This window comes from Marichromatium sp. AB32, assembly GCF_003718675.1.
Classification (GTDB): domain Bacteria; phylum Pseudomonadota; class Gammaproteobacteria; order Chromatiales; family Chromatiaceae; genus Marichromatium; species Marichromatium gracile.
Genome location: NZ_RHFJ01000016.1, coordinates 1 through 54,503 on the forward strand (window position 1 = coordinate 1; position 54,503 = coordinate 54,503).

Sequence of the window (54,503 nt, forward strand, 5' to 3'; positions counted from 1 at the left end):
ATGAGGGGGCGCGGACTGGTCTTTTCCATCGAGATGACACCGTGAGCCAGAAACCACCCCTGATCGTTTCGGAAACCGATTTCGAGCGTCTGCAGCGATTGCTCGATACCCTGCCTGCCGATGGCGTCCCGGGACGCGACAACCTCGAGGAGGAGCTCGAACGCGCCGAGATCGTCGCTTCGGAGCAGGTGCCCGCAAACGTGGTGACCATGAACTCCCGGGTGCGGGTGCGGGTCTCGTCCTCCGACGAGACCTTCGTGCTGACCCTGGTCTATCCCAAGGACGTCGACCCCGAGGGCGGCACCGTCTCCATCCTCGCGCCGGTCGGCAGCGCGCTGCTCGGGCTCGCCGAGGGCGCCGAGATCGACTGGCCGCGTCCCGGTGGCACGCTGATGCGGGTGTGCATCGAGGAGGTCCTCTATCAGCCCGAGCGCAGCGGCGAGTATCACCGCTGAGGGTGGCCACGCCTCGCCTGGGTTACACTCCGGCCGTCTCCGCCGCGCGCGAGACGTCGCCGGGGTCCGCCCAGGCGGGCCCGGATACCGGCGAGACCGCCGTCTCCTCTCCCCAGTTCGTCCAGGGACATGCCCGTGATGAAACCTTCGCTCCGCCCCGTCACCCTGCCGCCGTCGCTGCGCCGTCGCTTCGGCTCGTTGCTGCTGCTGGCCGCGGCGCTGACCCTGGTCGCCCTGGTCGGGACTCAGCTCGGCCAGCGCCATAACCCCAATCCGCGTCCGGTCGCCTATCTCGGCAGCGACGGCGTGCCCGCGGTGGTGCTCGAGCCCAACCAGGTCGATCAGTACGTCGCCACCGGGCAGATCAACGGCCATCCGGTCGACTTCCTCGTCGATACCGGCTCGGCTGATGTCGCCATGCCCTACCTGCTCGCCCAGCGTCTCGGCCTGAGGCTGAGGAGCGGCGGTTACAGCAAGACCGGTAACGGCAACGTGGCGACCTGGCACGCAACCCTCGAACGGGTCGACGTCGGCGGGTTGGCGGTCACCAACGTCAAGGCCACGGTGCTGCCCAACATGCAGGGCGAGGAGGCGCTGCTCGGCATGTCCTATCTCAAGCACATGGAGGTGGTGCTGCGCGACGGCACCCTGTCGCTGCGTCCCCTGGGCGGGGACTGAGCGCTGTCGCGCCCCGTCCGCTCAGTGGTGACCGTCGAGCAGCCGGCGCTTCATCCGCTTGAGTCCGAGCCAGGCGGCACCGACCACGATCGGCACCGAGAGCCCCATGCCGAGGGTCGCGTCGATCGGTAGCAGCCCCTGGGCCTCCAGACCCTTGAGGGCATAGCCGACCAGGCCGACGCCGTAGTAGCCGATGGCGATCACCGACAGCCCCTCGACCGTCTCCTGCAGCCTGAGCTGGATCCGGGCGCGCCGGTCCATCGATTCGAGCAGCCCGCGGTTTTGGTGCTGCAGGTCGACCTCGACGCGCGCGCGCAGCAGGCTCGCCAGCCGTGCGGCGCGCTTGGCCAGGTCCTGTTGCCGCTCGCGGGTGGAGTCGCAGGTGGCGATCGCCGGGGCCAGCCGCGCCTCGAGGAACTCGGTGAAGGTCTGCAGCCCTTCGATACGACGCTGACGCAGCTGTTCGAGCCGCTGCTGGACGATGCGGTAGTAGGCGCGCGAGGCCTCGAAGCGATAGATGGTGCGCGCGGCGACGGTCTCGATCTCGGTGGCCAGGGTGGTGAGCTCGGCGAGCAGTTCGCTCTCGCTGGCGCCGCGGTCGTGGTCATTGCCCTCGGTCATGCGCGCGGCCAGCGCCACCAGGCGGCGCTCGGCCTCGCTCAGCGCGCGCGTGGCCTCGCGTGCCGCCGGCAGCCCGAGCAGCGCCATCGCGCGGTAGGCATCGACCTCGAGGATGCGCTTGGCCAGGCGCCCGGCCTGGTTCTCCGACAGCCCGCAGTCACGCAGCAGGATGCGTGAATAGCCGTCGCTGTGGATGCGCAGGTCCGACCAGGCGCGGCTTGAACCACCGACCACCTCGGAGCCGATGAAGGGGTTGCCCTCGAACAGCGCCAGCAGCTCGTTGCTGCCGCGCTCGGGCATCTCGCACGACTCCAGCGCCAGCGCGGTGGCGGTGACCACCTGTCCCGGGATCTCGCGCAGCCAGTCCTGTGGCAGCTCGTTGATCAGCGGGTCGGTGAAGGGGTGGTTGAAGCGTTCGTGACGGCTGAAGGTATAGGTCACGAACTCGGTATGGCGCTCCCAGCGCAGCCACAGCCCGCCGCCGAGATCGACCGCATAGTACTGCCCGACCTGCTCGGGGCGACGCACGCCGAAATGATCGAGCAGTCGCAGCAGGTGCTCGGCATTGGCCCCGCTGCGTCGCTCGCCACAGACCGCGGCAAGGTGGAAGACGCGTGCAGGGGAAGGCAGCGGGTCGAAGGTGCGCGCGTGCAGCTCGGCGGTGACCGAATGACGCAGCGGGTGTTCCTTGAAGGCCGGGGACATCGATTGAAACAGGCTCGTTGTTGACACGGGTGCTCAGAGTAGCGGAAAAGGATGACCGGCGCGCGTGGGCGAGGTTCCGTCGCCCGCCTGGCAAAATCGGATGGGTGCCCGGACAATGGGTGTCCGATAGCGTTCGCGAAGGCCCTTGGTGGCTGGCGGGCGCGCCGCTCAAGAACGACGACGACTCACCATGTCCGAACCAACAGAGGAGACCGGTGTCGGCGAGGCCCGGACCCTGCGCGACTCGCTCGAGCAGATGCGCGAGCAGGCTGCGCGCGAGATCGACCGCCTCAACCGTCGCCTGGTGGCGCGCGAGCAGGCCGTCGAGGACAGCGTGGCCTCCGAGACCGAGCGCCTGGCGCTGCAGCAGGAGCTGACCCTGTTGCGCCAGACGCTGGGCGTGAAGGAGCAGGCGCTGGCGCGGATCACCGACGAGTGCCAGCGGCTCGAGGACCTGCTCGAGGATCGCAATCTCGCCTTCGACGGGTTGCAGCAGGCCTTCGAGCAACGCGACAGCTCGCTGCGCGAGACCCAGCGTGAGCTCGAACGCATGCGTCAGGAGATGGCCTGGCTGCAGAAACGTGCCTATGGTGCGCCACTCTCGCCGCCCCCGGCTGCGGCCTCACCGCCGTCGCCCCGTGCAGCCCCAGCCCGTGCAGCCCCAGCCCGTGCAGCCCCAGCCCGTGCGGCGGCACCGGCGCCCGGCGCGGCGCCGCCGCGCCCACCGGTCTCGTCGCCGTCGCCGTCGTTGGCGTACGTACGGGGGCAGCGCGAGGGACGGCTGGTCATCGGTCTGGTACTGGTGGTGCTGGTGCTGATCAGCCTCGCGGTCTTCCTGCCGCAGTTGCGTGTCTGGTTCTCGGCGATGTCGCTCTCCGATGGACCGGCCGAGCTGATCTGGGCCGAGCCGCCGGAGCCGGCCACATCGTCCCCGGCAGCGCCCGCGCCGCCGCCGACCGTGACCGCGCGCCCCTTGATCCCGGCCACTGCGCCGCCGCGCGCCGAGCAGATGCCGCTGCTGCTGCGCGATCGGTTGGCCGACGGCGCCTTTGGTCCCGAGCTGGTGGAGCTGCCCGGGGGCAGCTTCCGCATGGGCTACAACTCGCTCGCCCGCACCGACCACATGCCCGCGCACCAGGTGAGGGTGGACGCCTTCCTGATCGGCGCCTACGAGGTCACCTTCGCCGACTACGATCGCTTCGCCCGCGCCAGCGGACGTCCCTTGCCGGACGATTACGGCTGGGGGCGTGGCGACCGGCCGGTGGTCGGGGTGAGCTGGGAGGATGCGAGCGCCTATGTTGCCTGGCTCTCGCGCGCGAGCGGTCATCGCTACCGGCTGCCCTCCGAGGCCGAGTGGGAGTATGCCGCCCGCGCCGGCGGGACGGGGTCCTACTGGTGGGGGTTCGGCAAGGAGCCGGGGCGTGCGGTTTGTTTCGATTGCGGCAGCGAGTGGGATCGACGCTCCAGCGCCCCGATCGGCAGCCTGCGGGCCAACCCCTTCGGTCTGTTCGATACCGCCGGTAATGTCATGGAATGGGTTGCCGACTGTTATGTCTTCGGCTATCAGGATGCACCCGTCGACGGCAGTCCCCGGGTCGACGGTGGTTGTACCGAGCGTGTCGCCCGTGGTGGCTCCTTCAGCCAGCCGTCGACGGCGATCCGCACCTATGCGCGCCAGCACTTCCCGCCGCGGACCCAGCTCAACATGCTCGGTTTCCGGGTCGCCCGTGACCCCTGAGCCCGGTCCGCGGGTGCTTGCCGTCGGCGTGGCCACGCTCGATCTGATCAACGAGGTCGCCGACTATCCGCCCGAGGATGCCGAGGTGCGCGCCCTGGCGCAGCGTCGGGCGCGTGGTGGCAATGCCACCAATACCCTGGCGGTGCTGGCCCAGCTCGGGTGGCGCTGTGCCTGGAGCGGTACCCTGGCCGACGATGCCGGGGGACGCTTCATCGCCGCCGATCTGGCGCGGCGCGGGATCGCGCTCGCCGCGGTGGAACGGGTCGCCGGGGCCGCCACCCCGACCTCCTACGTCACCCTCAGCCGTGCTTCCGGCAGTCGCACCATCGTCCATCATCGCGATCTTCCCGAGCTCGATGCCGCAGGCTTCGCCCGCGTCGGACTCGACGGGTTCGACTGGGTGTACTTCGAGGGCCGCAACCCCGCCGAGACCGCCGAGATGATGCGCCGGGTGCGGCGACTGCGTCCGCGGGCGCGGATCTCGGTCGAGCTGGAGAAAGCGCGTCCCGGGATCGAGTCGCTGGCCGCGCTGGCCGACCTGGTGCTGGTCGGGCGCGATCATGCGCGCGCCGGTGGTGGCAAGACGCCGGCGCGGGCGCTCGCCACCTTGGCACCGCTGGCGCCGCAGGCCTGCTGGGTGCTCGGCTGGGGCGAGGGCGGTGCCTGGAGCCGGGTGCCCGGCGCCGCCCCGCGTCATCATCCGGCCTGGCCGCTGGCGCGGGTGGTCGACAGCCTGGGCGCGGGCGATTGTCTCAACGCCGGGGTGATCGACGGCCTGCTGCGTGGGCTCGAGCTGGCGGAGGCGAGCGCGCGGGCGGTGCGGCTGGCCGGGTTCAAGTGCGCCCGGCCCGGTCTCGACGACCTGATCGATGCGGCGCTCGCGACCGCCGGCGTGCTCGACTGAGCTCGGGGCCGGCTCAGGGGGATGGGTTGGGCCAGCGGGTCTGGATCGCCTCGATCTCGGCGAGCAGTGCGGCGTCGAGCGTGATCTCGAGGCTGCCGAGGTTGTGCTCGAGCTGCTCGAGCGTGGTGGCGCCGAGGATGGTGCTGGAGACGAAAGGACGGGTGTTGACCCAGGCCAGCGCCATCTGCGCCGGGTCGAGACCGTGGCGACGGGCGAGGGCGACGTACTCGGCGGTGGCCGCTTCGGCCTGGGGGTTGTTGTAGCGCTTGAAGCGCGAGAAGCGCGTGATTCGCGCCCCGGCCGGGCGCTGGCCGTCGAGATACTTGCCCGAGAGTACGCCGAAGGCCAGCGGCGAGTAGGCGAGCAGACCGCAGTCCTCGCGCAGTGCGACCTCCGCGAGGCCGATCTCGAAGGTGCGGTTGAGCAGGTTGTAGGGGTTCTGGATGCTCGCCACCCGGGGCAGACCGTGCTGCTCGGCCAGGGTCAGGGCGTGCATCAGCCCCCAGGGGGTCTCGTTGGAGAGGCCGACATGGCGGATCTTGCCGGCGCGCACCAGCTCGGCGAGCGCCTCCAGGCTCTCGCGCAGCGGCACGCTGTCGTCGATCTCGGCGGGGCTGTAGCCGAGCCGACCGAAGAAGTTGGTCTGACGATCCGGCCAGTGCAGCTGGTAGAGATCGATCACCTCGGTTTGCAGGCGGCGCAGGCTGCCCTCGATCGCGCTGGCGATGTTGTGCCGGTCGAGCCGCCGGGTCAGATGCGGCAGCCAGTCGGCAGGACCGGCGACCTTGGTGGCGAGCACCATCTCGTCGCGACAGCCGCGCTGTCTGAGCCAGTTGCCGATATAGGTCTCGGTGCGCCCCTGGGTCTCGCCGCGGGGCGGGACCGGATAGACCTCGGCGGTATCGATGAGGTTGATCCCGGCGGCGCGGGCGCGGTCGAGCTGGGCGTGCGCCTCGGTCTCGCTGTTCTGCTCGCCGAAGGTCATGGTGCCGAGACAGAGCGCGCTGACCTCGAGGTCGGTGCGGCCGAGTCGTCTGTAGTGCATCTGGGTCTCCTGTGACCGCTGCGAAGTGGTGATCGCACCATCTTAGCAACCCCTCCAAACCGGACGGGTTAGGCCCGCTGTGCCGTGCTAGTCTTGCGAGCCTGCGCCGGCCCCTGGTGTTCGTGGGCCCGGCCCGACATCCTGATCTCGCAATCATCATACGGAGTACATGCATGCGCTGGTTCGGTACGGCCGTCGCCGGCGGTCTCGGGTTGGTGTTCGGCGGTCCGCTCGGTGCCCTGTTCGGCGCCGCGCTCGGGCGTGGCGTCGATCGTGGCTGGAGCGCCAAGGGGGGAGAGCGGCTCACCCTGGAGCAGCGTTCGCGTATCCAGCAGCGCTTCTTCGAGGCCGGGTTCCGTGTCATGGGGCATGTGGCCAAGGCCGATGGCCGGGTGAGCAAGGCCGAGATCGCCTATGCCGAATCGGTGATGACCCGGATGGGATTGGGCGCGCCTCAGCGCCAGAGCGCAATCGCGCTGTTCGGCGCCGGCAAGGCGCCGGAGTTCGCGCTGGCGCCCGAGATCGCGGCGCTGCACGAGGTCGCCGCCGGTCAGGGGCCGATGCTGCATCTGCTGCTCGAGGTGGCGCTGTCGATGGCCTATGTCGACGGTCCGCCCTCGCGCGCGCAGCGCGCCGCGCTCGAGACCATCCGGCGCGGGCTCGAGGTCTCCAACGGCGCCTATCGACGCATCGAGCTGCTGGTCTCGCTGCAGCGTCGGGTCCGCGATGCCGGTGGCGACAGCTCCGCCGGGCCTGGCGCGGCGCCGCGGCGCGAGCTGCCGCTCTCACGCGCCTATGCCGTGCTCGGCCTCCGCGCCCGGGCGAGCGACGCCGAGGTCAAGCATGCCTATCGCCGGTTGATGAGTCAGCACCACCCCGACAAGCTGGTCTCGCAGGGGGTGAGCGAGGCGCAGATCCGCGCCGCCTCGCAGAAGACCCAGGAGATCCGCCGCGCCTACGAGACCATCACCCGCGCCCGCGGGTGAGTGCCGCCGCTTGGCGCTTGCCAGCCGCCAGGAAGTTTGAACCGCAAAGGGCGCGAAGGGATTCAAGCCATCAGCCATCAGCCATCAGCCATCAGCCATCAGCCATCAGCCGCCAGCCGCCAGCCGCCAGCCGCCAGCCGCCAGCCGCCAGCCGGGAGGATTGAACCGCCAAGCCGCAAAGAGCGCAAAGGTGTTCAAGTTGTCAGCGACCAGCGGCCAGTGGTCGCTGGAGGCTCTACCTCTCCTTTGCGTGCTTTGCGGCTTTGCGGTTCGAATCAGCTTCCAGCGATCAGCATCCAGCCTCCAGTAGGCGAGGCTGGTGTGCATGATCGGCGATTGACGGGCAAGACGGTATCTTGGCGGTTCAATCTCCTGGTCGCTGGTCGCTGGTCGCTGGTCGCTGGTCGCTGGTCGCTGGTCGCTGGTCGCTGGCGCCGGCCTGTCATTGCACCCGTGTGCGGGCTCTGCCTATACTCGGGCGCTCTAAGGAGATGACCAACGGCGGTACTGTAGGATGAGCGGTAGAGCGAAAGGGTACGGTTTGATCGGTGCGCTGGCGCTGCTGTGTGGAGGCCAGGCGCTCGCCGCCGGACTCGATCAGGCACTCGGTGGCATGGACTGGAACGATGACCGCCCGGCGGGCTTCGAGGTGCTGCACCAGGAGCGTTTCCAGGGCCGCGAGTTCACCCTCTGTGTCGATCCCTCCGCCGCCCCCACGGTCGGCGATGTGCGCTTCGATCAACGCATCTACCGCTTCGTCGATGGTCGTCTGGCGGCGATCTCCTTCATCAAGGAGGACGCCGGGCTCGACTGGTATCGCGCCAGTCGCGATCAGCTCGAATCGACCCTCGGTGCGCCCAGTCAGGTGCTCGACAACCCCATGCTCGAGTTCTATCAGACCTATTGGCGCGACGCCCACAGCATGGGCTCGCTCGAGTGGGAGGAGGGCGACGCCGAGTATGACGAGGCGCCGGGCGTGTCCTTCACGCTGTCGCCGCCGCTGGGGCTCTGAGGCCGCGCGACGCGCGCATCGATCCAGTCCGCGCCCTACCCGGGGCGCGACGCCGAAAAAACGAATCCAGGGGGACCTAGCCATGACTCGAGACCTGATTGCGCCATCGATCCTCTCGGCCGACTTCGCCCGGCTCGGCGAGGAGGTCGATCAGGTGCTGGCCGCCGGCGCCGACATCGTTCACTTCGATGTCATGGACAACCATTACGTGCCCAACCTCACCATCGGCCCGCTGGTGTGCGAGGCGCTGCGCAAGCACGGGGTCGAGGCCCCGATCGACGTGCACCTGATGGTCAAGCCGGTCGATCGCATCATCCCCGACTTCGCCGCCGCCGGGGCGAGCTACATCACCTTCCACCCCGAGGCCAGCGAGCACGTCGACCGCAGCCTGCAGCTGATCCGCGACCAGGGCTGCAAGTCGGGGCTGGTGTTCAACCCGGCCACGCCGCTGAGCTATCTCGACTATGTGATGGACAAGGTCGACATGGTGTTGCTGATGTCGGTCAACCCCGGCTTCGGTGGCCAGAGCTTCATCCCCGCGACCCTCGACAAGCTGCGCGAGGCGCGCCGTCGCATCGATGCCAGCGGTCGTGACATCCGTCTCGAGATCGACGGCGGGGTCAAGGTCGACAACATCGCCGAGATCAAGGCCGCCGGCGCCGACACCTTCGTCTCCGGTTCCGGCATCTTCGGCAAGGGCCGCGTCGAGGACCCCAACCGCTACGACACCATCATCGGCCAGATGCGCGAGGCGCTGGCCGGGGCGGGGCGCTGATGACCGCCGCCGCCTCGCTCCTCCGCCCGCAGATGGTGCTCTGCGATCTCGACGGCACCCTGGTCGACAGCGTCCCCGACCTCGCCTACTGCGTCGATACCATGCTGGCGCGTCTGGGCCGTGCGCCCTGTGGCGAGGCGGCAGTGCGCAACTGGGTCGGCAACGGGCTCGAGCGGCTGGTGCGCCGCGCCCTGGTCGGCGCGCTCGATGGCGAGCCCGATGCGAGCGAGTTCGACCGCGCTTATCCGATCTTCCTCGAACTCTATGCCGAGTACACCTTCGAGCGCGCCGCGCTCTATCCCGGGGTGCGCGAGGGGCTGGATTTCCTCAAGGCGGCCGGTTATCCGCTCGGGTTGGTGACCAACAAGGCGGCGCGCTTCACCGGGCCGCTGCTGCGTCATCTCGGGCTCTACGAGGACTTTGGCATCATCATCAGCGGCGATACCCTGCCGGCGTGCAAGCCCGATCCGTTACCGCTGCAGCATGCGGCGCGTCATTTCGGCGCCGACCCCGCCGCCTCGCTGATGGTCGGCGACTCGGTGAGCGATGTGCGTGCTGCACGAGCGGCAAAATTCGGTATTATTTGCACCAGCTATGGGTACAATCACGGCCAGGACATCCGCGACAGCGGTCCCGACGCGGTCATCGACTCGCTGACCGAATTGACCGGGATACTGGCCCCGTCCCGCTGAGCGCGGGGCGACGACACGGCAAACGGACTCTGACACATCATGTGGATCGACGCGGCTCGAGTGACGGTAGGGTGGCGATGGCGACGCTAAGTCGCCTTCGTCTGACCCCTATCGTCCAAACTCAGCCGTCAGGAGATCCACATGACTCCCGAGACCTTTTGTGCCCTCGCCGAGCAGGGCTATAACCGCATTCCGCTCGTCAGCGAGGTCCTCGCCGACCTCGAGACCCCGCTGAGCGTCTATCTCAAGCTCGCCGCCGGCGCCAACTCCTATCTCTTCGAGTCCGTCCAGGGCGGCGAGAAATGGGGACGCTACTCGATCATCGGCCTGCCCTGTCGCACCCTGCTGCGGGTGCGTGGTCACGAGGTCAGCCTGGAGCGCGACGGCGCCGTGATCGAGTCGCACCAGGTCGCCGACCCGCTGGCCTGGATCGAGTCCTATCAGGCGCGTTTCGAGGCCTTCGACGTCGAGGGGCTGCCGCGTTTCACCGGCGGTCTGGTGGGCTATTTCGGTTACGACACCATCCGCTATATCGAGCCCCGGCTCGGCGACTCGCCCAATCCCGATCAGCTCGACACCCCGGACATCCTGCTGATGGTCTCCGACGAGGTGGTGGTGTTCGACAACCTCAGCGGTCGGCTCTATATCGTCCTCCACCTCGACCCCACCGCGGGCGACACCCTGGAGTCGGGGCAGGCGCGGATCAACGCGCTCACCGAGCGCATGTGTCGACCGCTGGTGCCGCACCACAGCGGCGAGCGCCGCCAGGTCGACGAGAGCGACTTCGTCTCCGGCTTCACCGAGCAGGGCTTCAAGGACGCGGTCGAGCGGACCAAGGACTATATCCTTGCCGGCGACTGCATGCAGGTGGTGCTCTCGCAGCGTCTGTCGATCCCCTTCAAGGCCCCGCCGCTCGATCTCTATCGCGCACTGCGCGGGCTCAATCCCTCGCCCTACATGTACTTCCTCGACTTCGGCGAGTTCCAGATCGTCGGCTCCTCGCCGGAGATCCTCACCCGGCTGGAGGAAGAGGAGGTGACCGTGCGCCCGATCGCCGGGACGCGCAAGCGCGGCGCCAACGAGGCCGAGGACCAGGCGCTCGAACGTGACCTGCTGAGTGACCCCAAGGAGCTGGCCGAGCACCTGATGCTGATCGACCTCGGGCGCAACGACGCCGGCCGGGTCTCGGAGATCGGCAGCGTGCGCCTCACCGACAAGATGGTGATCGAGCGCTACTCGCACGTCATGCACATCGTCTCCAACGTCACCGGGCGGTTGCGCGAGGGGATGAGCGCGATCGACGTGCTGCGCGCGACCTTCCCCGCGGGCACCGTCTCCGGCGCGCCGAAGATCCGCGCCATGGAGATCATCGACGAACTCGAACCGGTCAAGCGCGGGATCTACTCCGGCGCGGTGGGCTATCTCTCCTGGAACGGCAACATGGATACCGCCATCGCCATCCGTACCGCGGTGATCCGCGACGCCACCCTGCACATCCAGGCCGGCGCCGGCATCGTCGCCGATTCCCAGCCCGAGCTGGAGTGGCAGGAGACCATGAACAAGGGGCGCGCCATCTTCCGCGCGGTGAGTGCCGCCGAGATGGGCATCGATCGTTACGGCTGCGGGCTGAAGGGGGAATGACCATGTTGCTGATGCTCGACAACTACGACTCCTTCACCTACAACCTGGTGCAGTATTTCGGTGAACTCGGCGCCGAGGTGCGGGTGGTGCGCAACGACGAGTGCACGGTCGATGAGGTGGTAGCGATGCGCCCCGAGCGCATCGTCATCTCACCCGGACCCTGCACCCCCAACGAGGCGGGGATCTCGATGGCGCTGATCGACGCCATGGCCGGGCGGGTGCCGATCCTCGGCGTCTGTCTCGGTCACCAGTCGATCGGTCAGGTGTTCGGCGCGCGCATCGTCCGCGCCCGCGAGGTGATGCACGGCAAGACCTCGCCGGTGTACCACCGCGCCTGCGGGGTGTTCGCCGGGCTCGCCGACCCCTTCGTGGCGACCCGCTATCACTCGCTGGTGATCGACCCCGAGAGCCTCCCCGAGTGTCTCGAGGTGACCGCCTGGACGCAGACCGAGGACGGCGCGCTCGATGCAATCATGGGGGTGCGGCACCGCACCCTGCCGATCCAGGGGGTGCAGTTCCATCCGGAGTCGATCCTCAGCGATCACGGTCACGACCTGCTGCGTAACTTCATCGAGGACCGGGACTGATGGACATCAAGGACGCCATTGCACACTGTATCGAGCGACGTGACCTCGACGACGCGCAGATGCGCGCGGTGATGCACACCATCATGACCGGGGGGGCGAGCGCGGCACAGATCGCCGGCTTCCTGGTCGCGCTGCGGATGAAGGGCGAGTCGGTCACCGAGATCGCCGCCGCCGCGGCGGTGATGCGCGATCTCGCCGCCGGGGTCGAGCTCGACGGTCTCGATCATGCCGTCGACATCGTCGGCACCGGGGGCGACGCCTCGGGGACCTTCAACGTCTCCACCACCAGCATGTTCGTCGCCGCCGCCGCCGGTTGCCGGGTGGCCAAGCACGGCAACCGCTCGGTGTCGAGCAAGTCCGGCGCGGCCGACGTGCTCGAGGCCGCCGGGGTACGTCTCGACCTCAGTCCGGCGGAGGTGGCGCGCTGTGTCCACGAGGTCGGGGTGGGCTTCATGTTCGCCCCGGGGCATCACAGCGCGATGAAGCACGCGGTCGAGCCGCGTCGCGCGCTCGGGGTGCGCACCCTGTTCAACGTGCTCGGTCCGCTGACCAATCCGGCACGGGTCTCCAACCAGGTGCTCGGGGTGTTCGCCGAGCACCTGCTCGAACCCCTGGCCGAGGTGTTGCGCCGGCTCGGCAGCCGTCATGTGATGGTGGTGCACGCGCGCGACGGGCTCGACGAGATCAGCATCGGCGAGCGCACCGACATCGCCGAGCTGCGCGACGGTGAGATTCATCGCTACAGCGTGCGCCCGGAGGACTTCGGATTGACCCGCGCCGCACTCGAGCAGGTGCGGGTGTCGGGACCGGAGGAGAGTCTGCGGGTGTTGCGCGGGGTGCTCGACGGCGAGCCGGGCGCGGCGCGCGAGATGGTGCTGCTCAATGCCGGCGCGGCGATCTATGTCGCCGGGCGGGCGCCTTCGTTGGCGGCGGGGGTGGGGCGCGCCGCCGAGGTGATCGACAGCGGCGAGGCGCGTCGCCGGCTCGATCGACTGTGCGCCCTGACCGGCGGTCTCGAAGCCGCGCTGGCCACGACTTGAGGACGAAGAGATGCGAGAGACCCCGGATATCCTGAAGAAGATCGTCCACCGCAAGGCCGAGGAGGTGAGCGCGCGCGCCGCGCGTCGCCCGCTCGCCGAGTTGCGCGCCGCCGCCGCCGAGCAATCCCCGGTGCGCGGTTTCGCGCAGGCGCTGCGCGCGCGTGTCGCCGCCGGCGACCCGGCGGTGATCGCCGAGGTGAAGAAGGCCAGCCCGAGCAAGGGGGTGCTGCGCGAGCACTTCGTCCCGGCCGAGATCGCCGCGCGCTACGCCGCCGCCGGCGCCGCCTGTCTCTCGGTGCTCACCGACGCCGACTTCTTCCAGGGCAGCGAGACCTATCTGCGCGAGGCGCGCGCGGCCTGCGCGCTGCCGGTGATCCGCAAGGACTTCATCATCGACCCCTATCAGGTCGTCGAGGCGCGTGCCATCGGCGCCGACGCCATCCTGTTGATCGCCGCCTGTCTCGACGACGCCCAGCTCCGCGATCTCGGCGCCCTGGCCGGCGAGCTTGGGCTCGACGTGCTCGTCGAGGTCCACGACGGCGAGGAGCTCGATCGCGCCCTGGCCTGTCCCGGTGAGCTGATCGGTATCAACAACCGCGATCTGCGCAGCTTCGAGGTCAGTCTCGAGACCACCCTGGGACTGCTCGACCGGGTACCCGAAGAGCGACTGCTGGTGACCGAGAGCGGGATCCTGGCGCGTGCCGATGTCACCCGGATGCGCGGGCACGGGGTCAATGCCTTCCTCGTCGGCGAGGCCTTCATGCGCGCCGAGGACCCCGGCGCCGCGTTGCACGCCCTGTTCTTCGCCGACTAGACCCCGGCGCCGCGCCGCGCTGCCGAGAGGACGCGGCGGCGGTCGGGTCCTCGTCCCGCATCATCCCCGAGCCCGTGCGTGCACGATCGCACCGACGGCGCGCGGGGGCGAGTTCGTGAGTCGTGATCGGGGGAGATGCGCCGCGAGCGTGCCGCCGGGCGTGATGCGCCGACCGGGGGGCTGTGGCCGGCGTGGTCCGGGGGTCAGCGGGTGCCGAACACCACGATGGTCTTGCCCTTGACGCTGACCAGCCCCTGCTCCTCGAGGTTCTTGAGCACCCGGCCCGCCATCTCGCGCGAGCAGCCGACGATGCGTCCGAGCTCCTGACGGGTGACGCGGATCTGCATCCCGTCGGGGTGGGTCATGGCGTCGGGCTGCTTGCAGAGATCCAGCAGTGTTCCGGCGATGCGCCCGGTGACGTCGAGGAAGGCCAGATGGCTGACCTTGCGACTGGTCTGGCGCAGCCGGGTGGAGAGCTGGTAGCCGACGCTGTAGAGGAAGTCCTTGGCATAGACCTTGAACTCGTTCTCGAGCAGCCGGTCGAGGCGCTGATAGGTGATCTCGGCGACCTTGCACTTGGTGCGGGTGCGCACGATCACGCTGCGCGTGTTCTGCGGCACGAACAGCCCCATCTCGCCGATGAACTCGCCCTTGTTGATATAGGCGAGCATGATCGTGCGCCGCTCGTCGGCGTCATCGATCAATGCGGCAGCCGACCCCTCGATCAGATAGTAGAGGCTTTCCGCTGGCTGGCCCTGGCGGATGAAGTCCACGTTCTTGTCGTAGGTCTTGGTATGACACTGCGACAGGAAGGGCTGCAGCCAGGGCGGGTCCTTTTTCGGTGGTGTCAGAATGCTCATGCGAAGCTTGCCAGAGCGCCTTGTCGTCTCACGATTCTATGCATGCTGCTGTGCATTGTCGAACTGTGTTAGCCTTCGCCCGGTTCGAGGCCGGGGTCGGTCGGGCGTGGCCTGGCGGGTGACGGCGGAGCAGACGGGAGCAAACGGGATATGAAAGCGCGGGTGAAGTGGCTCGAGGGTGCGGCCATGGTCGGCATGGCCGGCGATGCGGGGTCCGAACATGCAGTGGTGATGGACGGACCGCCCCAGTACGGGGGGCGCAACCTCGGTCCTCGACCGATGGAGCTGCTGTTGATCGGCATGGGTGGCTGCACCCAGTTCGATGTGATGCAGATCCTGCGCAAGGCCCGCCAGCAGGTCAGCGACTGCGTGGTCGAGCTCACGGCCGAGCGTGCCGAGCGCGACCCCAAGGTCTTCACCCGGATCCATGCGCACTTCATCGTCAGCGGACAGGGACTCGACCCCAAGCGGGTCGAGCGCGCGATCGCGCTCAGCGCCGAGAAGTACTGCTCGGCCTCGATCATGCTCGGCGCCACCGCCGAGATCACCCACGACTTCGAGCTGCGTGATACAGCCGTCTCCGTTGCGGATGCGCCACCACGTTAGCGCCCGCGCCTTCCGTTGTTTCCGAGGTTCCTGAGGAATGCCCAATCCGTTGAAGAAGCTGCGCCTGGAAGGGTTCAACAACCTGACCAAGTCGCTCAGTTTCAATATCTACGATGTCTGCTACGCCGACTCGGACGAGCAGCGCGAGGCCTATATCGAGTATATCGACGAGGCCTACAACGCCGAGCGCCTGACCGCGATCCTGACCGATGTCACCGAGATCATCGGCGCCAATATCCTCAACATCGCGCATCAGGACTATGAGCCCCAGGGTGCCTCGGTGACCATGCTGATCTCGGAGGAGCCGATCGCCGCCGAGGCGTTGTCGAACAACGCCACCCCGGGGCCGCTGCCCGAGGCGGTGGTGGCGCATCTCGACAAGAGCCACATCACCGTCCACACCTATCCCGAGACCAACCCCCAGACCGGGATCAGTACCTTCCGCGCCGATATCGACGTCTCGACCTGTGGTCGGATCTCGCCGCTGCGCGCGCTCAACTATCTGATCCACTCCTTCGAGTCGGATGTGGTCACCATGGACTACCGGGTGCGCGGCTTCACCCGCGACGTGCGTGGCAAGAAGCACTTCATCGACCACAACATCAGCTCGATCCAGAACTATCTCTCGAACGACACCAAGCGCAAGTTCCAGATGATGGACGTCAACGTCTATCAGGAGAACATGTTCCACACCAAGATGGTCCTCAAGCACTTCCGCGTCGATGACTATCTCTTCTGCATCAAGGCCAAGGACCTCTCCGATCGCGAGTACAAGCGCATCCACAAGCTGCTGCGCCGCGAGCTGAGCGAGATCTTCTACGGCCGCAACATCGGCCGCGAACTCGAGTTCATGGACCCGTGACGGCGGCGTAGCCGTCGGGTCTTAGCCGCCAGCGATCAGCCTCCAGCCACCAGTTGTCAGTGCGCCAGCCGTCGAGGTTGCGCGCCCGCTGGCGGCTGGTGGCCGGGAGCTGGTCGCGCTTTCCAGCCTCCAGCTATCAGCTGCCAGCCTCCAGCTGTCAGTGCGCCCGTCGTCGAGGCTGCGCGCCCACTGGCGGCTGGTTGCCATTCATCCCTTGGCGTTCTTCGCGGCTTTGCGGTTCAGGTCGGGATAAGACCTGAACCACGAAGGCGCGAAGGACGCAAAGAGTGTCATGAGAGCGCGCGGTGGGCTGATCGTCCACGGTCCACCGCTCCCGCCTGCGAATGCCTTCCGACCTGAGCGATTCAACCGCCTGTTGTCAGTGCGCCCGTCGTCGAGGCTGCGCGCCCACTGGAGGCCGGCGGCTGGTTGCTATTCATCCCTTGGCGTTCTTCGCGGCTTTGCGGTTCAATCCGCTGGCCGCTGGCCGCTGGCCGCTGGCCGCTGGCGGTTCTAGACTGTCGCAATCGGCCATGCGTTGAAGAGCTAAGGGAGGCAAGGGTGCTGATCGACGAGTTGATGACGACCTCTGGGGTCAAGTTCGGGACCAGTGGCGCTCGTGGGCTGGCGACGGCGATGACCGACCGGGTCTGTTACGCCTATGCCCATGCCTTTCTCCGTTATGTTCGTGACCAGGGGGCGCTGGCTGCCGGCGCCGAGGTCGGCCTCGCCGGCGACCTGCGCCCGAGCACCGAGCGTATCCTCCGCGCCTGTGCCCGTGCCGCACGTGATCTCGGTCTGGAACCGCGCGACCACGGTCGCATTCCCACCCCGGCGCTTGGGGCCTACGGTCTTGCCCGGGGCGTGCCGACGCTGATGGTCACCGGCAGCCATATCCCGGACGACCGCAATGGCATCAAGTTCAATCTGCCCAGTGGCGAGATCCTCAAGGACGACGAGGCGGCGATCCGCGCCCTGCCGGTGATCGCGCCCGGGGAGCTGTTCACCGCCGCGGGGGCCTTTGTCGACACCGCCGCCGCGCCGCTGCCGCCGGCGAGTGACGCGGCGCGCGGCGCCTATCTGCGGCGCTATCTCGACTTCTTCCCCGAGGGCTGTCTGCGCGGGCTGCGGGTCGGGGTCTACGAGCACTCGAGCGTGGCACGCGACTGTCTCGCCGAGCTGCTCGAAGCACTTGGCGCCGAGGTGCGGCGGCTGGCGCGCGCCGATCGGTTCGTGCCGGTCGATACCGAGGCGATCCGTCCCGAGGACGTCGCGCTGGCGCGTGAGTGGTGCGCCGATGGCGCGTTCGATGCGCTGGTCTCGGCCGATGGCGACGGCGACCGCCCGCTGGTCGCCGATGCCCGGGGCGAGTGGCTGCGCGGGGATATCGCCGGCATCCTCTGCGCGCGCCAGCTCGGCGCCGCGGCGGTGGTCACCCCGGTGAGCAGCAATACCGCAGTCGAGCGTTGCGGGGGCTTCACCGAGGTGCTGCGCACCCGTATCGGGTCGCCCTATGTGATCGCCGGGATGACGACGCTGCTCGGGCGTGGTCTGGCGCCGGTGGTCGGTTATGAGGCCAATGGTGGTTTCCTGCTCGGCAGCGCCATCGAGCGCGACGGGCGGGTGCTGGCGGCGCTGCCGACACGCGACGCGGTGATCGTCGCCCTCGCGTTGCTGCAGGCGAGCGCCGCGCGCGCATTGCCGCTCGCCGCGCTCGCCGCCGAGCTGCCGCCACGCTTCACCGCGAGCGATCGGCTGCGCGAGTTCCCTTCGGCGCAGGCGCAGTCGCGTATCGCTGCGCTCGCCGCCGATCCCGCGGCGATCGGCGCCTTGTTCGGTGAGGCGCTCGGCGCCGTCGCCGAGGTCGACCAGACCGACGGGCTGCGTCTCACCTTCGCCGCCGGCGAGATCGTCCATCTGCGCCCCTCGGGCAACGCCCCGGAGCTGCGCGTCTATGCCGAGGCCGACAGCGCCGAAGGTGCGCGGGCGCGGGTCGAGGCGACCCTGGCCCTGCTCGAGCGCTGGCGCGGCTGAGCCTGGCTCAGACCAGGAACAGGGTGGCGAGCCCGAGGAAGGCGACGAAGCCGACCACGTCGGTGACGGTGGTGAGGATCACCCCGCCGGCGAGCGCCGGGTCGATGCCGAAGCGCTCCAGCGCCATCGGCAGCAGCGCCCCGGCGAGGGCGGCGGCGAGCAGGTTGATGGTGATCGCCACGCCGATCACCAGCGCGATCTGCGGATCGCCGAACCAGTAGGCGGCGACCGCCGCCACCACCACCGCCCAGACCACGCTGTTGATCGCCGCCACCGCCAGCTCCTTCCACAGCAGCCAGCGGGCGTTCTTGCTCGAGAGCTGACCGATCGCCAGGCCGCGGATCGCCAGGGTCAGGGTCTGGGTACCGGCGATACCGCCCATGCTGGCGACCACCGGCATCAGCACCGCCAGCGCCACCACCTGCTGGATGGTGTCCTCGAAGCGACCGATCACCCAGGCGGCGAGGAAGGCGGTGAGCAGGTTCACCCCGAGCCACAGCGCGCGACGTCGCGCGCTGAGCAGCACCGGGGCGAACATGTCCTCGGTCTCGGAGAGACCGGCCTGGCCGAGGAACTGGTGCTCGGCCTCCTCGCGGATGACGTCCATCACGTCGTCGACGGTGATGCGCCCGAGCAGCAGTCCCGAGTCGTCGACCACGGGTGCGGTGACCAGGTCGTGCTGCTCGAAGCGGGTGGCCACCTCGCGCGCCCCCCAGGTCGCCGGGATCGCCTGCACCGCCAGGGTCATCGCCTCGGCCACCGTCTCCTCGGGGTCGTGGGTGAGCAGATCGGTGAGATAGAGTACGCCGAGATAGTAGCCCTCGCGGTTGACCACGATGAGGTTGTCGGTGATGTCCGGCAGCCCGTCCTTGAGTCGGCGCAGATAGCGCATCACCACGTCGAGCGTGACCTCGGGGCGGACGGTCACGGTGTCGGTGTTCATCAAGCCGCCGGCGCTGTCCTCGGGGAAGGCGAGGGCGGTCTGCAGCCGTTCGCGACGCTGCTGGTCGAGCGACTTGAGGACCTCGCTGGTGATGGTCACCGGCAGGTCCTGGATGAGGTCGGCGAGGTCGTCGGTGTCGAGCCCGCCGACGGCGGCGACCAGCTCGCCGGCGTCCATCTGGCTGATCAGCTGCTCGCGCACGTCGTCGTTGAGATAGGTGAGGATCTCGCCGTCGTACTCGGCATCGACCAGACTCCACACCAGCTCGCGCTCCTTGGGCGGCTGCGACTCCAGCAGGTGGGCGATCTCGGCCGGCTGCAGTGCATTGAGCATGCGCGCGGCCTTGCGCATGGCGCCCTGCTCGAGAACCTGGTGAAGATCGGCGAAACGCTGGTCGTCAGTGGTGCTGGGTGCTGCGGCTGTCATGGCTGCCCGTGGCTGCTGTGATTGGGAGACGCTCGCCGGGCGCGGGGTGGCGGTGCATCGCGGGGGCCGGCGCTCGGTTGCGCCTATCCTAACAGAGCCGATGGGAGGGGCCTGGGGGCGGCGTCAATCGGTGTTGAGTGCCGCGAGCAGGTCCTGTGGGTCGGCCTCGTCGAGCCGGGCGAAGAGCGCCTCGGTGCGTCGCTGCAGGGTGCTGGTGTCGGCGGCGAGCACCACCTCCTTGACGTCGAGCAGGGCACCGGGCTGCATGCTGAACTCGCGCAGCCCGAGCCCCAGCAGCAGTCGGGTGAAGCGCGCGTCGCCGGCCATCTCGCCGCACATCCCGACCGGGATGCCGCGGGCGCGACCGGCCTCGATGGTCATGCGGATCAGCCGCAGGATCGCCGGGTGGGTGGGGTCGTAGAGGTCGTTGACGGCGTCGTCGAGGCGATCGATGGCGAGGGTGTACTGGATGAGGTCATTGGTGCCGATCGAGAGGAAATCGCAGTGACGGGCGATGGCCCCGGCGGCGAGCGCCGCGGCCGGCACCTCGATCATCGCGCCGAGCGGTAGCGCCGGGTCGTGCGCCAGCCCCTCGCTGGCGAGTTCGCGCTTGAGCTGCTCGAGCAGTTGGCGTACCGCCATGACCTCGCGCACCCCCGAGACCATCGGCAGCATCAGCCGCACCGGACCGAGCGCCGAGGCGCGCAGGATGGCACGCAGCTGTGGTCGGAACAGTGCCGGTTCCTTGAGACAGAGACGGATCGCGCGCAGCCCCAGCGCGGGATTGCCGCTCGGCTCGATGGGCTGGGCGGCGCTGTCCTTGTCGGCACCGAGATCGAGGGTGCGGATGGTGGTGGGGATGCCGCCGAGTCCCTCGATCATCGCCGCGTAGCTGGCGAACTGCTCTTCCTCGTCGGGCAGGTCGAGGCGGTTCATGTAGAGGAACTCGGTGCGGTAGAGTCCGACGCCGGCGGCGCCGTTGGCGCGCGCCGTCTCCACGTCCTCGGGCAGCTCGAGGTTGGCCTGGAGGCCGACTGCGATGCCATCGCGGGTGCGCGCGGCGCGTCCGATCAGTCGGCGCAGCCGGTGCTGGCGCGCCTCGGCGGCGCGGACGCGATCACGGAAGTGGGCGATGGTGAGGTCGTCGGCATCGCACAGCACGGTGCCGTTCTCGCCGTCGACCACCAGGAACTCGCGCGGCTCGATGTAGCGGGTGATGTTGCGCACCCCGATCACCGCCGGGACCCCGAGGCTGCGCGCGAGGATCGCGGTGTGCGACATCGGCCCGCCGAACTCGGTGACGAAGCCGGCGATGCCGCGGTGGTGGAGCAGGATGGTGTCGGCCGGGGTGAGGTCGCGGGCGACCACCACATGGCCGTCGAGATCGTGCTCGGGCAGGCGCGGCTCCGGGGACTCGCCGGCGAGGAAGGACTGGATCTGGTGGACGACGTGCTCGACGTCGTCACGGCGGGTGCGCAGATAGGGGTCGTCCATCTCGTCGAAGATGCGCACCAGGGTGTCGCGCTGCTGCTGCAGCGCCCACTCGGCGCTGCAGCGCTCGGCGCTGACGATGCGCCGGACCTCCTCGACCAGCGCCGCGTCCTCGAGCATCAGCAGATGGGTATCGATGAATTCGGCGATGTTCTGCGGGGTCTGGGTGGGGATCTGCGCGCGCACCGCCTCGAGCGCGCCGCGCGCCGCGTCGATCGCCCGCTCCAGCCGCTCGAGTTCGGCGGGTACCTGCTCGTCGCTGATCTCGATATGGCCGATGGTGGCCAGGCTGCGACTGTCGACCAGCGCCGGCCCGAGCGCGATGGCGCGCGTCGAGTGGATGCCGATGCCCTGATAGGCGATGGTCACTCGCCTTCCCCGAAGCGGTCGCCGATGAGTTGCTCGATCGCCGTCAGTGCAGCGGCCTCGTCCTCGCCCTCGGCGCTGACGGTGATCCAGGTGCCGCGGCTGGCGGCCAGCATCATCACCCCCATGATGCTCTTGCCGTTGACGCGCTGACCGCGGCGCTCGACCTCGATGCGGCTGGTGAAGCCGTTGGCGCACTGCACCAGCTTGGCCGCAGCGCGGGCGTGGAGGCCGAGTTTGTTGATGATCTCGAAGTCCTTGCTGGTCATGCGTCCTGCTCCTGGCAGCGAATCACACCCTCGCGCCCGCCCTCGAGCGCCTTCTCGGCGACGCTGTCGAGGTCGAGCTCGGCATAGTTGAGCGCGCGCAGCAGCATCGGCAGGTTGACCCCGGAGATCACCCGTACCCGGCGTCGCTGCTCGTGCAGCGCCAGGGCGATGTTGGCCGGGGTGGCACCGTAGAGATCGGTGAGCACCAGTACGCCGCCGCCCTGGTCGAGTCGGTCGACGCAGTCGAGCGCCTCGCGCAGCATGCACTCGCAGGGACGGTCGTTGACCAGTTCGAGCGCTTCGGTGGCTGCCGGCTCGGTGCCGAGGATGGCGCTGGCGATGCGCAGCAGGTCGCCGCCGAGTGGCTGGTGGGTGATGAGTAACAGTCCGATGCTCACGGTAACTCCCGGTGTCTGACCAGCACCTTGTGACCGGTCTGCTCGAAGTGACGGCGCAGCGCCTCGGTCATGTAGACCGAGCGATGCTGGCCGCCGGTACAGCCGATGGCGATGGTGAGATAACTGCGCCCGTCGGTCTCGAAGCGCGGGATCCAGCGGTCGAAGAAGGCGAGCATGTCGTCACGCATCTCGCCGACCTCGGTGCTGGCGTCGAGGAACTCCATCACCGGCTGATCGAGTCCGGTCAGTTGCTTGAGTTCCGGCTGCCAGTGCGGGTTGGGCAGGCAGCGCACGTCGAAGATGAAGTCGACGTCCTTGGGCACGCCGTGCTTGAAGCCGAACGACTGCAGCAGGATCGAGACCTTGGGCGAGTCGCTGCCGACGAGGTGGGCGCGGACCAGGTCGCGTAGTTCGTGCACATTGGTGTGGGTGGTGTCGATACGGATCTCGGCGCAGCGGCCGATGGCCTCGAGCAGACGGCGCTCGAGGCGGATGGCCTCGTCGAGCGAGCGGTTGCCGCGGGTGAGCGGGTGACGTCGCCGGGTCTCGCTGAAGCGGCGCTTGAGGGTGTCGGTGTCGGCGTCGAGGAACATCACCCGACAGTCGATGCCCTGGGCGCGCGCCTCCTCGATTAGCTCCGCGAGCCGACCGAGCGCGCGCGGGCTGGTGCGCGCGTCGATGCCCACCGCGGTGCTGGAGAAGCCGTCGTCGGGGGCCTTGCGCAGCCCCGCGACCAGGTCCTTGAGCAGGAACAGCGGCAGGTTGTCGATGCAGTAATAGCCAAGGTCCTCGAGCGTATGCAGGGCGACGCTCTTGCCCGAGCCGGACAGGCCACTGAGGATGACGAGTTTCATGGGCTGCGGGTTGCTCCGGGCCGGTCCCGATCGAGGTCGGGAGCGGTGCTAGGGTCTGGATCCGGGGCCGGGCGGGTCGGGGCGGTCGAGACGGATCGCCCGCGCCTGCCGGTCGATGAAGTCGACGCCGGCGTCATAGCCACGGATACGTAGGATCTGGTGGCGCACTGCCGCTTCCACCAGGATGGCCAGGTTGCGTCCCGGCGCCACCGGCATGGTGATGGTCGGGATCGCCACCCCGAGCACGTCGGTTGCCGAGAGGCTGCCGGTGAGCCGGTCGAGACCGGCGATCTGTTGCTGGTCGAGGGGTTGCAGATCGATGATCAGGTTCAGCGTCTTGCTGCGCTGGACCGCGCCCTCGCCGAACATCGCGCGGATGTTGAGGATACCCAGCCCGCGCACCTCGAGGAAGTCCCGCAGGGTCTCCGGGCAGGTGCCCTCGATGGCCTCCGGGGCGATGCGCGCGAAGCGCGGCGCGTCGTCGGCGATGAGCCGATGACCGCGGGTGATCAGGTCGAGCGCCAGCTCGCTCTTGCCCACCGCCGGATCGCCGACCAGCAATACCCCCATCCCCAGCACCTCGATGAAGACGCCGTGCAGGGTCTGGCGCTCGGCCAGGGCGTGGGTGAGAAAATAGCGCAGGTGGTTGATCAGCTCCTCGTCGCCGAGCGGCGAGCCGAGCAGCGGGGTGTCGTGCTCGGCGGCGAAGGCGAAGAAGGCGGGGTGGGGCTCGAGGCCGTCGGCGAACAGGATCGCCGCCGGTTGCTCGGCGAAGAGTTGCTCGAGGGTTTCCTCGAAGGCGGTGCGTCCCAGTGCCTGGAGATAGCGCTGCTCGGCGCGCCCGATCACCTGCAGACAGTTGGGGTGGATGCAGTTGAGCGAGCCGATCAGCGACTCGCGCGAGCGTGCGCGCTCGGGCCGGCGCAGTGGGGAGCCTTGTTCGGGCTCGCCGTTGAGCCAGCGCAGCTGCAGCCGCGGGCCGGTCTGTTCGAGGAGTGACTGGAGGCTGTCGAGCATGGCCCAGGTCGGCGTGGCGCTAGCGCGCCTCGCTCGTCTCGATCAGTTGCAGCACGCTCGCCGCCGAGCCGGCCTCGCGCAGCGCGGCGCGGGTGGCCGGGTCGCTGAACATGCCGGCGAGCCGGGCGAGCAAGCGCAGATGCTCCTCGGTGGCGCTCTCCGGGACCAGCAGGGCGAAGGCGAGATCGACCGGCTCGCCGTCGATCGCGTCATAGTCGACCCCGGTGCTGGTGCTGACGAAGGCTCCGAGCACCTCGTTGATCTCCTTGATGCGGGCGTGCGGCAGCGCCACACCGTGACCGAGTCCGGTGCTGCCGAGTCGCTCGCGCTCGAGCAGACGCTCGAAGACGAGTTCGGTGTTGAGACGGGGGTGGTCGTTGGCCAGCAGCTCGGCGAGCGTCTCGAGCAGCCGCTTCTTGCTGGCGATCTCGGCACCGCAGCTGACTCGGGCCTCGCTGATCAGGTCTGGACTGAACATCGGTCAAGGCTCCTGGTGGTCGCAGGGACAGGGGCGCTGGGCGGTGACGGTGTCCGGTGTCCATACCGGCGGGTGATCGGGGCGCGTGGTCGTGGTCATGGATTCTGGGTGTCCTTCGAGTCGTCGGAGCCCGCAGGTGTCGATATCGGCTCGGATCTCAGGGTCTCAATGCAAAACACCCCGAACGGCGCGATCACGGATCCGTTCGAGGTGTCGGTGCGTCGGTCCGGCGGGTGTCGGGTGTCCCGACGCCCCGCCGACGCATGGGCCATCAGGCCGTTGCCGGGCTATTCGGTATCGGCCTCGGCGTCGGCCTCGGCTTCAGAGTCGGCCGCCTTCGGGCCGGGTGCGCTGCGATAGTCGTTCTTCTTCTCCTTGTGGCGCAGGATCTGGCGATCGAGCTTGTCGGTCAGGCCGTCGATCGCGGCATACATATCTTCATGCACGGAGTCGGCGAAGAGCTTCCCACCATTGATGTGCAGCGTCGCCTCGGCCTTCTGGTCGAGCTTCTCAACGCTGAGAATGACGTGGGCATTGGTGACGTGGTCGAAGTGACGCGCCAGGCGTGCGAATTTGCTGTCGACGTAGTCGCGCAGTGCCTCGGTGATGTCGACGTGATGACCCGTCAGATTGATTTGCATCATTGGACTCCTTACAGGGGTTCCAAACAGCCTGCTCATGCCAGGCGTTTGCGCTCGTTCGAGGCTGGAATACCCATGGCCTCGCGGTACTTGGCGACGGTTCGACGCGCGACCTGGATGCCGCGATCGGCCAGTTCGGCCGCGATCTTGCTGTCGCTCAAGGGTTTTCTGGCGGGTTCGGCGGCGATCAGCTTACGAATGAGCGCGCGGATCGCCGTTGATGAACACTCCCCACCAGAAGTGGTGCTGACGTGGGACGAGAAGAAGTACTTGAACTCCAGGGTGCCCCTCGGCGTATGCATGTATTTCTGCGTGGTGACCCGGGAGACGGTCGACTCGTGCAGCTCGAGCGCCTCGGCGACGTCGCGCAGCACCATCGGCCGCATCGCCTCCTCGCCGTGCTCGAAGAACGCCTGCTGCATCTCCACGATCTTGGCGCCCACCCGCAGCACGGTGTCGTTGCGGCTCGCCAGGCTCTTGATGAACCAGCGCGCCTCCTGCAGGTGGTTGCGCATGGTGACGCTGTCGCTGCTGGTGTCGGCGCGCCGGATCAGCCGGGCGTAGTCTGCGTTCACCCTCAGTTTAGGTGTGGATTCCGGGTTGAGTTCCACCGACCAGCGACCATTCTCTCTGCGCACGAAGATGTCGGGTACAACGTACTCCGGGGGCTCCTGCGCGATCAAGTCGCCGGGGTGCGGGTTGAGCTGGCAGATCAGCGTGAGTGCACCACGAATCTCGGGCTCGGTCTGCTTGAAGCGGCGCATCAGCGCGGCGATGTCCTTGCGCGGCAGGTGCTCGAAGCCGTCGCGACAGATCGCCAGCGCGAGGTCGCGCTGCGGGGTCTCGGCGGGGAGCTGCCGCAGCTGGATCTGCAGGCACTCGGCGAGATCGCGGGCGCCGACCCCCGGGGGATCGAACGACTGCACCCGGTGCACCATGGTGGCGATCTCCTCGAGGCTGATCTGATCGTCGCCGATGGTGCTCAGCAGCTCGTCGAGATCGGCCCGAAGATAGCCGCGCGCGTCGATGGCATCGATCACCGCCTCGGCGATCATCTCGTCGCGCTCGCTCAGCCGGATCAGGTTGAGCTGCCAGAGGAGGTGATCGTGCAGGGTCTGAGGGCGGCTCTGGTGGAGGAAGGGGTCGAAATCGGCGTTCTCGGCGCTGCCCTGGGTGCTCGGCGGTAGATAGCCGTCGTAGACATCGGCCCACTGGGTGTCGACCGGGAGCTCATCGGGGATCTCGTTGGTCTCGCCCTGGAGCTCACGCTCGGCGCTGCCCTGCTCATCGCTGGGCGGGGACTCGTGTGCGCCATTGCCGCTGTCCTCTCCGTTGGCGGCGAAGCGGTCGGCCTCCTCGGCCTCCTCGAGCATCAGGTTGGAGTCCAGCGCCTCCTGGATCTCCTTCTGCAGCTCGAGCGTCGACAGCTGCAGGAGGCGAATCGCCTGCTGCAGCTGGGGCGTCATCGTCAGGTGTTGGCCGAGGCGAAGCTGGATGGTTTGCTTCATGGATCGCCGATGCGTCTTGCGTCTGTCTCTATGCCGGGTCGATGACCGTCCTATGACGATTATAGGTCGGGTGGCAACAAAGGTGCCTGAGTCACGTCAAGCGCGCCCCCTGCCGGGGCGCGATGGTCTTCATCTTACTCCCAATATGTAGCAGCGGGGCGCGGATGCTGCCGCCTACATGCTACATGGCGAAGTCGGCGCCGAGATAGACGTCGCGTACCTGCTGGTTGGCGAGCAGCTCGTCGGGGCGGCCGGCGGCGATCACCTCGCCATTACTGATGATGTAGCCGCGATCGCAGATGTCGAGCGTCTCGCGCACGTTGTGATCGGTGATCAACACGCCGATGCCGCGCTCGCGCAGGTGCGAAACGATCGCCTTGATGTCGCCCACGGCGATCGGGTCGACGCCGGCGAAGGGCTCGTCGAGCAGCATCACCTTGGGGTCGACGGCCAGCGCGCGGGCGATCTCGAGACGACGGCGCTCGCCGCCGGAGAGGCTGAGCGCCAGCGACTCGCCGATATGGGCGATGCCGAGCTCCTCGAGCAGCTGCTCGCAACGCTGCTCGCGCTGCTCGCGGTCGAGGTCGCCGCGGGTCTCGAGGATCGCGAGGATGTTGTCGCGCGCGCTGAGCTTGCGAAACACCGAGGGCTCCTGCGCCAGATAGCTCAGTCCGGCGCGCGCGCGCGCATGCATTGGCATCAGGGTGACATCGTGCTCGTCGAGGGTGATGCGCCCCTGGTCGGCCGGGATCAGCCCGACGATGAGATAGAAGCAGGTGGTCTTGCCCGCGCCGTTGGGGCCGAGCAGCCCGACCACCTCGCCGGCCTCGACCTCGACGCTCACTCCCCGCAGGACCTCGCGGCTGCGATAACGTTTCTTGAGCTGTTCGGCGCGCAGTACGCTCATCCGTCGACCCCTGTCATGACTCCTCCTCGGGGGTGATGGTGATCCGCACCCGACCGCTGCCGCCGGCACGGAAGTGTTCGCGGGCACGGTCGTAGACGATGTGCTCGCTGGCGACGCGGTCCTCGCCCTGGATCAGTACCGCCTCGTCGATCAGCACCAGCTCGTCGCGGTCGGTGTCGAACTCCATGCGCCTGGCGAAGGCGCGGACCTCGCCCTGGTCGTCCTCGAGCAGTTGACGGAAGCGCGCCGGGGTGCCGATGGCGATGATCTGGCGCGGGCGGCGGTCCTCGCGGTGATAGACGGTCATGTGGTCGGCGTGCAGGCGCATGCTGCCCTGGGTGACCTCGACGTTGCCGACATAGATGCTGGTGCCCTCGGCCTCGCGTACCTCGACGTCGTCGGCCTCGATATACATCGGTTGCTGGGGGTCGTCGTCGAGCGCGTTGGCCGGGTTCCAGCCGAACAACAGCAACAGTGCCAGCAGGCGCAGTGGAGGGCTCATGGTTGGGTCTCCTGGGTCGGGGCGAGCAGCATCCGGGTGCGACCGTGGAAGGTGGCGCGCGCCGGCTCGTCGTACCACAGCTGCATGCCGGTGGCGCTCAGCCAGTCCTCGCCGCTGGCCACCCGCACCGGCAGGTCGGTACGGGCATAGGCGCGCTGGTGCCAGACGTTGAGCTGCTCGGTCTCGATGTGCGCGGGCGGGGCCTCGGCGGTGGCGTCGCGCTCGAGATGGACGTCGCCGGTCAGCCGCACCTCCGCGCCGCCGTCGAGCACCAGCCCGTGCTCGGCGCGCGCGCGCCACGGCGGTCCGTCGGACTGGAACAGCTGCATGTGTGGGCGGTCGAGCTCGGAGAGATCCTCGGCGACGAACTGACGCAACTCGGTTGCGCTCAGGCGTCGGCTCGGTGCGCCGCTGGTGTCGGTCTCGAGCGCGGTGAACGCGTGGACCACGTAGTCGGGGACGCGGGGGCGTACGGTGGCCGGTCCCTGCGGCTGGTCGATGCGCTGGACCTGCCACCAGCCCGCGAGCCCGCTGAAGGCGAAGAAGGCGGCGAGCAGGTAGTAGCGCAGCGGCCAGTGCGCGCGGGTGCTCATGGACGCTGTCCGGCCAGTCGCGCGAGCGTCCCCTGAGCGTCCATGATCAGTTCGCAGAACTCGCGCGCGGCGCCGCGCCCGCCGTGCGCCGTGGTGTGCCAGTGCGCCTCGGCGCGTACCATCGGGTGGGCATCGGCCACCGCCGCGGCGAGCCCGACCTGGCGCATCACCGGCAGGTCGATGACGTCGTCGCCGAGATAGGCCACGGCGGCGTCCTCGATCCCCAGTCGCTCGCGCAGCTCGAGATAGGCGGCGAGCTTGTCGCGCTGGCCCTGGTAGACGTGGTTCACCCCCAATCCCTTCATCCGCATGGTGACCACCCGCGAGCTGCGCCCGGTGATCACCGCGAGGGTCACGCCGGACTCGCGCAACATCACCATGCCGTGACCGTCGCGGGCGTTGAACGCCTTGTATTCCTGACCGTCGTCGCCGAGATAGAGGCTGCCGTCGGTGAGTACGCCGTCGACGTCGAAGATCGCCAGACGAATGGCGGCGGCGCGGTTGCGGATCTCTTGCATCTCCCTGGTGACTCCTTGATGAGGAAGAAGGGGCGGGCCCCTGTGCGGCGCATTGTCGGGTGCGCGGGCGGTTTTGACCAGCGGGGGCAGTTTCAGACCACGCCCGCGCGCAACAGGTCGTGCATGTTGAGTGCGCCGACCGGGCGGCGCTCGTCGTCGAGCGCCAGCAGCGCGTTGATCGAGCGCGCCTCCATCAGCTGCAGCGCCTCGGCGGCGAGCGCGCCGGGGGAGATGGTGACACAGTCGCGGGTCATCACCGTCTCGATCCGGGTGTGGTGGACGTCGACGCCGCGATCGAGCGCACGGCGCAGGTCGCCGTCGGTGAAGATGCCGCACAGCCGCCCACCCTCGTCGACCACCGCGCTCATCCCCAGCCCCTTGCGCGAGATCTCCTCGAGGGTGGCCAGCAGGCTCGCCTCGCGCCCGACGCGGGGGACCCGTTCGTCGCGATGCATGATGTCGTCGACGTGCAGCAGCAGGCGCCGCCCCAGGCTCCCGGCCGGGTGCGAGCGGGCGAAGTCCTCGGCGGTGAAGCCACGCGCCTCGAGTAGCGCCACGGCGAGCGCATCCCCCATTGCCAGCGCCGCGGTGGTGCTGGTGGTCGGCGCCAGGCCGAGCGGGCAGGCCTCGGCCGAGACGGTGACATCGAGATGGACGTCGGCCTCGCGCGCCAGGGTCGAGTCGCGCCGCCCGGTCATCGCGATCATCGGCACCCCGAGGCGCTTGAGCACCGGCAGGATGGTGAGCACCTCGGCGGTCTCGCCGGAATTGGAGATCGCCACCACGACGTCGAGCGGGGTGATCATCCCCAGATCGCCGTGGCTGGCCTCGCCGGGGTGGACGAAGAAGGCCGGACTGCCGGTGCTCGCCAGGGTGGCGGCGATCTTGCCGCCGATGTGCCCCGACTTGCCCATGCCGGTGACCACGATGCGTCCGGCGCAGGCGAGCATGTAGCGACAGGCGGTGACAAAAGGGGTGTCGATCCGTGCGGCGAGCGCCGTGATCGCCTGGGCCTCGGTGTCGAGAACGGCACGGGCGAGATCGATGATGCGTTGGTGCTCGCCGGCATCGAGCGGCGCCAGACGGGCGCCGAGTTGTCGTCGTTCGGTCATGGTCTCGGGGATGGAGCCGATGAGTGGTCGGTCAAACCAAGAAAAATACACCATGCCACGCGGACATGTCGCATCGGGCGAGGGGGCTGTCGCCAGCCGCCAGGATTGAACCGCCAAGCCGCAAAGAGCGCAAAGGTGTTCAAGTGGTCGGCGACCAGCGGCCCGTGGTCACGTGTCCTCAAGCGCCGGCGCCAATGGTGATGGCAGGCCGTGCTGTTGTCGAGGACGCACACCCACTGGCGACTGGAGGCTGGTCGCTGGAGGCCCTACCTCTTCTTTGCGCCCTTCGCGGCTTGGCGGTTCAATCTTCTTGGTCGCTGGCCGCCCTTTGCTTGACGCCCCGCGCCGGGGCCGCGAGAATTGCCCGCTTTGGCCGACCGATGCGTCGATAGCGACATTTCACCATGATGCCAAGCCAGGGCCCAGGCGGCGCGCCGGGCGTCCGGGTCGAGGACGCGTCTGCGGGCACCAATGGAGCCGCGCGGGCATCCGCCACCGACGATGTGCTGGTGCGGGTCCGCGACCTGACCTTCCGCCGCGGCGAGCGGGTCATCTTCGACGGGCTCGATCTCGACATCCGTCGCGGCGCCGTGACTGCGGTGATGGGACCGAGCGGGACCGGCAAGACCACGCTGCTCAAACTGATTACCGGACAACTGCGTCCTGACGCCGGTCGCGTCGAGATCGGCGGTGTGGCGGTGCACGAGCTCGACAAGAGCGCGCTCTATCGATTGCGCCGACGCATGGGCATGCTGTTCCAGAGCGGGGCGCTGCTGACCGATCTCAACGTCTTCGACAACGTCGCCTATCCGCTGCGCGAGCACACCGACCTCTCGCCTTCGCTGCTGCGCAAGCTGGTATTGCTGAAGCTCGAGGCGGTGGGGCTGCGCGGCGCGCGCGCGCTGATGCCGAGCGAGCTGTCCGGCGGCATGGCGCGTCGGGTAGCGCTGGCGCGGGCGATCGCGCTCGATCCCGAGATGATCCTCTACGATGAGCCCTTCACCGGCCAGGACCCGATCTCCATGGGCGCGCTGGTGTCGCTGATCCGCCAGCTCAACGACGCGGCGAACCTCACCAGCGTGCTGGTGTCGCACGATGTGGCCGAGACCAGCCGGATCGCCGATCATGTCTATCTGATCTCGCACGGTCGGGTGGTCGCCCAGGGCTCACCGGCCGAGATCGCCGCCGAGCGCTCGACCTGGGTGCGCCAGTTCATGGACGGTCAGGCCGACGGGCCGGTGCATTTCCACTATCCGGGGCCCTCGCTGGCCGAAGACCTGCTGAGCCGGGGAGGACGCTGAGATGTTGTTCGATCCCCTGGCGCGACTCGGTCGCGGTGGGCTCGATGCCCTGGCGCGCTTCGGACGCGCCCATCGGCTGCTGCTGGCGATGGTGCTCGGCATCGGTGAGGTGCTGCGCCGGCCGCGGCTGCTGATCGCGCAGGTCTACAACGTCGGCGTGCTCTCGATGCTGATCGTCGGCGTCTCCGGGTTGTTCGTCGGCATGGTGTTGGCGCTGCAGGGCTACTATGTGCTGGCTCGCTTCGGCGCCGCCGAGAGCCTGGGGCTGATGGTCGCCGCCTCGCTGGTGCGTGAGCTCGGCCCGGTGGTCACGGCGCTGTTGGTGGCCGGTCGCGCGGGCTCGGCGCTGACCGCCGAGATCGGCCTGATGAAGGCCACCGAGCAGCTCGCCGGGCTGGAGTTGATGGCCGTCGATCCGGTGCGCCGGATCCTGGTGCCGCGGTTGTTCGGCGGGGTGTTGGCGATGCCGCTGCTGGCGGCGGTGTTCAGTGCCGTCGGCGTGATCGGCGGCTATTTCGTCGGCATCGGGCTGCTTGGCGTCGACGCCGGCGCCTTCTGGAGCCAGATGCAGTCGGCGGTCGATTTTCGCGAGGACGTGGTCAACGGTGTCATCAAGTCGCTGGTGTTCGGCGTGGTGGTGACCTGGATCGCGCTGTTCCAGGGCTATGACTGCAGCCCGACCTCCGAGGGCGTGAGCCGCGCGACCACCCGTACCGTGGTGCATGGCGCGCTGGCCGTGCTCGGGCTCGATTTCGTGCTCACCGCGTTGATGTTCGGAGGCTGATGAGATGGCAAGACAACGCAACATCGAGATCCTGGTCGGGGCCTTCATGGTCGCCGGCTTCGTCGCCCTGTTCTTCCTCGCGATGCAGGTCAGCAACCTCAATCTCGCCGGGGGCGACGAGGGTTATCGGCTCACCGCACGCTTTGCCAACGTCGGCAGCCTCAAGGCGCGTGCGCCGGTGAGCATGGCCGGGGTTCGGGTCGGGCGCGTGGAAGCGGTGGACTTCGATCCCCGCACCTTCGAGGCGGTGGTGACGCTGCGCATCGACTCGGCGGTCGACAACCTGCCGATGGACACCTTCGCCAACGTCTTCACCTCCGGACTGCTCGGCGAGCAGTACGTCGCACTCGAGCCCGGCGGCAGCCCCGACGTGCTGCGCGACGGTGACGAGATCATGCAGACCCAGTCGGCGATGATCCTCGAGCAGATGATCGGACAATTCTTATTCAGTAAGGCAAGCGGAGACGGCTGATGTTGCGGCAACGTCATTTTCTATTGCTGGTGACCCTGGTGCTGGCGAGCCTCGGCAGTGGTCTGGCGAGCGCGGCCCAGGAGTCGGCCACCGCCCTGGTCGAGCGCACCACCATGCGCATGCTCGACACCCTCGAGCAGCGCCGCGCCGAGATCGAGCGCGATCCGAGCCTGATCTATGGTCTGCTCGAGGACCAGGTCGCGCCTCACTTCGACTTCGTGCGCATCACCCAGGGCGCGGTCGGTCGCTATTGGCGCGAGGCCAGTCAGGCGCAGCGCCAGCGTCTGGTCGACAGCTTCAAGCAGGTGCTGATCCGCACCTATGCGCGCTCGCTGCTGAGCTATTCGGGCGAGGAGATCCGCTATCTGCCGGTGCGCCCGAGTTCGCGCCCGAACATGGTGACCGTCGCCACCGAGGTTCAGCAGTCGGGCGGTTCGCCGATCCCGGTCGACTACCGCATGTACGACGGTGGTTCCGGCTGGAAGGTCTATGACGTGGTGATCAGCAATGCCAGCCTGGTCGGCAACTATCGCAGCGACTTCGCCACCGAGATCCAGCGCTCCGGGATCGACGGTCTGATCGCCCGGCTCGAGGACATGAACCTCAAGGGGCGCGAATGAGCGCCACCCGCCTGAGCGAGACCGCGCCGGGTCGCTGGCGTCTCGACGGCGTACTCGATCTCGCCACGGTTACCCGGCTGGCGGTCGAGGGCGAGGCGTTGCTGCGCGCGCCCACGACCGTCGAGATCGACCTGGCCGGCGTCAGCGCCGCCAACAGCGCCGGTCTGGCGCTGCTGCTCGAATGGCTCGACCTCGCCCGGGCGCGCGGCGTCGCGCTGAGCTATGCCAATCTTCCCGATTCGCTGCGGCGGATCGCGGCCTTTTCGAACATCCTGGAGTTGTTGCCGGTATCGACCACCCCGGCGGCGGCGCGATCGAGCTGACAGGGAGCCTGTGGTGGATGCTGGAGTGATGCTCGAGCCTGGGCCGGCGGCGGCGTGTCCGTCGCAATCGAAACAGAGCGAGGGAGCGGGCGCGAGCGCCTTCGTCCCTCAGGGGTTCGCCGAGACCATGGACAAGCTGCTGATTAACGGTGGGACCAGGCTCGATGGCGTGGTCGAGGCCTCGGGGGCGAAGAACGCGGCGCTGCCGATCCTCGCCGCCACCCTGCTGGCCGACGCCCCGGTGACCCTGACCAATATCCCGCGCCTGCGCGATATCGCCACCACCCTGGAGCTGCTGGGGCGGATGGGTGCGGCGCTGCGCCGCGAGGGTGATCGGGTCGAGGTCGAGCCGCGCACGCTGCACGACTTCGCCGCGCCCTACGAGCTGGTCAAGACCATGCGCGCCTCGATCCTGGTGCTCGGGCCGCTGCTCGCGCGCTATGGTCGTGCCGATGTCTCCCTGCCCGGGGGCTGCGCCATCGGCGCCCGCCCGGTCAACCTGCACATCGAGGGGCTGCGCGCGATGGGCGCCGAGATCACCGTCGAGGGCGGCTATATTCGCGCCCGCGCGCGCCGTCTGCGTGGGGCGCGGCTGGTGATGGAGATGGTCTCGGTCACCGGCACCGAGAACCTGATGATGGCCGCCGTCCTGGCCGAGGGCGAGACGGTGATCGAGAACGCCGCGCGCGAGCCCGAGGTGGCCGACCTCGGCGCCTTCCTCAATACCCTGGGGGCGCGCGTCGAGGGCGCCGGTAGCGATCGCATCCGCATCCAGGGCGTCGAGCGGCTCGGCGGCGGCAGCCATCGGGTGATGCCCGATCGCATCGAGACCGGCACCTTCCTGGTCGCCGCCGCCATGACCGGCGGGCGGGTGCGGGTCGAGCGGACCTGTCCCGAGGCGCTCGACGCGGTGGTACAGAAGCTGCGCGAGGCCGGCGCCGAGGTCGCGACCGGCGAGGATTGGATCGCCCTCGACATGCACGGTCGGCGCCCGCGCGCGGTCGACATCCACACCGCGCCGCACCCCGGTTTCCCGACCGACATGCAGGCCCAGTTCTGCGCCCTCAACAGCATCGCCGAGGGCGTCGGCACGGTCACCGAGACCATCTTCGAGAACCGCTTCATGCACGTCCCCGAGCTCGAGCGGATGGGCGCCGAGATCCGGATCGAGGGCAACACCGCCATCTGTCGCGGGGTCGGACGACTGACCGCCGCGCCGGTGATGGCCACCGATCTGCGCGCCTCGGCCGGTCTGGTGCTGGCCGGTCTGGTGGCCGAGGGCGAGACCCTGGTCGATCGCCTCTACCACCTCGATCGCGGGTATGACAACATCGAAGCAAAGCTGCACGCCCTGGGCGCCGATCTGCGGCGGACCTCGGGCGCGGACTAGGATCGCGACACCATGACAGCGAACACCCCCCTGACCATCGCCCTGTCCAAGGGCCGTATCTTCGAGCAGACCCTGCCGCTGCTGGCCCATGCCGGGATCCATCCGCTGGATGATCCGGAGCGCAGCCGCAAGCTGATCCTCGAGACCACGGACGCGCGGGTGAAGTTCGTCATCATCCGCGCCAGTGACGTCCCCACCTATGTCCAGTACGGCGCCGCCGATCTCGGCGTCGCCGGCAAGGACGTGCTGCTCGAGCACGGCGGCGAGGGGCTCTACGAGCCACTCGACCTGCGCATCGCCCGCTGCCGGCTGATGGTCGCCGGGCTGCCCGACAGCACGCCGCCGACCAACCGGCGCATGCGCATTGCCACCAAGTATGTGCGCAGCGCCGAGCGCTATTACGCCGCCAAGGGCGAGCAGGTCGATATCATCAAGCTTTACGGTTCGATGGAGCTGGCCCCGCTGGTCGGTTTGGCCGATCGTATCGTCGACCTCGTCGAGAGCGGCAACACGCTCAAGGCCAATGGCCTGGTGCCGCTCGAGCACATCAGCGACATCAGCTCGCGGCTGGTGGTCAACAAGGCCGCCTGGAAGATGAAGCATGCCGCGGTCAATGGGCTGCTCGAGAGCCTGCGCGAGGCGCTGGCAAGCAACCAGAATTGAATGCTATGGGGTCCGTGGCGACGGACCGGGAGTGACATCCGTGACCGAGATCCAACGTCTTGACACCACCGACGCCGACTACCAGGAACGGCTCGACGGCCTTCTGGCCTGGGAGTCGGTCTCCGACGATCGCGTCCAGCAGACGGTCGCCGAGATCATCCGCGAGGTGCGCGCGCGCGGCGACGCGGCGCTGATCGACTACACCGCCCGCTTCGATCGCTGGTCGCCGGCCAGTGCCGCCGACCTGGAGATCCCGCGCGCGCGTCTGGCCACCGCCTGGGAGCGCATCCCCGCGGCGCAGCGCGAGGCGCTGGAGCAGGCCGCCGCGCGCATCCGTGCCTATGCCGAGCACCAGAGCGTCGAGTCCTGGAGCTTCGAGGAGGCCGACGGCACCCTGCTCGGTCAGCAGGTCACGCCGCTCGATCGCGCCGGGCTCTACGTCCCCGGCGGCAAGGCGGCCTATCCCTCCTCGGTGCTGATGAACGCCATCCCGGCCAAGGTCGCCGGGGTCGCCGAGCTGATCATGGTGGTGCCGACCCCGGATGGCGAACTCAACGAGCTGGTGCTCGCCGCCGCGCACGTCGCCGGGGTCGATCGCGCCTTCGCCATCGGTGGCGCCCAGGCGGTGGCCGCGCTCGCCTACGGTACCGACTCGGTGCCGCCGGTCGACAAGGTCGTCGGTCCCGGCAACATCTATGTCGCCACCGCCAAGCGCGCGGTGTTCGGCCAGGTCGGCATCGACATGGTCGCCGGTCCCTCCGAGATCCTGGTGGTGTGCGACGGCCAGACCGATCCCGACTGGATCGCCATGGACCTCTTCTCCCAGGCCGAGCACGATCAGGACGCGCAGTCGATCCTGGTGAGCTGGGACCACGATTTCCTCGACCGGGTGGCGGCGAGCATCGATCGTCTGCTGCCGACCATGGAGCGCGCCGAGATCATCGCCACCGCGCTGCGCGCCCGTGGCGCGCTGATCGCCGCGTGCGACCTCGACGACGCCATCGCGGTGGCCAACCAGATCGCCCCCGAGCACCTCGAGCTGTCGCTGGCCGATCCGCAGGCGGTGGTCGGGCGCATCCGTCACGCCGGCGCCATCTTCATGGGTCGCTATACCGCCGAGGCCCTGGGTGACTACTGCGCCGGCCCCAACCACGTGCTGCCGACCTCGCGCACCGCGCGCTTCTCTTCGCCGCTGGGGGTCTACGACTTCCAGAAGCGCTCGAGCCTGATCATGGCCTCGGCGGCCGGTGCCGCCACGCTCTCGCGCACCGCCTCGGTGTTGGCGCGGGGCGAGGGTCTGACCGCGCACGCGCGCTCGGCCGAGTATCGCGGCGAGGACGCCGCCGAATAGCCTCTGGTGGCGTGACATGACCACGGTGATCGATGCGTTGGTCCGCCCCGAGATCCAGGCCATACCGGCCTACCGGGTCGCGGCGGCGGACGGGATGATCAAGCTCGACGCGATGGAAAACCCCTACGGCTGGCCCGATGAGTTGAAGGCGGAATGGCTCGAGACCCTGCGCGGGCTCGATCTCAACCGCTACCCCGACCCCAATGGCGAGGCGCTGCACACGGCGCTGCGCGAGACCATGGGGATCGGCCCCGAGTTCGAGCTGTTGCTCGGCAACGGCTCGGACGAACTCATCCAGATGCTGGCGATGACCGTCGGCGGCCCCGGACGGCGGCTGCTGTCGCTCGATCCGGGGTTCGTGATGTATCGCCAGATCGCCCAGTGCGCGGGCATGGAGTACGTCGGCGTGCCGCTGCGTGCCGACTTCGCCATCGACCTGCCGGCGGTGCTCGCGGCGATCGAGCGCGAGCGTCCGGCGTTGATCTTCCTCGCCTATCCCAACAACCCCACCGGCAACCGCTTCGACTCCGAGGACATGGTACGCATCATCGAGGCCGCCCCCGGCCTGGTGGTGGTCGACGAGGCCTATGCGCCCTTCACCGACACCAGCTTCCTCGGTCTGCTCGGCGACTGGCCCAACCTGCTGGTGATGCGCACCGTCTCGAAGATGGGGCTGGCGGGGCTGCGTCTGGGCTATCTGGTGGGGCCGCGTGACTGGCTGGCGCAGATCGACAAGACCCGGCTGCCCTACAACATCAACGTCCTCACCCAGGTCTCGGCGGTGTTCGCGCTGCGTCACAAGGCGCTGTTCGACGCCCAGACCCGGGCGATCCGTGAGGAGCGCGCGCGGCTGTTCGCGGCGCTCGCCGCGCTCGACGGTCTGCACCCCTATCCGAGCGAGGCCAACTTCATCCTCGTGCGTACCCCCAGGGGGCGCGCCGGTGGTCTGTTCTCGGCGCTGTGCGAGCGCGGCGTGCTGGTGAAGAACCTCGACGGCAGCGCCCCGGCCCTCGCCGATTGTCTGCGCATCACCGTCGGCACCCCGGAGGAGAACGCGGTGCTCGTCGATGCGCTGCGGGCGGCCTTGTGCGCGAGCGGCTGATCGACGATTTCGGCGCCGCCGATGGCCGCTCGTGCCTCGGCACCCGCTGGCGGCTGGTCGCCGATCAGGTGATGGGCGGGCGCTCGCAGGGCGCGCACTGGTACGGCGAGGAGGACGGTCGGCGGGTGCTGTGCATGCGCGGCGCGGTGAGCCTGGCCGAGGGTGGCGGATTCCTCCAGCTGTTGCTGCCGCTCGCCGAGTCGGGGACCTTCGATGCCGGTGACTTCACCGGGCTGTGGCTGCGGGTGCGCGGCAACGGCGAGGATTACAACCTCCATCTCAAGAGCGACGCGCTGCACCACCCCTGGCAGTCCTATCGCGCGGGGTTCACCGCGACCCCGGCGTGGCGCACCTGCCATCTGCCCTTCGCCGCGTTCAGGCCGCACCGTGTCGATCGCCCGCTCGACCCGCGTCGGCTGACCCGGCTGGGTGTGGTCGCCATCGGTCGCGCCTTCGAGGCTGAACTCTGTCTCGACGCCATCGGGCTCTATCGCGACTGATCCTGTCGTGATCGGTGGCTATCTGCTGCTCTTCGTCTCGGCCTTTCTCGCCGCGACCCTGCTGCCGGCCTCCTCCGAGGTCGCCCTCTACGCGCTGTTACAGGCCGGGGCCACGCCTTGGCTGCTGCTCCTCGTCGCCACCCTCGGCAACACCCTGGGGTCGTTGCTCAACTGGTGGCTGGGGCGGGCGCTGTTGCGCTTCCAGGATCGGCGCTGGTTCCACTTCACCCCGGCGCAGATCGCCGCTGCGCAGACACGTTTCGCCCGCTACGGGGTATGGACCCTGTTGTTCGCCTGGGCGCCGCTGATCGGTGACGCCCTGACCCTGGTCGCCGGGGTGATGCGGGTGCCGCTGCGGCTGTTCCTGCCGCTGGTCGCCCTCGGCAAGGGTGCGCGCTATGCGCTGATCCTGTGGCTGGCGAGCTGAGCGCTGCCGCTACCACAGCCGCAACAGGAAATAGAGCGTCATGCTCAGGGTGACGGTGAGCAGTACGCGGTGGGTGCGCCAGGCGAGCAGCGCGGCCAGGGTGGCGGCGGCGAGCTCGGGGAGGGCGAGGGCGAACCGGCCGGGCTCGCCGTGGATGAACACCACCGGGCCCCAGATCGCGGTGAGCACCGCCGGGCCGGCATAGCGCAGCATGCCGCGCAGATGGCGGTTGAGCCGCAGCGGCAGCGCCGGTTCGAGGAACAGATAGCGGCTGGCGAAGATCACCAGGGTGAGGGCGAGCAGATCGAACAGGCTCATGGCGCCACCTGCTCGGTGACATAGCCCGCGCCCATCCCCGCCAGCGCGGCGAGCACCAGTCCGCCGGAGATACCCAGATGGGCGGCGAGCACCGCCACCACCAGTGCGCTCAGCGCCGCGACCCACAGCGGCCGGTCGACCAGGTTGGGGACGACGATGGCGATGAAGGTCGCCGCCACCGCGAACTCCAGCCCCAGCCCCTCGATCCCGGGCAGGGTCTCGCCCATCACCACCCCGACCAGGGTCGCCAGATTCCACACCAGATAGAAGACCAGTCCGGCGCCGAGCATGTACCAGCGGTCGAAGGCGGGGGCGTCGTGACGGGTGCAGACGGCAAACAGCTCGTCGGTGAGGAGAAAGCCCAGCGGCAGTCGCCAGCGCAGCGGCAGCGTGCCGACCCGGTCGCGCAGGCTGAGGCCGTAGAGCAGGTGACGGGCGGTGATGAAGGCGGTGGCCAGCAACATGGCGGCGAGCGAGGCGCCGTCCTGGGCCATGCCGATCACCACCAGCTGGACCGCGCCGGCGAACAGGATCAGCGACAGTGCCTGACCCTCGAGCGGCGAGAGCCCGCTGCCGACGGCATAGGAGCCGGCGAGCAGTCCCCAGGGGACGACCGCCAGACAGAGTGGTGCGATCGCCACCGCGCCGCGCGCGAGACGTCTGCCGGGGTGAGGGAGCGGTGCTGCGTTCATGCGGTTTCTAGTGCTGTTGTGGAGCGTTCGAGCCTAGCGCTCGCGGGGGCGCGGCGTCTTGTACGTTCTTGCGCGGTACTGGGCGAGATATTGCCCCGGGGTGATGCCGCGGGCGCGCTTGAAGTGACGGTGCAGATGGCTCTGGTCGTGGAAGCCGGCGGCGCAGGCCGCCGCGCCGATCGTCGCGCCTTGGCGCAGCAACGCGGCGGCCCGTCTGAGCCGGGCCTGGACCTGATAGGCGTGCGGAGGCAGGCCGTAGCGACGATGGAAGGCGCGCACCAGATGTGCCGGGCTGCAGCCGGCGAGTCGCGCCAGCGCGGCGAGCGGGATCTCCTCCTCGGCGGCCTGTTCGAGCCGGTCGCGGACCAGCGCGAGACGGGGGTTGGCGCCCGGCTCGCCGGGTGCGGCGTGCATCCCGGCGTGATCGCGCATCAGTCGTGCGAGGGTGTCGTGGAGCGCGGTGTCGCGCGCGAGCCGGCTCGCGGGTCGATCGAGCAGGGTGAAGAGTGTGCGCAGACGGTGCGCCAGGGCCGGGTCGTGCACCACCGGCGAGCGGAACCAGGGGGCGCGCCGACCGGGCTGGCCGAGTACGCGCCAGACCTGCTCGAACTGCTCGGGGGTGGGGTAGAGCGCGCGATAGGCCCAGCCGCCGCTGCTCGCGGCCTGTCCGGTGTGGATGGTGTCGGCGTTGACGAGGATGAGGCTGTCGGTCGGGGCGAGATGGTTGGCGCCGGCGTTGAAGAAGCCCTGGGTGCCGCGCTCGATCAGCGCGATGCTGTAGCCGGCATGGGCATGGCGCGAGAAGCGTTGGTGGACATAGCGTGCGCTCAGCCACTCGAGACCGCCGAGGGCGTCGCTGACGTGGAAGCGCACGCGTTCGTCGTGGTCTTGCAGGGACATGGGTTGCTGGTGGCAGAGCACTGCTCGTCGGGTTGCTCGGAGGGCGCGCGCGGATCCTGGCCGGTCGGTGGGGAGACGCACGGTGGGCGGCGTGTGTCGCAGTGTAGCAGCGCCGGTCGATGTCTGCGGTAGTGGGGGTCGAGTTCGCTCCAGGCGATACGGCCGTTGCGCCCGCTGGCCTTGACCCAGTCGAGGGCGTCGTCGGCGCGCTTGACGATCTCCTGAGGGGCGCGCGGTGGTGCGAACTGGGTCTGCGCCTGACACTCGCCGACACACGGTGTCACCGATGCTGTCGATGACCCTGAGGCGGGTGTCGCCATCGAGCCCGATCGGGTCGCGGTGCAGGCGTTCGCGCAGTCGCGCCAGCCGCGCGCGGGCCTGCTCGGGGGAGATGCGGTGGAGGATCTGCGCGAACTCCTCGCCGCCGATCCGCGCCAGCACATCGCAGTCGCGGCTCGCGGCGCGGCGGATCCCGGCGAGCTGCGCGAGCATCCGGTCGTGGCCGCCGACGGGACGCAGGACGTCCGTCGGCGGCCGGATTGCCCGGCAGGGCGCCGACCTGAGCGCGTGGGACGCGGGCGAGGTCGCGATCGATGGTGCGGCGGCCATCGTGGTGGATGAGGCCGGGGCCCTCGCTGGCGGTGTCGCTCATCCGTGGGAGGGCGCTCAGCGACGGCCCTGGCCGATGCGCGGTGGTGTCACCCGGGGCGGCGCGGCGGTGGCGCAGCCGCCACCCTTGCCCTTGCCCGAGCAGCCGCCGCAGCGACCGCGGTTGGCCCACAGGGTGCGGTAGAGATAGTAGAGCGCAGCGCCGAGCGCGATCAGCGGGATGAGGATGTCGGCCCAGCCGAGCGCATTGCCGGCGGCGACCACCGTCGCGGCGCTGCTGTCGGTTGCGGTCTCTTGCATGCGGTGCTCCGTGGTCTGCGAATGGGTGCGGCCGGGGCGCTGCCCCGGCCACCGGTCAGCCGTGTTCGGGTGCGGTGGTCAGGGCGACGGGGCGTCTCCGGCCCGGCCCGGTGAACAACCCGAGCAGCAACAGCAGCGCGAGCGCGCCGAAGTAGGTCCAGCTCATCATCTCGATCCCCGAGGAGCCGGTGGCGACGCCGATGCTGTAGACCGCGCTGGCCACACCCAGCCCGAGCAGGGTGGGGAAGACGATCGAGAACAGCATCCACTTGTAGGAGCCGGTCTGGACCTTGACCATCACCGTGGTGGCGAGACAGGGCGGGTAGAGCGCGAAGAACAGGATCACCGCCACCGCGGTGAGTGCGGTGGCGCCGCCGGCGCGGGTCTCCTCGCCCATGCGTTGCTCGAGCGTGGCGTTCTGGTCCTCGTCCTGCTGGAACAGCACCCCGAGGGTGGCGACGCTGCTCTCGCGCGCGGCGAAGGAGGAGAGCAGGGCGACGTTGATCTTCCAGTCGAAGCCGGCGAACCGGGTCACCGGCTCCATGCCGCGCCCGATGATGCCGAGGATCGAGCTGGTGATGCGCTCCTCGCGCATCTCGCGGCGCAGCGACTTGCGCGCCGAGCTGAGCTTGCGCAACTCGCGACTGGCCTGACGGGCGTCGCGATCGCCCTTGGGCGGTGCGACCAGCGGGAAGTAGTCGGGGTTGCGGCGCTCGAAGCGCGCCTTGACCGCGCGTGAGCCCTCGGCCCCGGAGGCGTTGAGCTTGGCGCGCTTGTAGTCGTTGTAATAGTTGAGCAGCGGGGTGATGTGCTCGGCGGTGGCGACCCAGTCATAGGCGTTGCCCGCCATCGCCTGCTCGAAGCTGCTCACCGCCGCGCGACCGCGCTCCTCGAAGTCGGCCATGCGCGTGTCGGAGAGTCCGGGCAGGTGCAGCAGGGTGAAGACCACCACCGCCACCGCGATGACGATGGTGCCGACCTTCTTGATGTAGAGCCAGGTGCGATCGATGGCGCGCCGCAGCACGCCGCCGAGGGTCGGCAGGTGATAGGCCGGCAGCTCCATGACGAAGGGCGAGGTCTCCTCGCCGCGCAGCACGGTGCGGGTGAGCAGCTTGGCCACCAGCAGCGCGAAGATGATGGTCATGGTCGAGATGTAGAACATCATCAGCGCCTTGTGCTCGACGAAGAAGATCCCGAGCAGCAGGGTGTAGAGCGGCACCTTGGCCAGACAGTTCATGAAGGGCACGGTGAGGATGGTGGCCATCCGTGCGCGGTTGTCGGGGATGCCCTTGGTGGCCATCACCCCGGGCACCGCGCAGCCGCCGGCGAACACCCCGGCGAGGATGAAGGGCAGGGTACTCTGGCCGTGCAGCCCGAAGCGGTGCAGCACCTTGTCGAGGATGAAGGCGATGCGCGCCATGTAGCCCGAGTCCTCGAGCACCGCGATCAGCGCGAAGAGGATGAGGAAGATCGGCACATAGTTGAGCAGGGTGTTGGCCGAGTCGACCAGCCACAGCCCGAGCGCGCGGGTGTAGGGATCGACCAGGAAGCCGGCATCGGGCAGCACCCCGGCGACCAGCTCGCGCATCCCGGCGAGCAGCGGCCAGGTGTAGTTGGTCAGCTCGTAGCCCCAGACGATCGCCACCTGATAGATCAGGAACACGGTGAGCACCAGGAAGGCCGGCGCGGCGAGACGGTTGAGCACCACGCGGTCGATGCGCTCGGTGAGGGTGGTGCGCGGACGGTCCTCGCGCCGTTCGACCACGCCCGCGAGCAGTTGTCCGACGGTCTGGTCGCGACAGGCCGCGAGGTGGTCGGCGACGTCGAGTCGCGCCTGGGTCTCGAAGTCGCCGCGCCGGCGCGCCGCCTCCTGGAGCAGGGCCTCGGCCTGTGGTGCGGGCAGGCGCTCGCGCAGCTGCCGCTGCGCCTGGGCGTCGTCCTCGAGCAGCTTGAGCGCGAGCCAGCGCGCGGGCACGGCGGCCAGCTCCGGGGTGGTGGTCGCGTGCTCGACGAGTGCGCCGATCGCCGGCTCCAGCTCGCCGTAGTCGACCGCGGCGGCGGTCTTGCGGTGATCGCACGCGCGCGCGCGAATCGCCGCGCGCAGCGCCTCGCGCCCCTCGGAGCGGCGCCCGACGGTGGGGATCACCGGGACGTCGAGTCGGGCGGCGAGGCGCTGCGGGTCGATCTCCAGCCCGCGCCCGGCGGCGACGTCCATCATGTTCAGCGCCAGCACCAGCGGCAGCTCCATCTCCTGGAGCTGCAGGGTGAGGTGCAGCGAACGGCGCAGGTTGGAGCCGTCGACCACGTTGACGACGACGTCCGGGCGCTCCTGGATGAGGAAGTCGCGCGCCACCCGCTCCTCCAGCGAGAAGGAGGTCAGGCCGTAGGTGCCGGGCAGGTCGACGATGCGTACCCGGCCCTCGGTGTCGCCGTACTGGCCGTACTTCTTGTCGACCGTCACCCCGGGGTAGTTGGCGACGTGCTGGCGCGCCCCGGTGAGGGCGTTGAACAGGGTCGACTTGCCGGCGTTCTGCTGACCGGCGAGGGCGACCAGCAGGTCTCTGCGCTCAGTCATCGTCGCCGACCTCGATGGTGGCTGCCTCCTGACGGCGCAGGGTGACGTTGGTCGCCTCCAGCTTCAGTTCGATAGGGTCGTTCAGTGGCGCGCTGCGCACCAGCACCACCTCGACGTTCGGCATCAGTCCCAGGTCCATGAGGCGCTGGCGTACGGCGCCGCGCGCATGGTGACGACGGATGCGCGCGCGGTGACCGGGGCGCATGTCGTTGAGGGTGCGGTGGGGGTGGTTCGGTCGGTTCGGCATGGCGGGGCCTTGAGCAGTACGAGCGGGCTGAGGGCGGAATTCTAGACTTATTGATGCTTTGGCGCAAATGATAAAGATTAGCGTTTGCGTGATTATGCCCTCTTGGGGTAAGGTCTCTCGCGCCCCGAATCGACCGGGATGCCGATCCCGGCGACGACGAAAATCGCAATCTGGAGAGTTCGATGCGCAAGATCCTGCCGCCACTGACGCTGCTCGCAGCCACCCTGGCCGCCACCCCGGCCCTGGCCCACACGCCGCTGTGTTCCTGCTACGACAACGGTGACGGCACCGTCTTCTGCGAGGGCGGCTTCTCCGACGGCTCCTCGGCCTCCGGCGTGGCGATCCGCGTGCTCGATGCCAGCGGCAGCGCCGTCATCGAGGGCGCGATGACCGAGGACAGCGAGTTCGAGTTCGACAAGCCCGATGGCGAGTACAAGGTGGTGTTCGATGCCGGTCCCGGTCACGAGATCGAGATCGACGGCGAGGACATCGTCGAGTAAGGGCCAGCCGCGCTGGCCGCAATACCCCGCTTTCTGACACCGGAACCCTAGCTACGATGATGAAGACCCCTCTCGCACTCCTCGCCTCGGCAGCCGCGCTCGGTCTCGGCACCGGCGCCGCCCAGGCGCACTTCCAGCTGCTCTACACCCCCGAGACCATGCTCGAGTCGCCGGCCGAGGTCGATCTCAAGCTGGTGTTCGGGCACCCGATGGAGAACGGCCACGCCATGGACATGGGCGAGCCGCTCGATTTCTTCGTCCAGTTCAAGGACCAGCGCATCGACCTCAAGGACGCGCTGCAGCCGATCACCTGGCAGGGCGCCCACAACCAGGCCAAGGCCTATCAGGCGACCTACAAGGTTCGGCGCAACGGTGACTATGTGTTCGCGCTGGTACCCGCGCCCTATTACGAGGGTAGCGAGGACATCTATATCCAGCAGATCACCAAGTCCTATCTGAACAAGGGCGCGATGCCCACCAACTGGAGCGAGCCGCTCGGCCTGCCCACCGAGATCGTGCCGCTGAACAAGCCCTATCAGGTGTTCGCCGGCGGCACCTTCACCGGTCAGCTGCTCGCCGAGGGCCAGCCGGTGGCCGGCGCCGAGTGCGAGATCGAGTACATCAACACCGAGATCGACATGACCGCCAACGCCTTCGGCGAGGACACCCTGGGCACGGTGCCGGCGACCGCGATCGTCGCCATCACCGATAGCGACGGGCGCTTCACCTTCGGCATCCCGACGCCCGGGGTGTGGGGCTTCGCCTGTCTCGGCAGTGGCCCGGAGAAGGCGCACGAGGGCAAGGAGCTGTCGCAGGATGCGGTGATCTGGGTCGAGGCGCGTCCCCTGGAGGTCGGTGCGCCGGTCGTCGAGGCGGGGGTGAGCGAGCAGGCCGAGGCGGGTGACGCCGAGACCTTCGATCGCGAACTGAGCCTCGAGCAGCGGCGTGATGTGCAGGCCGCGCTGCGCGGGCTCGGGGTCTACGGCGGTGGTGTCGACGGTCGCTTCGGGCCGCAGACGCGCGAGGCGCTGAAGGTCTTCCAGCGGGTGCGCGAGCTGCCCGTCAATGGTCTGGTCGATGCCGAGGTGCTCGATGTGCTGAGCCGACTCGGCGCCAACTGAGTCGTTTCGCCGGACGCGCGGGAGCGGGTTCGGCGGGCATCTCCATCGCCCCGGTTCGGCCTCGTGCCGGGCCGGGGCGATGTCTTTTCGGGATCCGTGCCCTGACGACCGTCCGTGCGGCATGTCCGGTGACGGGGCGGGGGGAGAGACGGGGGCGGTGCGGGGTGTTGCGGACGTGCGGCGATGGCGGGGCCGATGGCGCGACGGTGACGCCGCGCGCCTGGCGTGTTCGGGGCGAGCTGCGGTCGTTCAGCCCTTCATCGAGGAGAAGAACTCGTCGTTGGTCTTGGTCGCCTTGAGTTTGTCGAAGAGGAACTCCATGGCCGCCAGTTCGTCCATCGGGTGCAGGATCTTGCGCAGGATCCACATCTTCTGCAGTTCCGCCGGGCCCATCAGCAACTCCTCGCGGCGGGTGCCGGAGCGGTTGATGTTGATCGCCGGGAAGATGCGACGCTCGGCGATACGGCGATCCATGTGGATCTCCATGTTGCCGGTGCCCTTGAACTCCTCGTAGATCACGTCGTCCATGCGCGAGCCGGTGTCGACCAGCGCGGTGGCGATGATGGTGAGGCTGCCGCCTTCCTCGACGTTGCGCGCGGCGCCGAAGAAGCGCTTGGGACGCTGCAGCGCGTTGGCGTCGACGCCGCCGGTGAGCACCTTGCCGGAGGAGGGCACCACGGTGTTGTAGGCGCGCGCCAGGCGGGTGATGGAGTCGAGCAGGATGACCACGTCCTTCTTGTGCTCGACCAGACGCTTGGCCTTCTCGATCACCATCTCGGCGACCTGGACGTGACGCGTGGCCGGCTCGTCGAAGGTCGAGGAGATGACCTCGCCGCGCACCGAGCGGGCCATCTCGGTGACCTCTTCCGGACGCTCGTCGATGAGCAGCACGATCAGGTAGCAGTCGGGGTGGTTGTGACCGATCGACTGGGCGATGTTCTGCAGCATCATGGTCTTACCGGCCTTGGGCGGCGAGACGATGAGGCCGCGCTGACCCTTGCCGATGGGGGCGACCAGGTCGATGGTGCGGGCGGTGATGTCCTCGGTGCTGCCGTTGCCGACCTCGAGGGTGAGCCGCTCCTGGGCGAACAGCGGGGTGAAGTTCTCGAACAGGATCTTCGACTTGGCGTTCTCGGGGCGATCGAAGTTGATGTCCGAGACCTTGAGCAGGGCGAAGTAGCGCTCGCCGTCCTTGGGCGGACGGATCTTGCCCGAGATGGTGTCGCCGGTGCGCAGCGCGAAGCGCCGGATCTGGCTGGGCGAGACGTAGATGTCGTCGGGGCCGGCGAGATAGGAGGCGTCGGCCGAGCGCAGGAACCCGAATCCGTCCTGCAGGATCTCGAGCACGCCGTCGCCGTAGATGTCCTCGCCACGCTTGGCCTGTGCCTTGAGGATGGCGAAGATCAGGTCCTGCTTGCGAGAGCGTCCGACACCCTCGATGTCCATCGATTGGGCAAGGGCAACCAGCTCGGGTACAGGCGTCTTCTTGAGTTCGGTTAGATTCATCACGGTTATCGTTAAAGACAGAGGTCGTGGCTGGTGGGCAGCGCCCCGCGAGAAGGATCGGTGTCGCGAGAGGATGCGGCTGCAGGACAGCAGCCCACCGGAGAGGGGGCGTCCGGGCGGACGCCCCGTGGAAATTAGAAAGTCGATCGCCTCAAACGCGCGGGTGCCTCGCCGCGCGCTGGTTGGTTGCCGGGTGTCAGAGGTTGCTGTCGATGAAAGCGGTCAGCTGCGACTTGGAGACGGCGCCCACCTTGGTCGCCTCGACCTCGCCATCCTTGAACAGCATCAGCGTGGGGATGCCGCGGATGCCGTAACGGGGAGGGGTGTTGGGGTTGTCGTCGATGTTGAGCTTGGCGACCTTGAGGTCCTTGCCGTACTCGCTTGCGATCTCATCGAGGACCGGGGCAATCATCTTGCACGGACCGCACCAGTCGGCCCAGTAGTCTACGAGCACCGGCTTGGAGGATTTCAGCACCTCTTCCTCGAAGGTGTCATCGGTCACGTGGACGATGCTGTCGCTCACTGGAGTCGTCTCCCGTTGAATTCGTGTGGTGAAGGGCGTGAGAACTCGCCGTTGAGGCGTCGCGCGGGTCGGCTGTGGAGCGGGCGGGCGAATTGGCGTTGATATGGGCCCTTGGGTAAGATGCTATTTGATCCAAAGCGAAGAGAATTTGCAAGCCTTGCCCGTCCGCGAGGTCTGTAGCTCAGGGATACCCGAAACGTCATGACAGACACACACCTCTCCCAGACGCGCCTCGACTCGCTGGCGCTTGATCCGCGGATCCTCGCGGGTCTCGCCGAGACCGGTTTCACCCACTGTACACCGATCCAGGCCGAGACCCTGCCGATCGCCCTGGAGGGGCATGACATCGCCGGTCAGGCACAGACCGGCACCGGCAAGACCGCAGCCTTCCTGCTCGCGACCATGCAGCGGCTGCTCGGCCACCCCGCCGAGCCGCGCGATGCCGCCGACACCATCTGTCGACCGCGGGCGCTGATCCTCGCCCCGACCCGCGAGCTGGCGGTGCAGATCCACAAGGACGCGCTCGCCCTCGGCGCCCACACCGGGTTGCGTCTGGGGCTGGCCTATGGCGGCACCGGCTATCAGAAACAGCGCGATGAGCTGGCCGCAGGTGTCGACATCCTCATCGGCACCCCGGGACGGCTGATCGACTACTTCAAGCAGCGGGTGTTCGACCTGCGCGGCATCGAGGTGGTGGTGCTCGACGAGGCCGATCGCATGTTCGACCTCGGTTTCATCAAGGACATCCGCTTCCTGCTGCGGCGGATGCCGCCGCCCGAGTCGCGTCAGGGGCTGCTGTTCTCGGCCACGCTCTCCTACCGGGTCACCGAGCTCGCCTACGAGCACATGAACCAGCCGCGCCTGATCAAGATCGAGACCGAGCAGGTCACCGCCGATCGGGTGCGCCAGTGCTGCTACATGACCGCCAACGAGGAGAAGATCCCGCTGCTGGTCGGGTTGGCGCGCGGCTGGCTCGAGGGCGATGCGCGGATCATGGTCTTCGTCAACACCAAGCGCGAGGCCGATCGCGTCTGGGGTTATCTGCAGGGCAACGGCATCAACACCGCCGTGCTCTCCGGCGACGTGCCGCAGAAACAGCGGTTGCGCCTGCTGCGCGAGTTCACCGAGGGTTCGCTGCCGGTGCTGGTCGGTACCGACGTGGCCGCGCGCGGGCTGCACATCCCCGACGTTACCCACGTGGTCAACTTCGACCTGCCCGAGGACCCGGAGGACTATGTCCATCGCGTCGGGCGCACCGCGCGCGCCGGCGCCGCGGGCGATGCCGTGGGCTTCGTCTGCGAGACCTATGCCTTCTGTCTGCCCGACATCGAGGCCTATATCGACGCCAAGATCACCGTCGAGCCGGTCGATCCGGGCCTGCTCGCCGAGGTCGATCCCGGCAGCCGCTTGCGTCCCGAGCGTGCGCGTCGCGATGGGCATCGTTCCGGCGAGCGTGGTGAGCGCGGCCATGGCGAACGCGATGGGCGCAGACGCAGCGCGCGACCGAGATCGGCCGAGCCGGTCGCGGAGAGCGAAGGCTCGACCCGTGACGCCTCGACCGAGTCGTCCGCGCAGCCGCCGCGCCCGCGCCGGCGGCGTTCGACCAAGGTCTCGGACGCCCCGGCCTCCTGTGCCCTCACCGATCCCGCCACCGATCCCGCCCCCCAGCCCCCCACCGAGACCGATGCCAGCCAGGCCGAGGCCCCGCGCAAGAGGCGTCGGCGGCGTCGGCGCAAGCCCTCAACCAGTCAGGAGACAGGCGTTCAGTCGCCCAAGCCCGAGGAGATCGAGCCGGTCGACTGAGCCGCGTCCAGTCCGGGGATCAGCTGTCCGAAGTCGGTGATGGTGGCGAAGCCCTCGACGCGGCGCGGCGCGGCGCGTGAATCGGGCGCGCCGACGGCGAGCAGCCAGCCGAAGCCGTAGTCGTGGGCCGCGCGCAGCACCTGCGGGTTGTCGTCGACGAACAGGGTGCGCGTCGGGTCGAAGGGCTCGATGGTCTGCACCCGCGACCAGAATCCCGGTGTCTCCTTGATCGCGCCGAGGTCATGGGCGCAGATGATGTGCTCGAAATGACCGGCGAGACGGGTGCGTTCGAGCTTGAGCGCGAGCGCGCGCTGGTGGGCGTTGGTCACCAGCACCCGGCGTCTGCCGCGCGCGCCGAGCAGCTCGAGGAACTCGACCACCCGCGGGTGGACCGCGATCAGGTGCTCGACCTCGCGCTTGAGCAGGGCGACGTCGAAGCCGAGCTCGCGGCTCCAGTGATCGAGACAGTACCACTCGATGGTGCCGGCGAGATCGTGATAGCGGGCGTGCAGCTCGGCCCTGGCCGTCGCCACCGGGATGCCGCGCGCCTCGGCGTAGCGCCGGGGCATGTGTTCGAGCCAGAAGTGGTTGTCGAAGTGCAGGTCCAACAGGGTGCCGTCCATGTCGAGGAAGACGGTGTCGATCCGCGTCCAGTCGATGTCGATGGGCTCTGGGGTCATGTGCTGCGCCGGAGGTTGGTTGCGAGTGGGTGACCGCTGCCTTGGGTCGGGGCCGGTGGGGCAGAGGATGCCCGATGCCCGGGCGCGACGCCAACCCGCCGCGCCCCGGCGGCCTTCGGTTATGGTGGTTTCGAGCCGCGTGCCCGGTGTCGGGCCGCCGCGGCGCTCTCATCCCTGCAAGGAGTCCCTGATGCGGTCCAAACCCAAGATCCTCGACCGTCGCGTGGTCGCCGAGAGTCGACTGTTCCGGGTCGAGCAGATCGATCTGGAGTTCGCCAACGGCGCGCGGCGTACCTATGAGCGGGTGCCCGGCAGCGGCAACGACTCGGTGATGATCGTGCCGATGCTCGATGCCGAGACGGTGTTGCTGATCCGCGAGTACGGCGCCGGCAGCGAACGTTACGAACTCGGTCTGCCCAAGGGGGTGGTGGAGCCCGACGAGCATCCACTCGCTGCCGCCAACCGTGAACTCCAGGAAGAAGTCGGGCATGGGGCGCGGACGCTGCGCATCATCGATCGGGTCTCGCTGGTGCCCGGCTATATCGCCCATCGCAGCCTGATCGTGCTTGCCCAGGATCTCTATCCGAGTCGCCTGCCGGGCGACGAGCCCGAGGAGATCGAGGTGGTCCCCTGGCGCCTCGACGCGCTCGATGCGCTGCTCGCGCGCGAGGACTTTGACGAGGCCCGTGCCATTGCCGCGCTCTTTCTCGCGCAGCGCGCGCTCGCCGCCGGGGACTGAGCGGCGCGCCGTCACCGCTGGGGTCGATATCGGGAGGGATCCGCATGACCATCATTCGAGTATGGCTGGCCGCTGTTCTGCTGGGGGTGACGATCGCCGCGGTGGCAGAGGAGGGCGGTGGGGCCTTCGACGATCGCCCGCGCGCGACCCTGCTCGAACACCCCGATTGGTTCACCGAGACCCTGTTCGATCTTCCCGATGATCTGGCCAGGGCGGTGGCGGCGGGCAAGCGCGGGCTGATGGTCTATGTCGGCCAGCGCCGCTGCGCCTATTGTCATCTGCTGATGGACGAGGTGTTCGGCCAGGCCGACATCCGCGACTACACCCGGCGTCATTTCGACGTCGTCGCACTCGATGCCTGGGGCGTGGCCGAGGTCACCGCCATCGACGGCGCGGTGCTCAGCGAGCGGGCGCTGGCGCTGCGCGAGCAGGCCGACTTCACCCCGACGATCCTGTTCTATGACGCCGCGGGACGACTGGCGCTGCGGCTGCGCGGTTACTACCCGCCCTATCAGTTTCGCGCCGCGCTCGAATACGTCGCCGACGCCCACTATCAAAACGAGTCCTTCCGCGACTATCTCGCCCGTGGCGACAATCGTCTGGTGTTCGAGCTCGACGCGCTCAACGAGGCCGATTTCTTCCAGCCGCCGCCGCACAACCTCGATCGTCGCTTCCCTGCCGAACGGCCCCTGGCGGTCTTCTTCGAGCGCGGCGAGTGTCATGCCTGCGACGTGCTCCACGGCCAGGTGTTGCGCGGGACCGGGCTGGATGCGTCTTTCACCCGGATCGACGCGGTACAGCTCGACATGGATGCCCCCACCCCGGTGATCACCCCGGACGGTCGGCGTGTCCGCGCGCGTGACTGGGCCGCCGAGCTGGGCCTGTTCTATGCGCCGTCCGTGCTGTTCTTCGACGAGCGTGGTCGTGAGCTGCTGCGGGTCGACTCGGTGGCGAGCTTCTATCGGCTCGGGCGGGTGCTCGAATACATCGACAGCCGCGCCTATCGCGACCTTCCCTATGGTCGCTGGCGGGCGCGCGTGGAGACGCCCGGAGAGTGAAATCGACCGTTTCGTGTACAGTGCTAGTGTTGGGAAAATCAGGGAGTCCGGCGCTACGTCATTGAAATAGCGCGATCCCGGCATGGTTATTATCTGTTATTTTTCCGCGTCGCTGTTTTTGACGGTCTGACGATCGCGCACGATCGTCATGCCCCGTAAGAGGAAGAATAATGCAAAGCGTCTATATCGCCGGCGCCGGACGCGGTAGCGGCAAGTCCGTGGTCGTGCTCGGCTTCATGGAGATGCTCTCGTCGGTCAAGCAGAAGGTCGGGTTCTTCCGGCCGTTCGCCCCCCGGGGCGCGACCGAGGACAACCTGACCGCGCTGATCCGTAGCCGTTACGATCTGCCGTTCCCGCCCGAGATGCTTTACGGCTGTACGGTCGAGACCGCCCGTCAGCTGATCGGCAGTGGCCGCTACGACGAGCTGCTGAAGCTGATCCTCAACAAGTTCAAGATGCTCGAGGAGCGCTGCGACCTGGTGGTCTGCGCCGGGACCGACTACAACGGTTTGATCCCCTCGCTCGAGCTCAGCTTCAACGCCGACCTGGCGAGTCACTTCGGCTGCGGTCTGGTGGCGGTGGTCAAGGGCTTCGGCCGCACCCCGCAGGAGGCGCAGGATGCGTTGCACATCGCTCACGAACTGATGCGCGAGCGTGGCGGCGACTTCCTGGTGAGCATCGTCAACGGCGTCGAGCCCGAGTGCGTGGAGACGGTCAAGGACCGTGCCCGCGACCTGCTCACCGACAAGGAGAACGTTTGCGTCATCCCCGAGGATGCCGAGCTCGGCATGCCGACGGTGGGCGAGGTCTGTCAGGCGTTGGGCGCCGAGCGTCTCTACGGCGACGATGACGCGATGAACCAGGTGGTGTCGAGCTACAAGATCGCCGCCATGGCGGTGCCCGACTTCCTCGGCTATGTCGAGGACGGCAGCCTGATCATCACCCCCGGTGACCGCGCCGACATCATCCTCGCCAGTCTCGCCGCCGACGCCTCGGCCGCCTTCCCGCGGGTGGCCGGGCTGCTGCTCACCGGCGGCATCGAACCCTCGGACAAGGTGCGTCAGCTCATCGAGGGGCTGCGTCGCACCAAGGTCGCCATCCTCCAGGTGCCGACCGACACCTTCACCACGGCGATGAACCTGCACGGCATCGAGTCGACCATCCTCCCCGGCGATGCGCGCAAGATCGCCGCCGCGCTGGGGCTGTTCGAGGCGCACGTCGACGTCGACGACCTGCGCACCCGGCTCACCGGGCGGCGTTCCGAGCGGGTCACCCCGCTGATGTTCGAGTACGAGCTGATCCAGCGCGCCAAGGCGCGGCGCCAGCGCATCGTGCTGCCCGAGGGCAACGACGAGCGGGTGCTGCGCGCCGCCGAGATCCTGATGCTGCGCCAGGTCGCCGACCTCACCCTGCTCGGCAACCCCGACGAGATCCATCGCACCATCGGCGAGCTCGGGCTCAAGCTCGAGGGGATCCGCATCCTCGACCCGGCCACGGCGCCGGAGCGCGAGCGCTATGCCAAGGCCTACTACGAGCTGCGCCGGCACAAGGGCATCTCCGAGCAGATGGCGCTCGACGTGCTCGAGGACGTCAGCTACTTCGGTACCATGATGGTGCACGTGGGCGACGCCGACGGCATGGTCTCGGGCGCGGTGCACACCACCCAGCACACCATCCGCCCGGCCTTCGAGACGGTCAAGACCAAGCCCGGCGTCGAGCTGGTCTCGAGCGTGTTCTTCATGTGCCTGCCCGACCGGGTGCTGGTCTACGGCGACTGTGCGGTCAACCCCAACCCGACCGCCGAGCAGCTCGCCGAGATCGCCGTGACCTCGGCCGAGACCGCCGCGGCCTTCGGCCTCGAGCCGCGCGTGGCGATGCTCTCCTATTCGAGCGGCAGCTCGGGCAAGGGCGAGGACGTCGA

Annotated in this window: 58 protein-coding genes (1 of these 58 running past the window's edge); 32 read left to right on the top strand and 26 right to left on the bottom strand. The window is 68.6% G+C overall.

From position 1 onward, the window contains the following. The first annotated feature begins 41 nt into the window (after nucleotides 1–41). On the top strand, nucleotides 42–455 hold the full coding sequence (gene rnk, locus EBL85_RS06935; RefSeq protein ID WP_062273124.1) for a nucleoside diphosphate kinase regulator: 414 nt from the start codon (nucleotides 42–44) through the stop codon (nucleotides 453–455). 138 nt (nucleotides 456–593) lie between these two features. Then, nucleotides 594–1,133: a TIGR02281 family clan AA aspartic protease gene (locus EBL85_RS06940; protein WP_123142513.1), complete on the top strand. Its 540-nt coding sequence runs from the start codon at nucleotides 594–596 to the stop codon at nucleotides 1,131–1,133. A gap of 21 nt (nucleotides 1,134–1,154) precedes the next feature. Here EBL85_RS06940 and EBL85_RS06945 read toward each other — a convergent pair whose 3' ends face one another. Next, on the bottom strand, nucleotides 1,155–2,459 hold the full coding sequence (locus EBL85_RS06945) for a DUF3422 family protein (protein ID WP_123139556.1): 1,305 nt from the start codon (nucleotides 2,457–2,459) through the stop codon (nucleotides 1,155–1,157). A gap of 190 nt (nucleotides 2,460–2,649) precedes the next feature. Between EBL85_RS06945 and EBL85_RS06950 the strand changes: the two genes are divergently transcribed. Continuing rightward, nucleotides 2,650–4,197, top strand: a complete 1,548-nt coding sequence (locus EBL85_RS06950; RefSeq protein ID WP_123142514.1) for a formylglycine-generating enzyme family protein — start codon at nucleotides 2,650–2,652, stop codon at nucleotides 4,195–4,197. Further along, entirely contained in the window at nucleotides 4,187–5,101 is a 915-nt protein-coding gene (locus EBL85_RS06955) for a PfkB family carbohydrate kinase (protein ID WP_223806086.1), read from the top strand. The genes EBL85_RS06950 and EBL85_RS06955 overlap by 11 nt, the downstream gene beginning before the upstream one ends. Before the next feature lie 13 nt (nucleotides 5,102–5,114). Here EBL85_RS06955 and EBL85_RS06960 read toward each other — a convergent pair whose 3' ends face one another. Then, nucleotides 5,115–6,146, bottom strand: a complete 1,032-nt coding sequence (locus EBL85_RS06960; protein WP_123142516.1) for an NADP(H)-dependent aldo-keto reductase — start codon at nucleotides 6,144–6,146, stop codon at nucleotides 5,115–5,117. A 173-nt stretch (nucleotides 6,147–6,319) separates the two neighbouring features. Here EBL85_RS06960 and djlA point away from each other — a divergent pair, with 173 nt between their 5' ends. The 8 genes from djlA to trpC all read left to right on the top strand — a co-directional run bounded on the left by djlA (nucleotide 6,320) and on the right by trpC (nucleotide 13,693). Continuing rightward, the gene (djlA, locus tag EBL85_RS06965; protein WP_123142517.1) at nucleotides 6,320–7,132 is read left to right on the top strand and encodes a co-chaperone DjlA; all 813 of its coding nucleotides are present in this window, start codon (nucleotides 6,320–6,322) and stop codon (nucleotides 7,130–7,132) included. 514 nt (nucleotides 7,133–7,646) lie between these two features. Next, complete coding sequence (locus tag EBL85_RS06970; protein WP_132228978.1) at nucleotides 7,647–8,144, top strand: hypothetical protein; 498 nt, start codon at nucleotides 7,647–7,649, stop codon at nucleotides 8,142–8,144. Nucleotides 8,145–8,226: 82 nt separating this feature from the next. Continuing rightward, nucleotides 8,227–8,919 carry a ribulose-phosphate 3-epimerase gene (rpe, locus tag EBL85_RS06975; protein WP_123139550.1) on the top strand — a complete coding sequence of 231 codons (693 nt, stop codon included), beginning with the start codon at nucleotides 8,227–8,229 and terminating at the stop codon, nucleotides 8,917–8,919. Beyond that, the gene (locus EBL85_RS06980) at nucleotides 8,919–9,611 is read left to right on the top strand and encodes a phosphoglycolate phosphatase (RefSeq protein WP_123139549.1); all 693 of its coding nucleotides are present in this window, start codon (nucleotides 8,919–8,921) and stop codon (nucleotides 9,609–9,611) included. The genes rpe and EBL85_RS06980 overlap by 1 nt, the downstream gene beginning before the upstream one ends. A 141-nt stretch (nucleotides 9,612–9,752) precedes the next feature. Further along, nucleotides 9,753–11,252, top strand: a complete 1,500-nt coding sequence (gene trpE, locus EBL85_RS06985; RefSeq protein ID WP_123142518.1) for an anthranilate synthase component I — start codon at nucleotides 9,753–9,755, stop codon at nucleotides 11,250–11,252. A gap of 2 nt (nucleotides 11,253–11,254) precedes the next feature. Then, entirely contained in the window at nucleotides 11,255–11,839 is a 585-nt protein-coding gene (locus tag EBL85_RS06990; RefSeq protein WP_123139547.1) for an aminodeoxychorismate/anthranilate synthase component II, read from the top strand. Continuing rightward, entirely contained in the window at nucleotides 11,839–12,879 is a 1,041-nt protein-coding gene (gene trpD, locus EBL85_RS06995; protein WP_123139546.1) for an anthranilate phosphoribosyltransferase, read from the top strand. Before EBL85_RS06990 ends, trpD begins: the two co-directional genes overlap by 1 nt. 10 nt (nucleotides 12,880–12,889) lie before the next feature. Beyond that, entirely contained in the window at nucleotides 12,890–13,693 is an 804-nt protein-coding gene (trpC, locus tag EBL85_RS07000) for an indole-3-glycerol phosphate synthase TrpC (RefSeq protein ID WP_123142519.1), read from the top strand. 203 nt (nucleotides 13,694–13,896) lie between these two features. Here trpC and crp read toward each other — a convergent pair whose 3' ends face one another. Further along, a complete protein-coding gene (gene crp / locus EBL85_RS07005) occupies nucleotides 13,897–14,553 on the bottom strand; it encodes a cAMP-activated global transcriptional regulator CRP (RefSeq protein WP_005224498.1) in 657 nt (218 codons plus the stop codon). A 150-nt stretch (nucleotides 14,554–14,703) separates the two neighbouring features. On the opposite strand from crp, the gene EBL85_RS07010 reads away from it, so the two are divergent. The 3 genes from EBL85_RS07010 (at nucleotide 14,704) to EBL85_RS07020 (ending at nucleotide 18,055) form a co-directional block, all read left to right on the top strand. Further along, a complete protein-coding gene (locus tag EBL85_RS07010) occupies nucleotides 14,704–15,159 on the top strand; it encodes an OsmC family protein (RefSeq protein ID WP_005224497.1) in 456 nt (151 codons plus the stop codon). A 37-nt stretch (nucleotides 15,160–15,196) separates the two neighbouring features. Next, nucleotides 15,197–16,021: an adenosylmethionine decarboxylase gene (speD, locus tag EBL85_RS07015; RefSeq protein WP_123139544.1), complete on the top strand. Its 825-nt coding sequence runs from the start codon at nucleotides 15,197–15,199 to the stop codon at nucleotides 16,019–16,021. 561 nt (nucleotides 16,022–16,582) lie between these two features. Next, nucleotides 16,583–18,055 (top strand): phosphomannomutase, encoded by a 1,473-nt coding sequence (locus tag EBL85_RS07020; protein WP_123142520.1) that lies wholly within the window; start codon nucleotides 16,583–16,585, stop codon nucleotides 18,053–18,055. Between the two features lie 7 nt (nucleotides 18,056–18,062). Here the strand turns inward: EBL85_RS07020 and mgtE are convergent, their stop codons facing one another. The 14 genes from mgtE to EBL85_RS07090 form a co-directional block, all read right to left on the bottom strand. After that, nucleotides 18,063–19,424 (bottom strand): magnesium transporter, encoded by a 1,362-nt coding sequence (gene mgtE, locus EBL85_RS07025; RefSeq protein WP_123139542.1) that lies wholly within the window; start codon nucleotides 19,422–19,424, stop codon nucleotides 18,063–18,065. Between the two features lie 123 nt (nucleotides 19,425–19,547). Continuing rightward, entirely contained in the window at nucleotides 19,548–21,284 is a 1,737-nt protein-coding gene (ptsP, locus tag EBL85_RS07030; protein ID WP_123142521.1) for a phosphoenolpyruvate--protein phosphotransferase, read from the bottom strand. Beyond that, the gene (locus EBL85_RS07035; protein WP_123139540.1) at nucleotides 21,281–21,550 is read right to left on the bottom strand and encodes an HPr family phosphocarrier protein; all 270 of its coding nucleotides are present in this window, start codon (nucleotides 21,548–21,550) and stop codon (nucleotides 21,281–21,283) included. The genes ptsP and EBL85_RS07035 overlap by 4 nt, the downstream gene beginning before the upstream one ends. Further along, nucleotides 21,547–21,948 (bottom strand): PTS sugar transporter subunit IIA, encoded by a 402-nt coding sequence (locus EBL85_RS07040; protein ID WP_123142522.1) that lies wholly within the window; start codon nucleotides 21,946–21,948, stop codon nucleotides 21,547–21,549. Before EBL85_RS07040 ends, EBL85_RS07035 begins: the two co-directional genes overlap by 4 nt. Further along, complete coding sequence (gene rapZ, locus EBL85_RS07045) at nucleotides 21,945–22,802, bottom strand: RNase adapter RapZ (protein ID WP_123142523.1); 858 nt, start codon at nucleotides 22,800–22,802, stop codon at nucleotides 21,945–21,947. Before rapZ ends, EBL85_RS07040 begins: the two co-directional genes overlap by 4 nt. A gap of 48 nt (nucleotides 22,803–22,850) precedes the next feature. Continuing rightward, nucleotides 22,851–23,819, bottom strand: a complete 969-nt coding sequence (hprK, locus tag EBL85_RS07050) for an HPr(Ser) kinase/phosphatase (RefSeq protein WP_123139537.1) — start codon at nucleotides 23,817–23,819, stop codon at nucleotides 22,851–22,853. 19 nt (nucleotides 23,820–23,838) lie between these two features. Continuing rightward, the gene (locus EBL85_RS07055; protein WP_123142524.1) at nucleotides 23,839–24,297 is read right to left on the bottom strand and encodes a PTS sugar transporter subunit IIA; all 459 of its coding nucleotides are present in this window, start codon (nucleotides 24,295–24,297) and stop codon (nucleotides 23,839–23,841) included. Between the two features lie 287 nt (nucleotides 24,298–24,584). Beyond that, complete coding sequence (gene hpf / locus EBL85_RS07060; protein WP_062273339.1) at nucleotides 24,585–24,938, bottom strand: ribosome hibernation-promoting factor, HPF/YfiA family; 354 nt, start codon at nucleotides 24,936–24,938, stop codon at nucleotides 24,585–24,587. A gap of 35 nt (nucleotides 24,939–24,973) precedes the next feature. After that, complete coding sequence (locus tag EBL85_RS07065) at nucleotides 24,974–26,446, bottom strand: RNA polymerase factor sigma-54 (protein WP_123139536.1); 1,473 nt, start codon at nucleotides 26,444–26,446, stop codon at nucleotides 24,974–24,976. A gap of 181 nt (nucleotides 26,447–26,627) precedes the next feature. Next, entirely contained in the window at nucleotides 26,628–27,353 is a 726-nt protein-coding gene (lptB, locus tag EBL85_RS07070) for an LPS export ABC transporter ATP-binding protein (protein ID WP_123139535.1), read from the bottom strand. Between the two features lie 13 nt (nucleotides 27,354–27,366). After that, on the bottom strand, nucleotides 27,367–27,855 hold the full coding sequence (gene lptA / locus EBL85_RS07075) for a lipopolysaccharide transport periplasmic protein LptA (protein ID WP_123142525.1): 489 nt from the start codon (nucleotides 27,853–27,855) through the stop codon (nucleotides 27,367–27,369). Beyond that, a complete protein-coding gene (gene lptC / locus EBL85_RS07080) occupies nucleotides 27,852–28,448 on the bottom strand; it encodes an LPS export ABC transporter periplasmic protein LptC (protein WP_123139533.1) in 597 nt (198 codons plus the stop codon). Before lptC ends, lptA begins: the two co-directional genes overlap by 4 nt. After that, on the bottom strand, nucleotides 28,445–28,966 hold the full coding sequence (gene kdsC, locus EBL85_RS07085; protein WP_123139532.1) for a 3-deoxy-manno-octulosonate-8-phosphatase KdsC: 522 nt from the start codon (nucleotides 28,964–28,966) through the stop codon (nucleotides 28,445–28,447). Before kdsC ends, lptC begins: the two co-directional genes overlap by 4 nt. Nucleotides 28,967–29,058: 92 nt before the next feature. Continuing rightward, entirely contained in the window at nucleotides 29,059–30,078 is a 1,020-nt protein-coding gene (locus tag EBL85_RS07090; RefSeq protein WP_123139531.1) for a KpsF/GutQ family sugar-phosphate isomerase, read from the bottom strand. A 404-nt stretch (nucleotides 30,079–30,482) separates the two neighbouring features. On the opposite strand from EBL85_RS07090, the gene EBL85_RS07095 reads away from it, so the two are divergent. The 11 genes from EBL85_RS07095 (at nucleotide 30,483) to EBL85_RS07145 (ending at nucleotide 39,011) form a co-directional block, all read left to right on the top strand. Further along, complete coding sequence (locus EBL85_RS07095) at nucleotides 30,483–31,379, top strand: ABC transporter ATP-binding protein (protein ID WP_123139530.1); 897 nt, start codon at nucleotides 30,483–30,485, stop codon at nucleotides 31,377–31,379. A 1-nt stretch (nucleotide 31,380) separates the two neighbouring features. Beyond that, nucleotides 31,381–32,163 (top strand): lipid asymmetry maintenance ABC transporter permease subunit MlaE, encoded by a 783-nt coding sequence (mlaE, locus tag EBL85_RS07100; RefSeq protein WP_005224479.1) that lies wholly within the window; start codon nucleotides 31,381–31,383, stop codon nucleotides 32,161–32,163. A 4-nt stretch (nucleotides 32,164–32,167) separates the two neighbouring features. Then, nucleotides 32,168–32,635, top strand: coding sequence for an outer membrane lipid asymmetry maintenance protein MlaD (gene mlaD, locus EBL85_RS07105; RefSeq protein ID WP_123139529.1), 468 nt, complete (start codon nucleotides 32,168–32,170; stop codon nucleotides 32,633–32,635). Beyond that, nucleotides 32,635–33,255 carry a phospholipid-binding protein MlaC gene (locus tag EBL85_RS07110; protein WP_123139528.1) on the top strand — a complete coding sequence of 207 codons (621 nt, stop codon included), beginning with the start codon at nucleotides 32,635–32,637 and terminating at the stop codon, nucleotides 33,253–33,255. Before mlaD ends, EBL85_RS07110 begins: the two co-directional genes overlap by 1 nt. Continuing rightward, a complete protein-coding gene (locus EBL85_RS07115) occupies nucleotides 33,252–33,578 on the top strand; it encodes a lipid asymmetry maintenance protein MlaB (protein ID WP_123139527.1) in 327 nt (108 codons plus the stop codon). Before EBL85_RS07110 ends, EBL85_RS07115 begins: the two co-directional genes overlap by 4 nt. Before the next feature lie 127 nt (nucleotides 33,579–33,705). Next, a complete protein-coding gene (murA, locus tag EBL85_RS07120) occupies nucleotides 33,706–34,968 on the top strand; it encodes a UDP-N-acetylglucosamine 1-carboxyvinyltransferase (protein WP_123139526.1) in 1,263 nt (420 codons plus the stop codon). Nucleotides 34,969–34,980: 12 nt separating this feature from the next. Next, the gene (hisG, locus tag EBL85_RS07125; RefSeq protein ID WP_123139525.1) at nucleotides 34,981–35,631 is read left to right on the top strand and encodes an ATP phosphoribosyltransferase; all 651 of its coding nucleotides are present in this window, start codon (nucleotides 34,981–34,983) and stop codon (nucleotides 35,629–35,631) included. 40 nt (nucleotides 35,632–35,671) lie between these two features. Continuing rightward, nucleotides 35,672–36,982, top strand: coding sequence for a histidinol dehydrogenase (hisD, locus tag EBL85_RS07130; protein WP_123142526.1), 1,311 nt, complete (start codon nucleotides 35,672–35,674; stop codon nucleotides 36,980–36,982). A gap of 16 nt (nucleotides 36,983–36,998) precedes the next feature. After that, nucleotides 36,999–38,084 carry a histidinol-phosphate transaminase gene (gene hisC, locus EBL85_RS07135; RefSeq protein WP_123142527.1) on the top strand — a complete coding sequence of 362 codons (1,086 nt, stop codon included), beginning with the start codon at nucleotides 36,999–37,001 and terminating at the stop codon, nucleotides 38,082–38,084. Next, on the top strand, nucleotides 38,069–38,584 hold the full coding sequence (locus EBL85_RS07140; protein WP_123139522.1) for a CIA30 family protein: 516 nt from the start codon (nucleotides 38,069–38,071) through the stop codon (nucleotides 38,582–38,584). Before hisC ends, EBL85_RS07140 begins: the two co-directional genes overlap by 16 nt. A 7-nt stretch (nucleotides 38,585–38,591) precedes the next feature. Beyond that, a complete protein-coding gene (locus EBL85_RS07145; protein ID WP_123142528.1) occupies nucleotides 38,592–39,011 on the top strand; it encodes a YqaA family protein in 420 nt (139 codons plus the stop codon). Nucleotides 39,012–39,020: 9 nt separating this feature from the next. On the opposite strand, the gene EBL85_RS07150 is transcribed toward EBL85_RS07145, so the two are convergent. The 6 genes from EBL85_RS07150 to EBL85_RS07175 all read right to left on the bottom strand — a co-directional run bounded on the left by EBL85_RS07150 (nucleotide 39,021) and on the right by EBL85_RS07175 (nucleotide 44,652). Further along, nucleotides 39,021–39,329 (bottom strand): AzlD domain-containing protein, encoded by a 309-nt coding sequence (locus EBL85_RS07150; protein WP_123139520.1) that lies wholly within the window; start codon nucleotides 39,327–39,329, stop codon nucleotides 39,021–39,023. Beyond that, complete coding sequence (locus EBL85_RS07155; protein WP_123142529.1) at nucleotides 39,326–40,021, bottom strand: AzlC family ABC transporter permease; 696 nt, start codon at nucleotides 40,019–40,021, stop codon at nucleotides 39,326–39,328. Before EBL85_RS07155 ends, EBL85_RS07150 begins: the two co-directional genes overlap by 4 nt. 33 nt (nucleotides 40,022–40,054) lie before the next feature. Next, nucleotides 40,055–40,921, bottom strand: a complete 867-nt coding sequence (locus tag EBL85_RS17400; protein WP_223806087.1) for an AraC family transcriptional regulator — start codon at nucleotides 40,919–40,921, stop codon at nucleotides 40,055–40,057. 666 nt (nucleotides 40,922–41,587) lie between these two features. After that, nucleotides 41,588–41,830: a hypothetical protein gene (locus EBL85_RS07165; RefSeq protein ID WP_123139517.1), complete on the bottom strand. Its 243-nt coding sequence runs from the start codon at nucleotides 41,828–41,830 to the stop codon at nucleotides 41,588–41,590. A 55-nt stretch (nucleotides 41,831–41,885) separates the two neighbouring features. Beyond that, on the bottom strand, nucleotides 41,886–44,405 hold the full coding sequence (feoB, locus tag EBL85_RS07170) for a ferrous iron transport protein B (RefSeq protein ID WP_123142531.1): 2,520 nt from the start codon (nucleotides 44,403–44,405) through the stop codon (nucleotides 41,886–41,888). Then, nucleotides 44,398–44,652 carry a FeoA domain-containing protein gene (locus tag EBL85_RS07175; RefSeq protein ID WP_123139515.1) on the bottom strand — a complete coding sequence of 85 codons (255 nt, stop codon included), beginning with the start codon at nucleotides 44,650–44,652 and terminating at the stop codon, nucleotides 44,398–44,400. The genes feoB and EBL85_RS07175 overlap by 8 nt, the downstream gene beginning before the upstream one ends. A gap of 182 nt (nucleotides 44,653–44,834) precedes the next feature. On the opposite strand from EBL85_RS07175, the gene EBL85_RS07180 reads away from it, so the two are divergent. Next, nucleotides 44,835–45,152, top strand: a complete 318-nt coding sequence (locus EBL85_RS07180; protein WP_123139514.1) for a hypothetical protein — start codon at nucleotides 44,835–44,837, stop codon at nucleotides 45,150–45,152. Between the two features lie 56 nt (nucleotides 45,153–45,208). After that, entirely contained in the window at nucleotides 45,209–46,273 is a 1,065-nt protein-coding gene (locus EBL85_RS07185) for a DUF4198 domain-containing protein (RefSeq protein WP_200189292.1), read from the top strand. Between the two features lie 249 nt (nucleotides 46,274–46,522). On the opposite strand, the gene rho is transcribed toward EBL85_RS07185, so the two are convergent. After that, on the bottom strand, nucleotides 46,523–47,779 hold the full coding sequence (gene rho, locus EBL85_RS07190) for a transcription termination factor Rho (protein WP_005224458.1): 1,257 nt from the start codon (nucleotides 47,777–47,779) through the stop codon (nucleotides 46,523–46,525). Between the two features lie 196 nt (nucleotides 47,780–47,975). After that, nucleotides 47,976–48,302: a thioredoxin TrxA gene (trxA, locus tag EBL85_RS07195; protein ID WP_062273231.1), complete on the bottom strand. Its 327-nt coding sequence runs from the start codon at nucleotides 48,300–48,302 to the stop codon at nucleotides 47,976–47,978. Nucleotides 48,303–48,503: 201 nt separating this feature from the next. Between trxA and EBL85_RS07200 the strand changes: the two genes are divergently transcribed. Continuing rightward, nucleotides 48,504–50,105: a DEAD/DEAH box helicase gene (locus tag EBL85_RS07200; protein ID WP_123139512.1), complete on the top strand. Its 1,602-nt coding sequence runs from the start codon at nucleotides 48,504–48,506 to the stop codon at nucleotides 50,103–50,105. Here the strand turns inward: EBL85_RS07200 and yrfG are convergent. Further along, nucleotides 50,066–50,785 (bottom strand): GMP/IMP nucleotidase, encoded by a 720-nt coding sequence (gene yrfG / locus EBL85_RS07205; protein WP_123142532.1) that lies wholly within the window; start codon nucleotides 50,783–50,785, stop codon nucleotides 50,066–50,068. The two genes, EBL85_RS07200 and yrfG, sit on opposite strands and share 40 nt — an antisense overlap. Before the next feature lie 190 nt (nucleotides 50,786–50,975). Here yrfG and nudE point away from each other — a divergent pair, with 190 nt between their 5' ends. The 3 genes from nudE to pta form a co-directional block, all read left to right on the top strand. Further along, nucleotides 50,976–51,524: an ADP compounds hydrolase NudE gene (gene nudE, locus EBL85_RS07210; protein ID WP_123142533.1), complete on the top strand. Its 549-nt coding sequence runs from the start codon at nucleotides 50,976–50,978 to the stop codon at nucleotides 51,522–51,524. 44 nt (nucleotides 51,525–51,568) lie between these two features. Next, a complete protein-coding gene (locus EBL85_RS07215) occupies nucleotides 51,569–52,582 on the top strand; it encodes a thioredoxin fold domain-containing protein (protein WP_123142534.1) in 1,014 nt (337 codons plus the stop codon). A 170-nt stretch (nucleotides 52,583–52,752) separates the two neighbouring features. Next, nucleotides 52,753–54,503, top strand: the 5' portion of a protein-coding gene (pta, locus tag EBL85_RS07220) for a phosphate acetyltransferase (protein ID WP_123139508.1). The gene runs 349 nt beyond the window's last position; the window shows 1,751 of its 2,100 coding nt (coding positions 1–1,751); it begins with the start codon at nucleotides 52,753–52,755; its stop codon lies beyond the right edge, outside the window.

Bases quoted from the DNA above. Each gene is read 5' to 3' on its own strand.
- EBL85_RS06940 (WP_123142513.1), top strand. From the start codon at position 594: ATGAAACCTTCGCTCCGCCCCGTCACCCTGCCGCCGTCGCTGCGCCGT.
- EBL85_RS06945 (WP_123139556.1), bottom strand. From the start codon at position 2,459: ATGTCCCCGGCCTTCAAGGAACACCCGCTGCGTCATTCGGTCACCGCC.
- EBL85_RS06950 (WP_123142514.1), top strand. From the start codon at position 2,650: ATGTCCGAACCAACAGAGGAGACCGGTGTCGGCGAGGCCCGGACCCTG.
- EBL85_RS06960 (WP_123142516.1), bottom strand. From the start codon at position 6,146: ATGCACTACAGACGACTCGGCCGCACCGACCTCGAGGTCAGCGCGCTC.
- djlA (WP_123142517.1), top strand. From the start codon at position 6,320: ATGCGCTGGTTCGGTACGGCCGTCGCCGGCGGTCTCGGGTTGGTGTTC.
- EBL85_RS06970 (WP_132228978.1), top strand. From the start codon at position 7,647: ATGAGCGGTAGAGCGAAAGGGTACGGTTTGATCGGTGCGCTGGCGCTG.
- rpe (WP_123139550.1), top strand. From the start codon at position 8,227: ATGACTCGAGACCTGATTGCGCCATCGATCCTCTCGGCCGACTTCGCC.
- EBL85_RS06980 (WP_123139549.1), top strand. From the start codon at position 8,919: ATGACCGCCGCCGCCTCGCTCCTCCGCCCGCAGATGGTGCTCTGCGAT.
- trpE (WP_123142518.1), top strand. From the start codon at position 9,753: ATGACTCCCGAGACCTTTTGTGCCCTCGCCGAGCAGGGCTATAACCGC.
- EBL85_RS06990 (WP_123139547.1), top strand. From the start codon at position 11,255: ATGTTGCTGATGCTCGACAACTACGACTCCTTCACCTACAACCTGGTG.
- trpD (WP_123139546.1), top strand. From the start codon at position 11,839: ATGGACATCAAGGACGCCATTGCACACTGTATCGAGCGACGTGACCTC.
- trpC (WP_123142519.1), top strand. From the start codon at position 12,890: ATGCGAGAGACCCCGGATATCCTGAAGAAGATCGTCCACCGCAAGGCC.
- crp (WP_005224498.1), bottom strand. From the start codon at position 14,553: ATGAGCATTCTGACACCACCGAAAAAGGACCCGCCCTGGCTGCAGCCC.
- EBL85_RS07010 (WP_005224497.1), top strand. From the start codon at position 14,704: ATGAAAGCGCGGGTGAAGTGGCTCGAGGGTGCGGCCATGGTCGGCATG.
- speD (WP_123139544.1), top strand. From the start codon at position 15,197: ATGCCCAATCCGTTGAAGAAGCTGCGCCTGGAAGGGTTCAACAACCTG.
- mgtE (WP_123139542.1), bottom strand. From the start codon at position 19,424: ATGACAGCCGCAGCACCCAGCACCACTGACGACCAGCGTTTCGCCGAT.
- EBL85_RS07035 (WP_123139540.1), bottom strand. From the start codon at position 21,550: ATGACCAGCAAGGACTTCGAGATCATCAACAAACTCGGCCTCCACGCC.
- rapZ (WP_123142523.1), bottom strand. From the start codon at position 22,802: ATGAAACTCGTCATCCTCAGTGGCCTGTCCGGCTCGGGCAAGAGCGTC.
- hprK (WP_123139537.1), bottom strand. From the start codon at position 23,819: ATGCTCGACAGCCTCCAGTCACTCCTCGAACAGACCGGCCCGCGGCTG.
- EBL85_RS07055 (WP_123142524.1), bottom strand. From the start codon at position 24,297: ATGTTCAGTCCAGACCTGATCAGCGAGGCCCGAGTCAGCTGCGGTGCC.
- hpf (WP_062273339.1), bottom strand. From the start codon at position 24,938: ATGCAAATCAATCTGACGGGTCATCACGTCGACATCACCGAGGCACTG.
- EBL85_RS07065 (WP_123139536.1), bottom strand. From the start codon at position 26,446: ATGAAGCAAACCATCCAGCTTCGCCTCGGCCAACACCTGACGATGACG.
- lptB (WP_123139535.1), bottom strand. From the start codon at position 27,353: ATGAGCGTACTGCGCGCCGAACAGCTCAAGAAACGTTATCGCAGCCGC.
- lptA (WP_123142525.1), bottom strand. From the start codon at position 27,855: ATGAGCCCTCCACTGCGCCTGCTGGCACTGTTGCTGTTGTTCGGCTGG.
- lptC (WP_123139533.1), bottom strand. From the start codon at position 28,448: ATGAGCACCCGCGCGCACTGGCCGCTGCGCTACTACCTGCTCGCCGCC.
- kdsC (WP_123139532.1), bottom strand. From the start codon at position 28,966: ATGCAAGAGATCCGCAACCGCGCCGCCGCCATTCGTCTGGCGATCTTC.
- EBL85_RS07090 (WP_123139531.1), bottom strand. From the start codon at position 30,078: ATGACCGAACGACGACAACTCGGCGCCCGTCTGGCGCCGCTCGATGCC.
- EBL85_RS07095 (WP_123139530.1), top strand. From the start codon at position 30,483: ATGATGCCAAGCCAGGGCCCAGGCGGCGCGCCGGGCGTCCGGGTCGAG.
- mlaE (WP_005224479.1), top strand. From the start codon at position 31,381: ATGTTGTTCGATCCCCTGGCGCGACTCGGTCGCGGTGGGCTCGATGCC.
- mlaD (WP_123139529.1), top strand. From the start codon at position 32,168: ATGGCAAGACAACGCAACATCGAGATCCTGGTCGGGGCCTTCATGGTC.
- EBL85_RS07110 (WP_123139528.1), top strand. From the start codon at position 32,635: ATGTTGCGGCAACGTCATTTTCTATTGCTGGTGACCCTGGTGCTGGCG.
- EBL85_RS07115 (WP_123139527.1), top strand. From the start codon at position 33,252: ATGAGCGCCACCCGCCTGAGCGAGACCGCGCCGGGTCGCTGGCGTCTC.
- murA (WP_123139526.1), top strand. From the start codon at position 33,706: ATGGACAAGCTGCTGATTAACGGTGGGACCAGGCTCGATGGCGTGGTC.
- hisG (WP_123139525.1), top strand. From the start codon at position 34,981: ATGACAGCGAACACCCCCCTGACCATCGCCCTGTCCAAGGGCCGTATC.
- hisC (WP_123142527.1), top strand. From the start codon at position 36,999: ATGACCACGGTGATCGATGCGTTGGTCCGCCCCGAGATCCAGGCCATA.
- EBL85_RS07150 (WP_123139520.1), bottom strand. From the start codon at position 39,329: ATGAGCCTGTTCGATCTGCTCGCCCTCACCCTGGTGATCTTCGCCAGC.
- EBL85_RS07155 (WP_123142529.1), bottom strand. From the start codon at position 40,021: ATGAACGCAGCACCGCTCCCTCACCCCGGCAGACGTCTCGCGCGCGGC.
- EBL85_RS17400 (WP_223806087.1), bottom strand. From the start codon at position 40,921: ATGTCCCTGCAAGACCACGACGAACGCGTGCGCTTCCACGTCAGCGAC.
- EBL85_RS07165 (WP_123139517.1), bottom strand. From the start codon at position 41,830: ATGCAAGAGACCGCAACCGACAGCAGCGCCGCGACGGTGGTCGCCGCC.
- feoB (WP_123142531.1), bottom strand. From the start codon at position 44,405: ATGACTGAGCGCAGAGACCTGCTGGTCGCCCTCGCCGGTCAGCAGAAC.
- EBL85_RS07175 (WP_123139515.1), bottom strand. From the start codon at position 44,652: ATGCCGAACCGACCGAACCACCCCCACCGCACCCTCAACGACATGCGC.
- EBL85_RS07180 (WP_123139514.1), top strand. From the start codon at position 44,835: ATGCGCAAGATCCTGCCGCCACTGACGCTGCTCGCAGCCACCCTGGCC.
- EBL85_RS07185 (WP_200189292.1), top strand. From the start codon at position 45,209: ATGATGAAGACCCCTCTCGCACTCCTCGCCTCGGCAGCCGCGCTCGGT.
- rho (WP_005224458.1), bottom strand. From the start codon at position 47,779: ATGAATCTAACCGAACTCAAGAAGACGCCTGTACCCGAGCTGGTTGCC.
- EBL85_RS07200 (WP_123139512.1), top strand. From the start codon at position 48,504: ATGACAGACACACACCTCTCCCAGACGCGCCTCGACTCGCTGGCGCTT.
- yrfG (WP_123142532.1), bottom strand. From the start codon at position 50,785: ATGACCCCAGAGCCCATCGACATCGACTGGACGCGGATCGACACCGTC.
- nudE (WP_123142533.1), top strand. From the start codon at position 50,976: ATGCGGTCCAAACCCAAGATCCTCGACCGTCGCGTGGTCGCCGAGAGT.
- EBL85_RS07215 (WP_123142534.1), top strand. From the start codon at position 51,569: ATGACCATCATTCGAGTATGGCTGGCCGCTGTTCTGCTGGGGGTGACG.